The sequence below is a fragment of the Candidatus Eremiobacteraceae bacterium genome (assembly GCA_036511855.1).
Lineage (GTDB): Bacteria > Vulcanimicrobiota > Vulcanimicrobiia > Eremiobacterales > Eremiobacteraceae > JABCYQ01.
This window is the reverse complement of the sequence record DATCBN010000103.1, coordinates 1-57,671: the sequence shown is the minus strand read 5'-3', so window position 1 is coordinate 57,671 and position 57,671 is coordinate 1. Positions and strand designations below refer to the sequence as shown.

The following is a 57,671-nucleotide window of genomic DNA, read 5'->3' as shown; positions in this document are numbered from 1 at the left end:
GTCAGCGCGTGGATTGAGACTTGGAGTGACACCACGGCAAGCGGCGACCGACCTCGACATTTCCGTCTCTGCAGTACGATCGTTGGACGCTCACTACTCGGCACTGTCTGTGCTCAAGAAATGCCCATTGCCGAAGCGCTGCACGGAGTTCAGCAATTATTTCGCAGTTGTAGTCTTTCGTGACGGCCGCGCTGTCTACATAAAGATGGGGATTATCGGAGGCATGTAGTCCAGCGACGCATTTGCGAAGCGCACATGCACGAAAAACTATTCTTTATCTGCGGATCCGCACTGCGTGGGCAGCCCGATCATCGCAATCTCGGAGCAGCGCGATTCGTCGGAGAGGCTTGCGCGGCGCCAAAATACACGATATCTCTGAGTTCGGCGGCCGGCAAAACTATCGAGCGACTAACAGAGGGCTGTGATTCTAGCCGCGGGGCTCGAACGGCTTTGCTCGGTCACGGCGACGTCGCGCCCGGAAGTTTCAGCGCTTTGCATACGCCCTGAGACGGCTGCAGGCCGCAGAAAACGTTGAGGTTGTCGGCGAACGAAACCGCCCACGCTTCGAACGTGTGGCGAAACGTAAGTCCAGAGGACGGATTGCCGAGTGTCAGCGAGCTCGTGTTGGCCGCGAAGGTGCCCAAGGCGACCGAGGTCTGATACGAGAGGAAGTTGTTCACCACGCCCGGCGACGCTGACGAATTCGGCGCAGGGAGCGTCGCGACTCTTGCGGCGGAACGGGCAGCGATAAGCGTTCCGGCGAGCGCGATCGGGAAGAACGAAAGTGCGGTGGTCTTATTGCCGTTTGAGATGTTGTCCGACCACACCGTTGACAGAAACGGTGCGCTGCGTGGCGTGCACTCGACGACTTGCGTGGAATAGTTCGCTTCGCTGCTGCCGTACACTGTGACCACGGCGAATGTGCCGTCGGCGGTGACCGTCGAGCCATTGAGGACGACCGCCCCGAGGGTCCCGTGACCGGCCGGCTTCCGGCCGTCCAGCGAACCGTAAGGATCGTTGGGGTCGTTCGCAACGTACGGGTCGTCCGCGCATTGCGTTCGAAGGTCTTCGAGATTCCACGTGGATTCCGGCAAGACCGCAACGGGATGTCGCGCGTCGCAATCCTTTATCGTGATGCCGCTGCGGAGGCAGACGTCGCGCTCGAGTTTTTGGGCGACCAAGAAGAGCAGAAAATATGCCGGATTGTCGACGGACGATCCGGTCGCCGTGCTCCCGGTGGCGCCCCCGCCACCGCCGCTTTTGCCTCCGCCTCCGCTGGATTGGCCACCCGGGGCGCCGCCGCTTCCGGCTCCGACGCCGAGAACCACGTAGAATGTCGGCTCTTGGGCAACGACGAGCGGGGCTTGCTGGCGCGCGTGCGGTTGCAGCCCCAGAACACTTTCGCAGAACTTCAATTGCATCCAAAGGGTGTGCGGATCGGAATCGCGGGAGCCGGGCGAACACGCTTGGGACGCTACCGGACCTGCGAGCGCCGCGCACGTCTGGAGCCGGCCGGTGAGGAGTTGCGCCAAATAGCTCTTCACGCCCGGGGGTACTGTTTGGGGAGCGCTCTTGTAGGTCGGTGAATCGAAGTCGTACACGGCCACGATATCGGTGAGGTCGCCGGTGCCGCAGACGGAGGTGGATAGCGGCTGCGAAGGGCTCGACGCACCAGACGCGCCGGTCACGACCGTTGCGATGAGGCTGCACGCTAGGAAAATGGAAAAGGCCTTGCGGGTCATAGGGCTCGCCCTCCTACGGTTCGCCTCGCCGATCAGGAAAAGCCATCGAAGTCGGCAAGAGAAATGCACCGATTCGCCGCCGTCTTACCGACGGTCTGCAATTCGTCGAGATGCGCGATGTCAAACGGCTGAACCGCTTTTTCGTCGATTCGGTTCAACCCAAGTTTGTCGAGTCCTTGCCGAGACAGGTCGACGTTATAGCGCGAATACGTGAAGAGTTTCTCGGCCAGTGGCGCCCGATTGCCCACGAGATCGCCGATCTCCGAATCTATCGCTTCACCCGTGCGCGCTTTTCCGAAGACGCGGCACAGGAGATCCTGCTCCGTGGTCGCGGCTTGGATGAGCGCGGAGGGCAGCGACTGCAAGTTGTACATCAAGTTCATCTCCCGCGCGCGAAGCCGAAGGTTCACGTTCTCGCTCGTGCCGGTACCGACCGAGACCAACAGCAAGTTCTCTTCGCCCGCCGGCCACTCCACTGCATACGGTGGAAGCGTCGCCATGAGGAAGAGCAGAAACGCCGGGTTATGGTACACGGTCACGCCGCCGTCGACGAAGACGAACTGCTGATCGCCGACGTGCATCACTTCCGGGGGAAAGAATACGGGCGCGGCAGTGCTCGCGCGGACGAGTTGCCACAGCGGCAGGCTCAAGTTGCAGTCCGGTAGGTCGAGCCGGTTATACTTGGCTCGAGGATTATTGGATACGGGCCACGGTGAATCGGTCGACGCATTGCGCATGACGATGAGCAGAAGCGTGCGGAGTTTGTCCGTCCCGAGCGTGGCATCGCGGTCGCCATCGGGTCCGATCACCGATTTGATCTTCGCTGCGAGCGCCTCTTGCGTGAACATCGATGAGGATGACAGCACGCCGACGGTGTTCAAGAGTTTGGCCAAGAATGTGTTGGATCCGAACTTGCGTTCAAGCCGCAAAAACACGTTGGACGGCTCGAACATGGTGTGCGCGCCGGTGCGGTAGAACTCGAGGATCGTCTGCGTCGGGAATCCCAGCGAGATGAATGTGGCGATGATCGCGCCCGTGCTGGTTCCGCCGACGTAGTCGAAGTAATCCGCCAGCACCAGATCGCTGCGGCCCAGCTTTTCGCGCAACAATGTCTCGATCCGGGCGAGGAACTCGAGCGCGATCAGCCCGCGGATTCCGCCCCCGTCGATTGAGAGGAGCTTCTTCGGTCCGGGTGCCGCGATGCGGCGTTCGAGAAGAGTGTTCGCGTCCGGCATTTAGGAGCGCTCCCCGCCAAAGAACATAATCACGAACACAAACGATTTCATGCTCGAGCCGTGTTCGGGAAGGGCGTGCGGGCCTCTTCTAACAATTTATCAAACTATGAGTGCGTCGTTCGATGTGCTGCCGCTCGTCGTCGGCGTCACCGGTCATCGCGATCTTCCGGCGGACGCGGAAGCACCGCTGCGCAAACGATTCGGCGAAGTTCTGACCCGATTGAAGCAGCGCCATCCATCGATGGAGTTGCTCGTGCTCTCTGGGCTTGCAGCCGGCGCCGATCTCATCGCGGCGGAAGAAGCGATCGAGCGCGGACATCCCGTCCTCGGCTGTCTGCCGATGCCGCAGCCCGAGTACGAGAAAGACTTCACGCCGGCTGAACTTGAGCGGTTTCGACGCGTGCTCCCACGATGCCGAGACATCGTCGTCGTCGGGAAATCCGCGTCGCGTGCGCAGAACTACGTCGACGTCGCAGACTTCATCGCATACTACAGTCACGTGCTCGTTGCGTTTTGGGACGGTTTACCCGCGCGCGGTCCCGGCGGAACGGCGCAGGTGGTCGAGCTTCGCAAAGGCGGCATACCGAGTGTGGTCGGCGACGCGCTCGTCGCGTACATGCCGGACGTCGGGCCGGTCTTCCACATCGTCACGCCTCGCACCGGTCAGCCGCAGCCTGCGCAGTGCTATTCGCTGCTCGACATCTACCCGGAGCGCCCAAGCGCCGGTGCGAAAGCCAATCCGCCCGGGAGGTCGAGCGGCGAGCAAGACTTCGAGAACGCGCTCGCCCACCTCGAACGCTTCAATCAAGATCTCGCGCGCGAGCCGGCGTCGATGGCAACGGACCGGCTCGTCGCGTTCGGCGACCGTACCGATGCGGCCGCGAACGAGCAGCAATGGCAAACGCTGCGGTCGCTCAGACTCCTGTACATCGCGACCGCACTCGCCGGCGCCGCGCAGTTGGTGCTGCCTACGGACGGCTCGTTTCATATCCCGAGTTGGGCCGGCATCGTTGCGAGAGTCGGATTTCTCGCCGTCGCGCTCGTCGTCTTCGCGATCGCAAAGCGGAGCGACTACGAAAATCGCTACCAAGACTACCGCGCGATCGCCGAAGCTCTGCGCGTGCAGTACACATGGAATTGCGCCGGCCTGCGGAATCGTCTGGTGGAAGCGTCGTACTTGCAGATGCAACAAGGCGAACTTGCGTGGATCCGGCTGGCGCTTCGTACGGCGTACTTGATCACCGACGTTGGCACAGCGCGAGCCGACGAATCACCGGCGCATGATGAATGCGTGCGGTGGATCGACAACCAACTTCAGTATTACGAGAAAGCCGGCAAGCGAGAAGAAGCGCATCTCGCCCGCGCGCACCGAGCCACAGTTCTCGTGGTCGCTGCAGGCGGCGCGATCTCCGCAGTCGCCGCGAGCTTGATATGGTCGATCTCGCACGGCTGGCTCGCGGCGCTGGCCGCACATGAGCCCCAGGTGAACCACATGCTCACCTATTTGGCCACGATGCCGTTCGCGCTCGGCGGCATGCTCGCGCTCTTGATCCGTTTCTACGAGCAGCAACGCGGCTTCACAGAAAACGCGCGGCGCTACCAGCATATGTTCACGGTCTTCGATGCCGCGAGGCGGCGCTTGCGCGATCACACCGGCGACCCGCTCAAAGTGCTGGAGCAACTCGGACACGAAGCCCTCTCGGAGCACGCCGATTGGCTCATCCTGCACCGAGATCGCCCGCTTTCCTTCGTCCATACCTAGCGCATGACGGGCGGCCGGCGAGCATGTTCTGGTCCAGGACTCTGACAAGAGCAAGAGAATCCCTCGGCTGACAGCCGGGAAATTCTTAGGTACACTATGCCATTCCAGATCTTCGTTTCGTACGCGCGCAACGACGACTTACCGCCATTAGACGGTGACGGAAAAGGCTTTGTCACCACGCTTCTAAAGCACTTGGAGTTTCATTTCACGTGCTTCGGCGAGCCCACGCCCGTCATCTGGCGAGACAAGCGTGCCATCGCGCGCAGCGAACAATTCGATCCGATCATCGACACGGGGATCAAAGAATCGGCCCTGCTGCTCGTGGTGCTTTCCAATAACTGGGTTCACCGCGAATTTTGCCGGCGCGAACTCGACCTCTTCCAGCAGCGCTGGAAGAGCGAAGGCGACGATGCGGTCAAACGGCGCATCATCGTCGCCGGCAAGAACCATATCGAACCGGCAGCCCGTCCACCGCTCTTGCAAGGGCAAGAGGGCTATCTTTTCTATGCGCCGGACGAAGACAACCCGACCCGCTTCCAGGAATTTTTCGTCCGCGGAAAGGCGCGCGAAGAATTCCACGAGCGGACGCAGGAGCTCGCAGAAGACATCTGGCGTCGCGCCTGCGAGCACGAGCACGTGCCGCAACCGGCTTCCGCGCTCATCGCGCCGTCGTGGACGCCCGTATCGTCGAGCGGCCGAAAGGTCTTTCTCGCAAGACCCGCAGCCGATATGCGGGCGCCGTACGCCCGCCTGGTGGACGAATTGCGGCAACGCGGATTCGTCGTCGCACCGAACCCGGACGTTGAGTTGCCGGCCGACGCAAGCGCCAACGACTACATCCGCGATGCGCTCGACGGCGCGGAGCTGTCGATACATCTGCTGGGCGCCAAGGCCGGTTGGGCTCCTGAAGAGTGCGAACCCGTCGTGCCGCTGCAGTTGAAGCTCGCTGCCGAGAAGAAAGCGCACCGCGTCATCTGGGCGCCGCGAATCCTCGTCGACGAACGGTCACAAGAGCACGACGCAGAGGCTCGCGACCCGTTCGCGGTCCTCGCGAAATTCGATCAGAAACTCGACGGTGATACCGTCGAAGGCAGCGAGATCAGCGCATTCGCGCAGTTCGTGATCCAGCATCTCGACAAGAACACGCCTCCGGTGCCGGCCATCGAAGTCATCGAGCCGAACGCGCGCGTCTACCTCTATCACCGGCCCGAAGACACGCAATACGCCATCGAGATCGCAAAAGCGCTCGAGCTGCGAGGCATTCAGCCGGTCTTTCCAGCATTCGAGGGCGATCCTGCGGAGTTGGCCGCACTGCACCGTCGCGAGTTGGCCGACTGCGATGCCGTCGTCTTATGTTGGGCGAAGGCCGCCGAAGTTTGGGTGAAGAGCCAGTCGCGCGAGTTGAAGAACTGGCGCGATCTCGGGCGAGACAAACGATTCGCATGCCGGGGGCTCGTCGCTGGACCGCCGCCGGGTGAGCGAAAGGAGCTTCTCGTCCAGCTGCCGCCGCGCAATGAAATCGACGTGGTCCTCGATCTCACCGCCTCTGAGAAACTGCTTCCGGAAGCGCTCGATCCGCTGATCTTCGCGACGCAGCCACCCAAGGGCGCGGCGTAACCGATGCGACCGTTCCCCGGCCTCCGGCCGTTCGATTTCGAAGATCGCGACATATTCTTCGGCCGCGAAGATCAGATCTATTCCTTGTTCCGGCTCCTCGAGCACAGCCGCTTCATCGCCGTCGTGGGAAGTTCGGGAAGCGGTAAATCCTCGCTCGTGCGCGCCGGCCTCTTGCCGGTCATCCAGGAAGAAAGCCAGGGCTCGGGCGGGCGAACATGGCGCTTCGCGACGTTGCATCCCGGCGATGCGCCGCTCGACGCCCTTGCCCGCGCGGTCGCGCAACTCGCGCAGGAAGGCGACGAAGACTTCGAGATCAGGCGCGACCGTACTGCCTTCGCGCTGAAACGCTCGAGCTTCGGTCTGACGAAGACCCTCGACGAGATTCCGGTCCTCGAGGGGAAGTCGGTGCTGCTCGTCGTGGATCAGTTCGAGGAATTGTTCCGATATGCCGCGACCACAGGCCGCGGGCGCGCCGGCGATGCGCTCTGGCGTGACGAGGCCACCAACTTCGTGCAGCTGCTGCTTGAAGCGACCCGCAGCCGGTCCAGTTCGGTGAACGTTCTGATCACCATGCGCTCCGACTTCATCGGCGATTGCGCGCAATTCCACGGATTGCCGGAGGCCGTGAGTGCGGCCCAGTTCCTTGTGCCCTCGCTTACCCGCGATCAACGTGAAGACGTCATACGCAAACCCATCGAAAAGGCCGGCGCTTCCATCGATGCGACGCTCGTCGAGCTCCTGCTGAACGACGCAGGCAGTGAGATCGATCAGCTGCCCGTTTTGCAGCACTGCCTCGCGCGGCTGTGGGACCGCACCGAATCCGAAGGCGCACCTGGCACGATGCCGCACCTCGGTCTCACGCAGTACCAGTCGATCGGCACCATTTCTGGTGCACTCTCGAAACACGCCGACGAAGTCATGGCATCGCTGCCAGGTCTCGAACTTGCCGTCGAGCAGGTCTTTCGGGCGCTCAGCGAAGTCGACAAGGAAGGCCGTGCCACGCGTCGAGCGCTGCTCCTATCTCGCTTGCTTGCGGAGACCGGCGTTCCGAAGGACGAGCTGTTGCGCGTTCTCAATCGATTCCGCGCCGACGACTGTTCGTTCATCGTTCCACCGGCATCCGCCCTACCGGTGCTTCGCGACGAATCGCGCATCGACGTGGTCCATGAAGCGCTCTTGCGCCGCTGGACCCGCATCAGCGCCGAACAGACGCACACGTTTGACGGCCGGATCCAAACCGGATGGCTCGCAGCCGAAGACGCCGACGGTCGTTTTTATCGAGCACTGCTCGCGCTGCTTGAAGCCGAATCGGGATCGAATTCGGTCACGCTCCCGCTCGATCAGGTCGAAGCGCGTTGGCGTTGGTGGAAATCGCGTCCGCGCACCGAGGCGTGGGCGGAGCGCTACGGGGGACGCGCCGCGAGCGTCGAGAGCCTGTTCCAGAACAGCCTCGCGGCTCTTGCGCTCGAACGCGCGCGCGAAGAGGAAGCAGAGCGCCGCGAACGCGAGCAAGAGCGTCGCAAGATCGAAGCCGACGAAAGCGCGAAGCGCGAGCGGCTCGAGCATCAAGCGGAAGTCGACCGGATGCGCGCCGATGCCGCGCAACGGCTCACCCATCGAACGCGGCTCGCCGCGATCGCGATGTGCGTGATCGCATTGCTCGCGCTCTCTATGGCCGGCGTCGCTTGGTTCGCGCAGACCCGGGCGGTTGCCGCGCTCGATGAAGCGGTCAAGGCCAAGACCGCGGCCGACTCGGCGACGAAGACAGCTCAGACGATGGAAGGGCAGGCAAATACCGCCAACCAGAACGAGGCGATCGCCGCACGAAGAGAACGTGCGGCTGCGCAGCGGGCGAGCTCAGAGGCACGACGCGCCGACACCCAAGCCACGATCGCCAAGCAGCAGCGCGGCGTGGCGATCGCGCAGACCGCCTCGGCCAATCAGCAGCGCGGCCAGGCGCTCAACGAACGCTCGCAGGTGTTTCTCCAAGTGGGTCGCCAGAAATTACTCGACGGCAACGACGACGAAGCGGCGCTCCTGCTCGCGGCGGCATACAGCAGCGACTCGCACAACTCCGTCCTGCAGCTGTTGCTCCGCCAAGCGTTCGAGAAACTTGCGCTTCGTGCACGATCGATCCAAGCGCACGACGACCTCATCACCGCGCTGGCGTTCAATCCCAATCAAGCCAAGGGGCAGTTCGCGACGGCCAGCAGCGACGGGTCTGCCAAACTGTGGCGAACGTCCGGCCAGCTGATCCACGAATTCCGCGATCAAGGCGACCTGATCACCGCGCTCGCGTTCGACCCGAGCGGGCGGTACCTCGCGACCGTCGGCCGCGACGGATCGGCAAAGCTGCACGACCTCGCGGGAATCACGCCGAGCTCCGATCCGCCACCGATCGCGATGCGCGATCAGCGGGACCAACTCGAAGGGCATGCCGGACGAGTGAACTCCGTCGTCTTCAGTCACGACGGGAAGCGCATTCTGACGTCGGGCAGCGACGGCAAAGTGAAGATCTGGAACGTCCAGGGCGGCGCGATGATGTTGGCGTGGAACGGATCGACGCCGGGCGTGTCCGCCAACGATGCGTTGTTCGGCCCGGACGATCGCATCGTCGCCGCGTGCGCCGCCGACGGCTCGCTCGGAGTTTGGGATTCGAAGACCGGCGATCAGATCGGCTCGAGCTCAGTGACGTCGAAGAGCCCGCTCGTGCGCCTCGCGATCTCTCCGGATGGGAAACGCGTTGCGGCAGGCGCGATCGACGGAACGATCATCGTGTTCGACATCGGTGCAAAGTCGAAAATCGAAAGTCATGATCAGCATGGCGCCATCGATGCGATCGGCTTCGATTCGAGTGGCGGACGCGTTCTGAGCGCGAGCGAAGACGGCAGTGCGGTGATTCTCGACGCGGCGAGCGGCGCGGTCCAAAAGACGTTGGCCGCAAAGGCCGGTGCGCCGGCGGCGCTGACCGCGTCGTTCAATCCGTCGGGCAACGGCATCGAGACGACGTATGCCGACGGATCCGTCAACCTCTGGACGCTCGAAGGCGATCCCGTCGCCGTCCTGCGCGCGCATACGGGCGCCGCGCCCGTCGCAGGTTTCTCTCCGGATGGGAATCTGCTTGCGACCGGCGGCGACGACGGAAAAGTTTATTTGTGGCATGCGTCGTCTCCGCTCGCGCGCGCCGACTTCTCGCATCATGGCGCCGTCGAATCGATCGAGTTCGACCGCAGCGGCGGGCGGATGTTGACCGCAAGCCAAGACGGTACGGCCGCCGTGTGGACGATGGCGGCCGAGCCGCGCATACAGCGCGTGTTGTCGCAGTCGCCGGGGCAGGGTTGGGTCGTCGCCGCCCATTTCAGCGCCGACGGACAACGCATCGTGACGGCGGGCGGCGACACGGCGAAGGTCTGGAATTCGCACGCGACAGGCGCGAGCCCGCTGCTCAAGATCCACGTCAGTGCGCCACAAAAACGCTTCACGCAAGCTGCATTTGTCGGCGGGAGCCATGACGTCATCGTCGCGCAGACCGATACGAGCCTTGCGAATCCGGTTTACAAGACGAATGGGTGGTCGGTGTGGTCGAGCGACGGCTCGAAAAGGCTAGCCAATGAGCCCGGCTGGCAAACCGGCATTCGATCGCTCGCATTGACGGACGATGGCAAGGTCGTGCTCGCGATCAGCGCTTCGGGATACGGTTCGATCGATTCCAGCGATGCCCAACACACTTACGGTTCGTGGCGCGACGTATCCGAAGGCATTCCTGACCCGAGCGGCTTTGCGCTCGGAGGCGTAACAGGTACGATTCACCTCGTCAATCCAAAGGGCGCAGAAGTGCAGCGCTGGCCGAGCAACGACGATCGAGTCTTGGCGCTTGCGCTGTCCAGCGACGGCAAATGGCTCGCCTCCGCGGGAAATGGCGGAACGCCGGGCGCGATTTGGGACCTCTCGCAACCCGGACGCTCGCACGTGCAACTGGAAGGCGGAGATGCAGAGATCGAATCCGCGTTGTTCTCGCCGGTTGATTCTACGTTTCTTCTTGCGACGTCGTCGGACGGTACCCTGAAGCTCTGGGATCGAGCATCCGGCGACCTCGTCGCGTCCGTATCGGTGCCGGCGTCGCGAGCGACATTCGCCGCGTTCACGCCGGACGGGTCCGCCGTTGTGATCGGCGCACAGAACGGAGGCATCTTTCTCTGGCCGATTCGCGGCGGCATTCCGAGTCCGCGCAACGCCGCCGCACTCGCACTCCGCGAAAGCGATCCCTCCAGCGTCTCCGATCCCTTGGTAGCGCAAGCCATCGACATCCTGCGAAAGGTGCCGGGCAATGGAAAATAGACGACTGGTGCGTGCAGTCGTTCGTTGCGGCCTGGCTGTCCTCGTCTGCCTTTTCACGTCCGCACCGGCGTTCGCAGGCGCGCCATTTCAGGTCACGCGCTACGGCGATTTCAATCTCGAATTCACCGATCTCCGCGAGCCGGGCGGATTGCTCATGGAGGTTTCGCGCGTCTACAATTCGTTCGACACCTCGAGGAAAGGCATCTTCGGAACGTGTTGGGGCTCGAGAGCGGAGGACTATCTCAAGGTCCAAGACGATGGTTCGATCGTCATCCACGAGTACGGCGGTGGCGCCAATAATAAGTTCGAACCGACGACGTCGACGCTGCGGCCGCATGCCGAGCTTATCGATGAGATCGAGCAGGCGGCGGAGCAGACCGGACGCTTCGGCAGCGAAGCGGACCAGCAAGCCTATCGGCAATGGCTCGAAAGCAGCGCTGACAACGAGGAAGAGGCATGGGAGAACTTCGTCGACCTTGGACTGCTGAAGTCGCAAGAACCTCCTGTCGGCGAAACGTTTTTTAGCGCGGAGTTCGCGACGGAATTCTTGACTCGCGAGACAGAAGGCTACCAGCGGTCCACGGCCTACAACGGTCAGACCATTTTCGAGGCATTTGATCTGTCGGGGCGGCTCACTCGGTTCTGGGATGCGAATCACGATTACATCGAATTGACGTACGGGCCGGACGGGCACCTCCGGGAATCGTCGGATAACGAAGGCAACCGGTTCGAATTCGCGTTCACCGCGGACGGCTTCATCAAACGGATCGCCGACTCGCAAGGGCATGTTGTCCTCTATCAATACAAGAACGCAGACCTGCAGTTGGTGAACGCGAACGGCATGGCCACCCGGTTCGACTACGATTCGGACCACCGGCTCACCGCCATTCATTATCCGGACCGAACATCGCTGCAGATCCGGTACGATCAGTCGGGTTTGGCGAATCGCGTCACGGACACCGATGGCACCGTCAACACGTACAGCTACTCGACCAGCAAGAATCAGACGTCGACGGTGAACACGTTCGCGACCGAGAGCCGCAAGCCGAATGGGGAGACTCATCGCAAGACGTATCAGTATTTCTACGACGCTCCCGACTTCTACGAGAATCGGGAAATTGAAACCGACGACGGCGTCGTTGCCACTGATACGACATACGACCGCAATTTCGAACCCCTCACCGTCACGACGCCAAAAGGGATCACGACGTATGCATACGACTCCTTGAGCCGGATGAATCGCAAACAGTTGCCGACGGGGACGGTGTATAGCTGGGAATACGACCCGGCCACCGGAAGGGTCTCGACGGCCACGACCACGACGAAGGATTCCGTCTTCACGGAACACTTCCAATATGATCCGAAGGGAAATCTCGCTCGCGCCTTCGACAGCGACGGGCGCGACATAACGTTCGGGTACGATTCGTTTAGTCGCATCGAGGCGGTCACCGGGAGCACGATGCAGCTGCATTTCGGCTACGCGAACAGTCGAGTCTCACATCCGGTAAGCGTCGCGCTCGGAGGCGTCGGATCGGTGCTCGTCTCTTATCTCGCTGACGGAACCGTGGCGAGCGCGCAGAGCAGCGGCGGCGACGCGGTCGTCGACAAGGTGAGGACGACGCTCCAAACCGTGGACGACCTCGTACGGGCCGCCGGCATCGACGTTATCACCCTACCCGCCCCGAGCCCGTAGCGCGCGCCTGTATGAACAATGAGAGGGACGCGCCGCCGCGCGACGCGTCCCTCCGCGGAGTAGGGTCGGTTGTTGTGATTACGGGTAGGGGTTCGTCGCGGCACTCGCCGGATCGACGAGTCCGTTGGCGCTACCGAGAGTCGCAAACGGCGTTCCGCTGGGGTACAAGTCGACTTGCACGTCGGCGAGACCCGGATCGGCGACGAAGATTTTCCCGTTGTGATGGTTGATCGCAACATGGAAAGGATCAGCGAAGCCCGTGATGGTCGACGAGATGGACGAATAGGGTGGCGGGATGATGTCGACGCCGGAGGCGAGCTGGTCGCAGGCCACGAGGTTGTTGGAGTTGTCGATTTGCAGCCCACCGGCGAAGGTGAGCGAAACGCCAAGCGTCGTCGGAGTCGGGCAACCGGCCAGACCGCTCGGGTATTCGAGAATAACGCCCAAGCCGGTATTCGGGCTGTTGCCGGACACGAACACGGCGCCGCTGGAACTGACCGCGATACCTTCGTTCGAGAGACCCGTCGAACACGATGCGATCGGCGTGGTGTTGCCCTGCGGGAACTCGACGACGATGCTTGGGCTGCCGCTGCCGTAGTCGGCCGCGTAGACGTTCTTGGCGCTATCGGTAGTGACGCCGGCCGGATCACTCATTCCGCTGGCGGTGTAGGTGAAGAGCAATGAGCCGTTGCCCTTGTACTCGGTGATTTCGCCGGCGCAGTAGTCAGCGTCGTATTCGTGACCCGATTTGTCGTAGAAATTGCCATCCGGGCAGCCTGTTGGGTCGGTGATCGTTCCCTCTTGAGCGTAGTTGTGGTCCAGAACTTCCACTCCACCGGTGCCAAAGTCGGACACGGCGAGATCCTTCGGTCCGGGCGTGTCCGGTAGTACGCTGGCCTTGCGGCCGAACTGGATGCTCTGCAGGAACTGAGGCGCAACGCCTGTTTGCGGATGGACGTTTGCGACGCGCGCGTGCGATTGAGTGGTCGCGCCGTTTCCTGGCAATGCTGAACCATTTCCGGAGCAGCCGGCGAGCAACGCTAACGCCGCCACCGCACTGAGGGCTTTGATGGTAATCGGTATGCGCATGTGGATACTCTCCTCGACTTTTATGTTTATGAGTAACGAGTCGTGATCTAGATGCAACGTTCCGAGCGTTCTTCTCGAGAATTAGAAAGGCCCGAAATGTACCACAGGATTCATACCAATACTGAAAAACTCTTTGAGCCTAAAGTACTGCCTGATATGGAGCCGTGAGTAGTACTTCCGGCCCGTGTGAACGCTCGGGTGCCTTCGGCGCCGGCGAGCGTCTCGATAAACGCTCGCCGGCGAGGACTCTTCGAAACCAGCCCCGCTGATCTCAGATGCCCAGTTGGCCGGGGTAGAACGCGACGTCGTAGTTGTTCTGGAGGGGCGGACCGATGCGCGAGCAGCAGCTGTACACTCGCAGCTGCTCGCCCGAGGGGAAGGACCAGGATACTCCAATGGGCCCCTGATCAATGGTGGCCGTCGCACCGAGGACGCCGCCGCCGCCCCTGGTCACGGCGATGCCTTGCACCGCTGAACCGGTCGCGAACGACTTACCGGTCGGCGAGCCGTCTTCGGTGTACTCTGTGATCGTATCGGCGATGATGTCGGTGACCAGCAAGTTGCCGGCGTTATCCGGCTTGATGCCGGCGGAAGACTGCACCACGATACCGAGGTCTTTCGCGCCGGCCTGCTTGCCGAGAGGGAATTCGATGACGCGGCCATCACCGACCGACTGACCGACCAGGGTCGCCACAAAGACGTTGCCCGCGGCATCGCACGTCAAGAACGGGTTTCGAAAGTCGCTCGCGTAGTTGAGGCTGCGCGTTGGCTTTGTGCTGCCGGGTGGGTAGACTTGGACGCTCGAGTGGTTGGTGTTATTGAGATCGTATAAGTCTGCCACATAGGCCGTGCCGTTTGGGCACACCGTTACGTCGACCGGATAACCGACCGGATCCGTGAGCGTGTTGCTCGGAGACAAACCGCCGCGTGGATACACCACGACGCCCCCAGACACATTTGCGACCCAGAGGCTGCCATTCTGATCGACAAACATGCCCGCAGGTTCTACTAAGCCGTTCGTGATCTGGCCGACCTGCTTGCCGTCCATTGTCAAGACATCGACGACCGAAGCCGTGCCCCAACTCGACATGTACACCAGGTGTGTTTGCGCGTCGATCGACTGCATGAAGCCGTGGCTTGTGTTTGGCGCAACTGCTCGCATACTCATGACCTGAGGTCCAGCCGCGTATCCGAGCGAACTCGAGGAGCCGTTCAATGCCGGGGTTTGCGAGATGCCCGAGCAGCCCGCGAGAAACGTTACGAGCGCCGCAACGCCCAAGGCGTTGGGGGCTAACAGTGAATGGCGCATTTAGTTATTCTCCTTCGAGAGCGCTGGGGTCACCGCGATGCCTATCGGCTGGCCGCCGACAGCGATGGTGTTTTTGATCGCACCACCGGCTGGGTAGTTGTACTTCTCCGCAAGTCCGGATCCGCCGGCATCCGCAGCATAAAGATTCAAACCGGAGGCAAGGATGGCGATGCCAATCGCTGCGGTCGATCCCGTCAGCGGCGTTGTCGACACAGGGTTTCCAAATTGACCGCCCACCGGTGGGCTAAAAGTAGCGACCTGTTGTCGGCCCTGGTCGCAGAAGGCGATGTTGCCTGCCTTGTCGATTTGAATGCCGCCCGGGAAAGCCACTGTATAGATGGGAACGATGTTCGTGATGCTCGTAGCTTGACAACCGCCGGTGACGAGCCCGAACGATGACTGGTAGCCGCCGTTCATGCCATCGATATAAAGAGCACCGTTCTTGTCGAATTCGGCGAACATGACGCGCGTGAAGTTGAACGACGAATCTGAAACGGTGGCGCAGCTCTTCGTGCTACCTTTCGCGTAGATCTTCACGTTGCCGGTGTTGAGGCGGCAATGCGGAGCATTGCAGATGTTCGTGATCGCGACGACTCCGGTACTGGAGACCGCGACGTCAGCCGGAAACTCGTTGGGGTCGCTAATCGTCCTCTTTGGCGCCCCAGTGTAGGGTGGGGCGTACACGAGCACGTTCGAGCTGTTGGTGTTCGCGACGTAAAGGTTGCCGTTCTTGTCGGTCGTGATGCCCTGAGGCTGCGTCAGCCCCGTGATTTGGCCGGCCATCTGCTGGTTCTTACCGGCCAGAGGATAGATGTCGATAACCCCATTGGCCGCGTCGGATACGAAGATCAGCGACGTGCCTAGGGCACGTGGATCGATGAAGCTGGCCGTCGCGACCGGTTCGTTCGAGATTCGCGCGATGGTCGGGGGGAGCAGACTGTTGTCGGTGCGACCGGCGGACGCGATTTGCCGCTGCGCGGATTGGCCGCCGACGCTTGGTCCACCCGGAGAGAACACTGCCGACGAATTGCCGCCGGAGCAGCCCGCTAGCAGCGCTAGCGTGGCCGATGCGCCGAGCGCGGCGCGGATCATGCGAAACATAGCCATAAAGTCAGACTACCATTTCTGCTCCCTTTGGTCTGCTCCCAGGAAAATATCGATCTTCCAACTGGTGAATAGTCGAAAACGAGACATCAGCAGTAGGAACAAAGGTTTTGTGGGTCGCCTCCAAGAGAATCTAGCCCCAGAATTTTAACAATCCCAGGGACATATCACAATCGTGGAAACCCCTGGCGCCTCTACCTGTGTACCGATTCAAGGAGTTGGTGACGAGACCGTATTCCCATGCGGCGTAAGATCGAAGTCATATGACACTCGACCGTCCGCACCGAGATCGAAAGTCTTTCGCCGATCTCGCGATTCGACAGTCCGACGATCGCCAGCTGGGCGACGCTTTGCTCTCGAAGGGTCAGCTCCGAGGGGATCGACGCTGCCGGACCCGCCAATCCATCGGCCGCGCTACGGGTGCGATGGGCGGAGGCGCCGAGCAGGGTCGCGGCCAGCTCGTAACTCGTCCATCGGAGCTTTCGAAACAACGTGCCAGCCATCGTTGCCTCGCGAATGCACCCTTCAGCGTCGCCTTCGCGGTCATAGACAAAGGCGTCAAAATAGTGCAAGTGCGCGCTGGCCACGTCGGAGTTCGGCAGTAGCGTTCGGGTCCGCAGGACCTCGCGTGCCGGCTCAAAGTAGCGACTGTCGCCGAATTGCGCGACCGCAAGCGGCAGGTCGCAAGCTTCATCAGCGTTCTTCACATACTCGAGAGCTTTTGCAAGTACGTCTTGCGCCTTTTGCGGCTGCCTCGTTCGATGGAAGTAGCGGGCGAATGAGGAGGCTACGGGACCGAGGCGCTGCGGTTCGCTCGACCTAAACGCGAACGTCAGGGCGTCCTCGTTCGCGCACTGGCTGAGAAGATAAGGGTCGTTGCACTCAATGGCGATCGGTATTCCGATTTCAGCCAAAGATTCGAGTAAGACCGGCGGAGGGTTGTCAAACGTTGCCGCTTGGTTAACGTAGGCATGGGCCAGATGCCGGTTACCCTGGCGGCTGAGCACTCGTGCGTATTCGAGCGAAAAACAGGCAACGAGCCACCCGAGATTCCGATCGCGCGCGGCGCTCACCGCCTGCAGAGACAAGCTGGCGGCGAGTTCGGTGTGGCCGAGCATACTTGCGGACACAGCGTGCGAGTGGAGCGTGCTTGGATACGCGTACGGATCTTGATCTTGCTCGGCGTAACGGAGCGCTTTTGCGAAACTGTCGGACGCCATCTCGGCGTTGCCCGAGGCTGCGTACACCAATGCGCACACCCGGTGGTACTTGGAGATCACTTTGGGATCTGGGGGCAAGGCGTGTACGTCGATGGCGTGCAGGTAGCGCTCCGCTTCATCGTACCGAGACAACAAGTGAAGAATCATCGCCAACGACAGCCGGGTCGCTAGGATCAGCTCGACGTTGTTGGACGCGGTTGCGAAATCGAGCAGACGTTTGGAAATTGGCACGATGTCGGCAGTTCGCGCGCTTGACCAGAGGGTCCGAATCTGCTGCATGTGCAGGTGGGCGACGCTTGCCCCCGTGCCCGGCACCGGCACAGTCTTTTCGAGAAGAGAATTGAACAGAGCGTCGGCGTCGGTCGCGATTCCGCGATGGAACGCGGTGTCGCCGACCTTGACCGCGAGCCGCGCGTGAGCCGAGAGGTCGCCTGCGGAGAGATCGAAGGCCCGTTGATAGCTCTTCAGAGCTGCGCGGTAGTCGCCGTCTGAAGAATAAGCATCACCAAGCGTTTCCTGCGCCAAGGCGCCACGTTGCATCTCGATATTTGTTCGAATTGCACGTCGTCGTCGTACGGTGCGCGCGGAAGCGTCTGCCGAACATTTCGGACATGTGGATCGGCCCGGGGCAACCTTGACGGCGCAGCACGTATGGCACAGGCCATCTGCCGCAGCGTGTCGGCGCTGCTCCAACTTGTACTCGGCACCCAACTTCGACACGCCTGCTTGTTTGGACAGAGACACGGCGCTACCTCTGTCACGGGAAAGCCACGCTAATACTAACTCATATGGATTCAGTCGACGTGCACGTCAGCCCTTAAGTGAGCGTGTAGTGCTCGACGTGACTCTGACCTATTTGTGATTCGCTCCGAGTTCAACTAACTACGAATAGCGATTTCACAATGTCACTGGGATATATGTTAGAGATTTCGGCCGCCCGGAAAGACTATACCCCCGTAAAGATGTCTTTGGATGAATTCCTTGACATCAGTCTCGCTATGAAGCGGCAATAACTCCTTCGCGACCGAGGTCACTCCAGATTCGATGATCTCGCGTCGCTGATTTTCGACGCCAGTTGTGCTGTCAATATGGAAGCCGCCAATACACTCTCAAAATTCTAGCCGACGGATGCGATCCTTCAGCCGCATTAAAAATCTAGGGCAACAGTTCGGAAAAAATTCGTACGCCCCCCGGTTGGCCGCCTAACGCTCCGAAGCGTTAAAGCGTGGGAGGAAGAAGGAGAATGAACCACATGGAATCGACCCTTGGGACATCATGTCGAAGAACGGCGGCATCATCGGAGTATCAGATCATGGCGGTTGGGCCGTGATGGTGACGGTGGCACGCGATGGTACGCTCCTCGACCGCCGCCGGGTGGAACTTGTGGACGACGGCCTGCCGGCGCTTCCGCACCACAGCGAGGGCCGAAAGCTCCCGCTCGACGAGGCGGTGGAGTTGGTAGAGCGCGTGCGTCTGTCGGCGGAAAGGCAAGCGGCGCTCGCCTTCGACGCTGTCACTATTGCGGTGCCGCGTGTGCTTGGTGTCGCCCTTCGCAAGTGCCCACCGCTTCCACCCACGATCGCCGAGCGAATCACGGATTATTATGCGCAGAACAATGCCGACTGGGTGATGTACCGCAAGGCCTTGGCCTCCGCGGCCGAGGCACGTGGTTGGCCCGTCCACTGGTTCGACGCGAAGAGCGTATTGGGTGCGGCGCACCAGGCGCTGCATGTAGAAAACCTCGACGCTCACTTCCTCCAGGTGCGGAGGGCCATCGGGCCGCCCTGGAACCAGGATCACAAAATCGCAATGGCGGCGGCGATAGTCACGGCGCCCGCGGCTCTGGAGTAAGCCGCGGCGTCGCCGATAAAGCCGACGACGCAATCGGACCATCCGACCGGCACCGGGAGAGCCAGATGCGCAAACTGATCTATCCGATGAACACTTCGCTCGATTGCTATGTCGAAAGCCCAGACGGCAGCTTCGAGTGGACGACGCCCGACGGCGAGCTGTTCAAGCATTTCACAGACCTGTATGCGGTCATGACCACGCACTTGTACGGGCGCCGCCTGTGGGAGACGATGTCCGGCTATTGGCCGACCGCCGAAGCCGATCCGGCGTGCACTCCCGAGATGAAAGAATTCGCGCGCTACTGGAACACCGGCGAGCACATCGTCTTCTCCCGCTCCTTGCAGTCGGTCGATCATGGCGCCCGTCTTGTGCGCGACAATGGCGTGGAGAGCGTGAGACTGTTGAAGTCTGGAAAGGGTAGCGATATGATCGTCGGGGGTCCGGGGCTTGCCTCAACGCTTATCGCGGCCGGGCTCGTCGACGAGATTCACGCGTACATCCACCCAGTGGCGGTCGGGGCCGGCAAGCCGTTCTTGCTCGACCTTCCACGGCAGCTCGACTTGAAGCACCTGGGCGTCCACACGTTCGCAAGCGGCGTGGTGCAGTTGCGCTATGCGCCCCGGTCGACCAGCGCGTGATGCTGCCGGCGTCGGCTGCCGCCGCCGAGGCGTCGGAAAATTTTACATTCCGCCAAAAAAATAAGTGGATTCGGACATCGCATGAGCCCGCCATGTTATGGTTCGGGTTCTAAGATTCCAAATACCGCGCCCTTCGGGTCTTTCAGTACAGCGAAGCGGCAAATACCCGGCACCGCGGTAGTACCCATCACTACTCGCCCGCCAAGCCGCTTGACTTTCGCGACGGTTTTCGCGCAATCGGCCACCTGCCAATGCGTGACCCAACTCGGTGGCAATTTCTTATTCGGAGCGGGCCACATGCCGCATTCAGCCTGCTTGCCGAGCATGAACGTAGTGTACTCGTTCCCACCATAATCTTTCGTCGCCCACTTCCAGCCGAAGACCTTTTCATAGAATTTGGCGGCAACGCCGGGTTTCGGCGTATTCAAGTCCTGCCAACAAACGGCGCCAGGCGTATCGCCTATCGTCGCGCCCAAATGCGATCCAGCTTGCCAAAGCCCAATAGCGGCACCCGTTGGATCTTGGATGATCGCCATGCTTCCTTCCTTGACTTTCATTGGTTTCATGATGATCTTGCCGCCGGCGGCGCGCGCCTTTTTCACGGTCGCGGCGACGCTCGCAACCGAAACGTATGGAAGCCACGCTGGGGGGACCTTGGCCTTGCGCTGATCTTCGGACATAGCGTAGAGCAAGCACACGTTTTTGCCTTTGACGCGCATCATCGAATATTCGAAGTCGGGGCCCATCGGAAGGTCTTTCGCTGTCCAGGCAAAGATGGCCCGATAAAATTTTTTCGCCCCGGCGAAGTCCGGCGTACCTAGATCGGTCCAGCATATCTCACCCGGCTTATATTTCTTGATGACCTTCACTCGAGAATCTCCCTGACGGATTCGCTATGTCGACCGGAGCATTGACTCAAGTTCGCTTCCATTCCCGCCAGCTCGCGTACGTTGCGCGATTAAAGCAGCTCGGCGATCCGGCACGCCGCGCGGGCCGCCGAACCACCTTATCTGTGGCGGAGAGCGATTGACGTTTTTGTCGCGTTGGTTGGTAATCGCATTGACTTGCATCGACTTGATGAGTCAATGCGCCGCGGCATCGAGCCTCTCATGCGACTATTTTGTCGTTCCGTGTTTGATCTTATAGTCTCAATGTAAGCACAGAGTTTAGCTACGCAGGGGGAGGCAAGTGAAAGAAAAGCCCCCATACGTAGAGGACAACAAATACGATGCCGACTACCGCGAAGACCTTTTGCGCTCTTTCCGACCGGAAACATATCGCGCTCACCGTTAGGGCCAGACCTACTACTTTCGCCAATGTATCGATATCTTTGTGAACGTGACCCTCAACCAAGATCTGTTGTAGCGAGCCAAAAAGCGGAACCGCTATGAGCAGGCTGAAAAACCAAACGCGATTTTCAAAATATGCCTCTCGCATGTCGCTGGATTCAGGAAGAATGAGAAACGCCATGAAGTAGAGCGTGGCCGGAATCAGCAGCGTCGATGCGAAACCCGGCAGTGTCCACTGCGTTTGCCTGCTCAGAGAAAAGTCGACCCACCAAACTTGAACGATAATGATAAGCAGCACAAAGGCCCAAACGAGGGTTGGCCAATAAAATAAGGTAGTCGAACGCCGGGAGACGGATCGCGCGATTCCTCCCAGCAAATGCGCTATTCCTAGTCCCAAGACAATGGAAATGAGGACAGTCAAATAGTCGAATACGTTTGCCATCTTCCCCCGCATTCGTCGCCCGTAGATCGTTCTCGGATAGGTTGCCTAGCCTGCGCTTGAGCGGGTACGTTCTGAACCGCCGTCAAGCTGTTCCGCGGACGATATCGCAAGTCAATTGTTCGTGAGGACGATTTTGCCTTCTACGGTACCCGTCGCTAATAGCTCGATGGCTTTTCTCGCGTCGAGGAGTGGGAACGTAGCGCTAATCATGGGGTCGATTTTCTTTTCGGCGACAAGGGCGAAGATCTTCGGCAGATCTTCACGCAGGGGCTTTGGGTCCTTTCGATAGAGCAGCGTGATTCCGTAGAACTCGCCACGCCGTCCACGCAGACGTGCGCCGACGAAGAGATTGACGAACATGGCGAGTGTGGCAAGCGTACCGGCGACGGATAGGAATCCATAGCTTACGACGGTCCCGCCACGGCGTGCGGCGCCGATGCACAGGCCGATGTTGGCACCGCCGACGGCGTCGAATACATAGTCAACGCCCTGCGGCTCAAGGGCGCGAGTGAGAACATCAAGCGACCCTTTGCGGTAGTCGATCGGTGTCGCTCCAAGGTTCCGCACCGTATCGTGCTTTTTCAGCGACGCTGCTCCATAGGTCTTTGCTCCGGCGAGCCGCAGTAATTGAAGAGCCGCCGTGCCAACACCACCCGCCGCACCTGTTACAAGCGCGGTCTGGCCGGGCAGCACGTTCACCACTCGGTGGATCATTTGCCAGGCGGTGATATAATTCAGGATCACCGCCGCCGCTTCCACATCGGAGACCTCATCCGGGATCGATAGAAAGTGCTCTGCGTCGCGCACGAGCAACTCGCCGTACCCACCGTGCACAGTAAGCGCCGCAACTCGCTGACCGACTTTGAAATCAGTGACGCCGTCGCCGATGGCATCAACCACCCCGGCGATCTCGTAGCCGGGGACGAACGGCATTTTCGGCGCGTACCGGTAGCCGCCCGCGAGCATGAGCAGGTCGGTTGAACCTACGCCGGCAGCCAGTACGCGGACTCGCAATTGCCCCAAACCGGGTTGCTCGACGGGCAGCTCAACGCACTGCAGAACTTCGGGGCCACCCGGCTTCGTCAACATCACCGCACGATACGTTGCTGTCATTTCAACATGCATCTCCCGGTACGTGTCACATGAGCTTAAAGCTCTTCACTATCAGCGGCGTATCCAACAGCACGTGTGGCGCAACAGAGTGGTACGACCACACGTGGACCCAAGCATTCCCACTGCGGATCGTGAGCACTGCCTTGACCATGCCCGGACCGAAGTACTGGAACATGAGGAAGCTCAGTGAAAGTATTATGTTCTTTGGCGAGTTCCACAGTGTCCAGGCTTCGAACAAATGCAGGACCGCGTATGTTACTCCTCCGAGAATGACGGTTGTGACAATCGAACCCGTCAGCTTCAAGAACCGCGGGAGCAGGATCGCGTAGATGAAGACCATGATTGGAAGCGAAGTCCCAAAGAAATACACAACGAACGTCGCCGGCACTCCCACAAGCAGCTGGTGGCCGCTGAGTTTGAAGATCCCATGCTCGAAGATCAGCTCAAATGCCGACTCCAAGATTAGGATGACCACGATAAGCAGCAGGTCCTGTCGACGATCCGTCGACGTCAGACTGAGCGCTTCATTTGAGTAGCCTCTCGCCCGGAAAACGACGTACGGGATGACCGCGTAGACCACAAAGTTGTAGGCAACCCATGCATACACGTCTGCCGGTGAGACGTTTGACGTGATCCCGAAGACCGAGCCCGGCAGGTGGAGACTAATGGGATAGGTCCCGATAAGGCGACCAAGTCCAAGCCCAATGACCTGGGCCACGACGGCGTAACCCACGAGAAACGAGAGTTCCACTCGATTGACCGCCGATTCGGGCGCTCGCGTAGCTAGGTCGATAACCGTCCGCCGCCGGGTGACATAGAAGGCTACGCCGATTAGTAAAAGCACCCACAGAATCTGAACGTTTGCGCTGAGTAGTTGCGAACCAGGCGACATATCGCTCACGTTCGGCCAATCAAATGGAAGAGTCCGTCTACTCAGCGCGACAAACGCGACGCAAGCCGCCCAGATGACGATCGTTACCTGGACACTTCGATGTCGCAGAAGGTTTGTCGCTGAAGTCATCCCGATTCTCTTCAACTCGTTTCCCCAGCATGGCCGAGACCATCATGCCAGACGATAGCGATTCACGCGGCAGCGCTACTTGAACCCGAGAGCTAGGACTTTCGCCGGGCGTCTTACGTTTGATGTGATCTGACTTCTGGCGCGCCCATTCTACGAAATTAAACGTATGCCGCTTCCCTCCGGAGATTTGGCTTCGATCTCACCGCAAACCCAAACCCTACATTGAGTGTGTAGTGGTCAATGAAGATGCGCCGGATGAAAAACAGCTACAGTTGGTCAGTATTTTGGTCAGCTTCCGACCATCCAGGGTTATGCCACCCACGAGCGCGATTTCGGGCTCGATACCCACGCGCTTGAGCAGCGCTACCGCTCGTACGGCGAGCGAGTTGTGAACACCGCGCAGGATGTCCTCGACCGTTCGGCCCTGGCTCACGCGCCTTTTTCAGGGGCGATCGGCTCCTGAAGAGAGCGAGCGAGCTGGGATTTGGTCCGACGCCGTCAAATCGCGGCGTGCGCATCATGGTGACGTTGCCCGCCGACGCCGCCGGAACGGGCAGCTCTTCTGGCAAGAAATGCGAGGGATGCAGAGAATGGCGAATCCGAGCGCTATAAAGTGAGCCAACATTTCGATAGCACTGAGTTACATCCCGAATGGCTCAATTAAAGAGCAACTATCCGACGAGGTACCTAGTCATGATTCCCGCCGTAGCGATCGCCATTCAGATAGCCGCCATTCCGGTTCACACGATCCAGCATGTGGTCATCGTTATTCAAGAAAACCGGAGCGTCGACAATCTCTTCAATGGATTCCCCGGCGCGGACACCGTTCGATCCGGCAAGCGCCATGATGGGTCTATCGTACGGCTTCACTCAGTGAGCCTCAATGATCCAGTTGACGTCGATCACGCGCGTCAGACGTTCCTAAATGAATACGACGGCGGAAAAATGGATGGTTTCGACACTATCGGTACCCTGCCAAAACGAAATGGCAACTACCCCTATGCGTTCGTGCCACGCAGCGAAACGCAACCCTACTGGGCGCTAGCGCGCGAGTTTACCTTCGCTGACGAGACATTCGAGTCGGTAGGTGGTCCGAGTTTCCCCGCACATCAATACTTGATCTCCGGCGAATCCGGCACAGCGGTTGATAATCCCAACCGAACTGCTAGCGGTGTCTTTTGGTGGGGATGCGATTCGCCGGCGGGCGTCACGGTTGCGCTGCTCGGTCCGCATGGACGGGATGGTCGCAAAGTCTTTCCGTGCTTCGACTACCCCACACTCGCCGATGTGCTCGACCAGCACGGTATCTCGTGGCGTTCATATTCCCCGACATCAGATGATTTAGGCTCCATTTGGTCGGCTTTCGATGCCATTAAGCACATTCGGTACGGCAGCGATTGGGGAGCGAACGTGGTCACACCGCAGACGCGGGTGCTCAAAGACATCGCGGCTGGAACGCTCCCCGCGATCTCGTGGGTGACGCCTGATTTTCGTAGTTCCGATCACTCGCAGTACGGAATCGGGGGCCGCGAGCTGGTCGCGCGTACCGACCTTGGTCCGCAATGGGTCGCCTCAATCGCAAACGCGCTCGGGCACAGCGACCTCTGGAAGTCGACAGTGCTTATCGTGGTCTGGGATGACTGGGGAGGATGGTACGACCACGTAGCACCGCCCCAACTGGATGCTATGGGATTGGGATTCCGCGTGCCCATGATCGTCATCTCGCCGTATGCCAGACGCGGGTATGTATCGCACCATCGTCATGAATTTGGAAGTATTCTCAAGTTCACTGAAGAGGTCTTCGGACTACAGGAGATCAGCACCACCGATCGTCGCGCGGATGATCTATCGGATTGCTTCGATTTCTCACAAACGACGCAACCGTACGTCACGGTCTTGACCGAAGTGACTGAATCAGAACTTATGGCGATGCCACCGTCGAACGTGCCGCCTGATTCATACTGATTGCAAATCCATCCGCAAGCGACGTCGATCCACCGCAAAAGATGAGCAGAAGTAATGCTTGAGGACATTGGAGCCGCGCTGCTCCCGGCCATCATCACCATTATGCTCGGCTATCTCGCGGCTCGCCATCACGACTTTCAGCAAGCGGACGCGTCGATCCTGAATCGGATGGTGATGACTTATGCTTTGCCGATCGCCCTCTTTCTCGCAACGGTGAGCACGACGCGCTCCGAATTTTTCAACGACGGTGTTTTGTTGACCGCACTGTTCGTTGCAATCGTCGGCTTGTATTGTGCAGTTTTTTTGATTTGTCGTTTTGGCTTCCGGCTCTCCCGTGGGATGAGCGCGCTGTTCGCATTGGGTGCTTCGGTGCCCAACAGCACCTTTGTTGGTACGGTGGTACTCGGCTCTTTGTACGGCACAACCAGCGGTATCGTTGTCGCGGTCAGCGCGATCCTCCAGCAACTCACGGTGGTACCCTTGACGATGATTTTCCTTTCAATCGATGCGGGCCCAACAACGGCACACTCAGGCTCACGCCGCATAGACATCCTGAGGAACGTCGTCGAAGCGATCAAGCAGCCAGTGGTGTGGCTTCCACTGCTCGGATTTGCGGCGGTCCTGTTCGGTGTAGCCGTGCCGAAGCTGATCGCCGACTCGCTGCAGATGCTGGGCAACGCCGCCTCAGGCGTCGCGCTGTTCTCGGCGGGAATCATTCTGGCCGGTTTTGCGGTCACGATTAGCGGTCAGGTCCTCTTCCTCGTGTTCATCAAGAACGTTCTGCAGCCCGCGCTGGTGTGGGGCGGCTTGTTGGCGCTGGGTTACACGAATCCGCTTCTCGGCGAAGCGGCAGTCACCGCGGCTCTCCCCATGGTCGTGCTCATCGTCATGCTGAGCGTTCACTACCGTGTTGGTCAAAAGGAGGCTGCATCCGCCCTATTCATCAGCATCATCGCATCGCTTGTTACGACGAGTTTCTTTATCTTTCTGACGAGCAGATAGCCGCAGGGATTGGAAAGACCGATAGTACTCGTTCATTTCGGCGGGCAAGTCCCTGCTCCGGGCTTGATGGTTGAAAATTGTGAAGCAGGAAATGACGGGAACGACTTGCCGCCGCCTGCGGACTTCACGCAATCGTACGCCAGAATGTACGCCAATAACGCAGCGTAGTCTCTCTTCGAGAGCGATCCTGGCGCGGTGAGCGGCATTTGTTGCGCAACAATTCCGTAGATTTGAGAAACGCTAAGATTCGAATGCGAGAAGCTCGGACCGTTGAGAGCCGGGCCCGACACCCCTTGCAGGCGTGCGCCATGGCAAGAAAGGCAGTTTTTCGCGTAGACTCCCGATCCTGTGGTGACCTGCGCTGCTGTATACGGAACGGTAACGATAGCGGCAGCGGTTGCCTGCGTCGACGGCGCAGACTCTGTGTTGGCGATTCCCGAGACCGCTGCGACAGGCTGACCGGTCGCATCGTTTGTCATCGTTTGCGATGGGCTGAGACTATAGGCGACGACGCGAGCGCCTTGCGATTTGGGCAGATTAGGAGTTTGTTGATTACCGGCTTCGCCAGCTTCTACGACGAGGTACTCATGACCGTCGCTTGCACGATAGGCCGAGATCGGCGCAACGATTGCCGAGCCAACGTCGTCATGCCACAGTTCTCTGCCTGTCGTTGGGTCGAAAGCATACACGCGTCCGCGCACATCGGTTGTAAAAATCAAGCCGTTTCGCGTTACTAGCACTCCGCCTGCGGCAGCATAAGGCAAAGGGTTTCTCCATGAGGGCCTTCCCGTCGCCACGTTCACTGCGGTCAGCACGCCGGTCGCGTCCTGGCGTTTAGGTAGAGGTCCAGCGGTGTATGGCTGCCCTGGAATGTATGGAACCGCGCCCGTATAAACGATCTTCCAAATCGCGCATTCTTGCGTGCTCGGAATGAAGAAGAAATCGGTTGCGGCATCGTACGAACCGCCGTTCCATTCGATACCACCGCCGTGATTCGGGCAGCCGAACGTTCCGGTCTTGGTTGGTACTGTTGTAAAGATGCCCTGTTGATTGCTCACGACTAGCCGGCTTACGAGTTTTCCGTTCGTCCGATCGAGAATGACGAAGTCTCCAGCTTTGTCTCCGACCGCCAATAACTGTCGCTGCGCGTTACCAACTTTAGCGCTAAAGAGCACTGGTGGCATCGATGGATCGTTGTCGTGGACGTCGTTGGGAGAAACCTTGTAATACCACTCAAGCTTCGGCGTATCGCCGGCAATATTAAGTGCGACGACAGAATCAGCGTATAGATTTTCGCCTTTGCGCCCGTATTCCGTAAGGTTCGGACCGGGGTTTCCGGGCGCGGCGTAGAGCGTGTCCGTTGCCTGATCGATAGATAGACCAGCCCAAACAGCAGCCCCGCCGTGTATATAGGAATTCCCGGGCCAAGTTTCGTGCCCCGGCTCACCCGGTTGCGCGACCGTGTGCCAATCCCACAAGCGCGACCCATCCTGCGCGCCAAAAGCGCTTATTAATCCGCTTCCGCCGAGATCTCCGCCCGACGTCCCAACGATCACTTTGTTCTTATAAATGTATGCAGCAGTTGAGTACCATGTGTTGCTGGTGTCGTGGCAAGCGGGGACGTCGAAAACTTGTTGACCCGTCCCTGCGTCGATGGCGACCAGGCGGCAATCCTGCGTGACGATGTAGAGACGGCCGTTTGCCAAACCGACGCCACGATTTACCGGATATTGCAGCTCATATGCTGGGCTGTAGCCGAAAGCCCAGTGCAACACGCCGGACTTGCCATCTAAGGCAAGGACGTTATCGTGCGAAGTCGAGACGTAAACCATGCCGTTCCAAACGATCGGAGACGCCTCTTCCTCACCGTCGTCCTTTAACGTAGTTATCCACGCCTTCTTGAGCTGGGTGACGTTAGCCGGAGAGATCTCGTCGAGTCCGGTGACGCGGTTTCCAGCGTAAGTCTTGCCGGGAATGATCCAGTCGGCGTCATCGGAACGAGCTTGAAGGAGAGCCGCAGAATCGGGCCACGCCGGTTGACTGCTGCCGCTTTGGGAACTTTGCGAACACGCTACCAGCATTGACAAAATCGGCGCGATCGTTAGGATACGCAATGCGGTTCTCATTGTCGCCACCTCTTTCGGCGTTGAGCCTCGAGAAGTATACGAGTAAAAGGCGATCGCTGCCTGTGGCTCTACACGCCCACAGCCTTTGCTAGCCTATTTTGGGGTTAACGCTAGCGAGAACCCTGGAGTCTATACGCGTGAATCCAAACAGCGTCACACTCGGTCCACCGACTTAGGGCGGCAGATGAAGTAGTTCCCATGCTGCTATAGAATTACCCGGCACTTCGCAAACTGACGCACTGTCTCAAGCGTACTCGAGGTGGATCATGCGCCGATATCTCATCGCGTTGACTGCTGGAGCGATGTTCTTGACAGGCTGCAACCACGCAAACTCCACGCTGCCGCAGCCTGCCCGTGACTTCATGCCCAATCAGACGCACGCTCATGAGTCGACTGAAAATCCGCCCATGCACTACCATGTCTTGCATAGGTTTCTGGGCGGCGCGGACGGCGACGACCCAAGGGGAACCTTGGTTCGAGACACGGCGGGAAATGTCTACGGCACCACTCGAGACGGTGGCCCGTTAGGCAAGGGGACGGTTTTCAAAATCGATGCCGGCGGCACTTTGATCAGATTTGCCTTTTTCAAAGAGATCGGGGATGGCGCACACCCAAACGGGGGTTTGTTGCTTGACGCGGCGGGCAAGCTATACGGCACGGCCGCGCGCGGCGGTACGTCAGGCGACGGGGTGGTCTTCAGGCTCGATCCAAGCGGTAATGAAACGGTGATCCATAGCTTCGATGGTTCGGACGGTGATATTCCTCTTGCGGGGTTGACGCAGGACGCGAGCGGCAACTTCTATGGTACCACTCAGCGCGGCGGCGCGCACGGGTCAGGAGTGGTTTTCAAGTTGGACGCGAGCGGCAACGAAACGCTGCTGCATAGCTTTGCCGGCGACGAATTTCCCAATCAGACTGTGGTGACGGATTTAGCCGGCGACGTCTTCGGCACCACGCCAGACGGCGACTTTGGATTCACAGGGCTTGCTTTCAAGTTGGGCCCGCGCGGGAAGTATGCTGTTCTCCATTCCTTTAGAGGGTACGGGGACGGGTTCGAACCAGGCGCGGGATTGATCCGAGATGCGGCGGGAAATCTGTACGGGAGCACTCGTACGGGCGGCTCTGTGGGCGGCGGAATTGTGTACAAGTTAGATCGAGACGGCGGCGAGACTATACTTCATGACTTCAGCAATCCTGACGGAGTAGCTCCCCAAGGGGATTTAGTTCGAGATTCGGCCGGCAACCTTTATGGGACCACGCGCGATGGTGGCACCTATTTTCGCGGAGTCATATTCCGCTTGGATCCAAATGGCAACGAGACCGTCCTATACAATTTCAACCGCAGTGACGGCGACCATCCTACGGCGGGATTGATTCGAGATTCAGCAGGAAACCTCTACGGTACAACGCACTCGGGCGGTTCGTCAAATTGCGATCCCATCGGCTGCGGGGTCGTGTTCGAGCTCAGCCATTAGTCACGTCACCACGGCGGTTCACTTAACTGTACGCGAGTCTCACGTCTTGGTGCGCGCCTCTGCGTTCTTCGTCGGATGCGTACCCGCGATAATGGCATGAACGTCCGCGCCGACGATTGACCCAAGGTATGGGCCGCTCTTCGGTTACACGAACAACGGGCACAACGCATTCGGCGTAGTTTTCAAGCTCATGCCCTTCCGAGTCGTGCCGTTGATGAACGTCATCTCATCGGACGCGACGAACAAATACAGCTGCGCGATCCTCCGTTGTGTCAACGTAGGAGCGGATTTTCATAAATATTCTGACTGAGCCGATTTCAGCGGCTTTTCAACTCAGTCTGCAATGATGTGCGTTGAACCAAGCATCCGAAACTGAAGCATTTTCGCTTTTTGAGGAGACCGACTCTATGATTCGATGGGATCGCATCTCGACGAGCGCGTGCTGCATGGCGCTCACAGCGGCGTTCAGCATCGGCACGACGCACGAGGCGAGCGCTGCCGGACAAGGAAGATACTTGCAAGTCAACCTCACCTCTAACGTCCACGGCATGGCCCAGCACACCGACGCCAACCTCGTGAATGGATGGGGACTCGCGTTTTTCATCAACAGTCCGTTCTGGGTGTCCGACAACGGTACGGGGCTTTCCACGATCTACGACGGAGGCGGGGTTCCCCAGGGACTGGTCGTGACCGTGCCGCCGGCGCCCGAGCAAGCGAGCGGCACGCTCGGTAGTCCAACGGGAATCGTACCGAATCCATCGATACGATGGGTGGTCTCCAAAAATGGAAAGTCAGGCCCTGCGGCGTTCATCTTCGACACGCTAGACGGCACCATCAGCGGCTGGAGCCCGGGAGTCGCCCCACACCATGCGATCATCGCCGTGGACAACTTCAAGGCACATGCGTCCTACACGGGTCTCGAGATCGTGACCGATCGCAACGGCCCGCGCCTGTACGCAGCGAACAATGCGAATAACACGATCGACGTCTTCGGCGGCAACTTTCAACCCCTGTTCTCATTCACCGATCCGAACGTGCCGAAGGGCTACAGCACGTACGCGATCCACGCAATCCAAGGCCGCTTGTTCGTCACGTTCGCGGGCCTTGGCGGGGGAATCGTCGACATCTTCGATACCGGCGGTCACCTCATGCGTACGTTCGCGTCGAACGGCCGGGGCGGCCACCTGGTCTCTCCATGGGGCATCGCGCTGGCGCCGCATGACTTCGGACGGTTCAGTAATGCGTTGTTGATCGGGAACGTGGACGACGGCCACATCAGCGCATTCAACTTCATGACCGGTGCATTTCTCGGGCAGCTCGTCGATCCGCAAGGGCACACCATCAAAATCCCAGGTCTTTGGTCGCTGCAATTCGGTGCCGACAATCCCGCGAACGGCAAGTCGGACGAGTTGTTCTTCACGGCCGGACCGAACGATTATTCCGACGGTCTCTTCGGGAAGATCATCGAACAAGACGGTCACTAGACGGCAGTCGGGGACACGCAAAGACGCTCGCTCCGCAAGGGGCGAGCGTTCTTCGCGATGGGGTGACGGATGTCGGCGCGCGGCTTCCGCCATTTCGAAACCCTGCTGCTGCTTGATGCCGAGCACGTTGCCAGCCGGATCGCGGAAGTGCGCGAGCACCTCCGACTGGCCGGAATCCGCTTGCGATGGTGGGCACGAGAGGTCTCAAACCTCTGACCCCTACGGTGTCAAGGAAAGAAAAGCGTAGTTTCTGGAGTTATCCCGTGGCGTTTGGTGCGTTCTGGTGGCGTCCAGAGCGTGTAGTTCGCTGCAGTTGGTCAGCATTTTGGTCAGCACTCGGCGTGAGGCCCCGCCGTTCGTCACTTTTGACGTCGACCGACTCTTAGCTCGGACCGCCCCTTTCGGCCCGAACAAACCCTAGGTAACGAAGTGTACTTCTTCAAGGTATTCTCGAGGATATCGAGCGGCAAGTGAATCTCCATCATCTCGAATTAGCTTCAGTTGAAGGCGGTTGCGCTTGCGAGAGCGTCAGTGCTTCGTCTGCAGTCTGATCCTCCGTCCATCCTGCGCCTTCAGCCATTAAAACCTCAAGCTCATCGGATGCGATTTCCTCGCGTAGAGAAATCAGCAGCTTGTTGTAGGCCCACGCCTCTGTCGGCTCGCGCCGGCTGCCAAGCTTCTGGTATGCAGCATCGACATAACCCGCTAGCCGGGCGGCGCGGTGCCGCTCGCCGTGAAGGGACAGAATCAGCGCGAGGTGCTGAATGGCGATGGCCGTGCAGTAGGTGTATTGAGTTTCCCGGGACCACCGAATCGCTTCGCACGCCTCGGAGCGCGCCTCGCCTAACTGCCCCAACGCGATTCGATAAACGGCCAAGTTGGCGTAAACGATAGCCACCAGCCTAAAATTCTTCGCCCCTAGGTAAATTGCAATCGCATCACTGGCGTGCCGCACCGCCGCTTCGGTCCCTCCCTGAGAAAACTCAAGCTCGGCGAGGTTGAATAGATATCCTGCGCTCGCCGCATCGTCTCCCAGCGCCTTCGCCGCCGACAATGTTTCACCGAGGAGCTGCCGCGCGACCTCAGCATCACCACGAGCCCACACCGTGCTGCTGAGTGAAAAGAGGCAACGAACGACCTCGGTCGCATCGCCTGCTTCGCGCAGATCTGGCATGGCGCGGCGCAACGCCTGCTCAGCTTCGTCGATTCGGCCTAGTTGATGCAAGCCGGAACCAACGCAACGTAGCGCGCGGGCAGTACCGCGTCGGTCCCCGAGCGATTCGTAAAGCGCGCGGGCGCGTTCACCGTCTTCGAGTTTGCGCAGGCCATCATTCAACACCGCCGACGTTAGCCACAGACGCGCGGCCACGGCAGGCGCCTGAGCCTCGTCGATGCGGCCCAGGGCGCTCATAGTCCAACGCCGCCCTTCGCCGGTCCGCCCACCATACCACCAAAGTAATCCTAGGTTCCCGGCGATCGTCCCGCCTGAGATCGGATCGTTGTCACCACTGAGCGCCCAGTCCAATGCCGCACGAAAGTTGTCGATTTCTGGTTCGTACTTTCTTAACCATGATTGTGCTGGCTTATTCTTCGAGACCTCGTCCGCCTCGCGTGCCATAGCCGCGAAACACTCAGCATGTTTCCGTGCCAGCCCGATGCGCTCGCCCTCCTCCGTGAGTAACTCGAGCCCGTACTCGCGGGTGGATTCGAGAAGGCGGTAACGCTCCATGGGGCCCGTCGTGTCAACCACGATCAGCGATTTTTCCGCCAGTGACGCCAGCAATTCGAGAACGTCACCCTTTTCGATGGTCTCGCTTGCGATAACGTCGCTCGCGGTCTCAAGTGTCCAACCACCGGCGAAAATAGACGCCCGGCGAAAGAGCAGCTTCTCGCTCTCCGCAAGCAGATCGTAGCTCCAGTCAATGAGCGCTCGCAACGTTTGTTGGCGAGGAAGCACCGCACGGCTTCCCCCGGTGAGGATCCGGAAGCGCTCTGCAAGCCGCTCGGCCAAGTGCGGAATGCTCATGACTTTAACTCGGGCCGCGGCCAGCTCGATTGCCAGCGCTATACCATCGAGATGCTTGCAGATCTCAGCGACGATCGGGGCGGTGTCGTCCGACAGCGCGAATCTCGAATCGGCGGCTGCGGCACGGTCCGCAAAGAGCCTCACTGCACCGAACCGTAACGCTTCGTCTAGCCTGAGCGCTTGGATCTTTTCCGGAACGGCGAGCGGCGGCACTTGGTGCACGATTTCGCCGGCAATGCCCAGGCCCTGCCGCGAAGTCGCGAGGATCCGTACGTCGGGGCAGTTTGTCACTATAGCGTTAGCGAGTTTCGCGGCGGCGGCGACAAGATGTTCACAATTGTCAAGGATCACGAGCATTCGTTTGCGCCGTAAGCCGGTGACAATTGCGTCTGTCGGGGATCGATCTTGGGGCACGGTTATGTTGAGAACTTGCGCCGTGATGTTGGCCACCAACTCGGGATCACTCAGCGATGCTAGCTCGACAAACCAAACGCCGTCTCGGTAGCGTTCGATCAATTCGGCACCCAATTGAAGCGCGAGCCGAGTCTTGCCTATGCCGCCGGCGCCTACGAGCGTCAAGAGCGATGCGCCATCGAGAAGCGATCTCACGTCTTCGATATCGCGTCCTCGACCGCGAAAGCTCGTCACCTGGACGGGGAGATTGTGGTGGTGCGCTTCCAGTGAGCGAAGCGGCGGGAAATCGCTTAGGAGATCAGGGTCGCACAGCTGGTAGATGTGTTCGGGTTGGGAAAGATCTTTGAGTCGGTGGATACCGAGGTCGATCAGCGTCGCCTTTGGCCCCAACTTGCCATGGGCGAGCTCCGCTGTTACCCCGGACAGCAGCGTCTGACCACCACTCCCAACCGCGAGCAGTCGCGCTGTGCGGTTGACCGTTGGACCGAAGTAATCGCCGTCGCGTTCGGTCGTCTCACCTGTGTGTAACGCAAGCCGGACGCACAAGCCGCCGACTTGCGAAAAGTCTTCCGTGATGAGTTCGCGCTGGGCATTCAGAGCCGCCGCGATGGCGTCAGATACGCGCGGAAATGTCGCGCAGAACGCGTCGCCAACTGTCTTGAAGACATAGCCGCCGTGCGACTCGATGGCGTTACGCATAAGCACATCGTGGCGCTTGACCGCGTCGGCCATCGCATCAGGGTGAGATTCCCACCGTTCGGTACTTCCCTCAATGTCCGAGACTAAGAAGGTCACCGTGCCGGTGGGCAACGTCCGCAAGTCGGCCGTATGTTTTTTGTCGTCGACGGAACTCGACATGTGCAATCGTTCCCGGGTTAGGGGTGAATCCCCCTACGTTCCTCTGATTCTATCTTGAGACAGTGAGGCAGTTCGCTCGTCGCGGACGCCCGGCGTCCGCAATAATGGAGGCGTCGACTGCCGCAACATTTCAAGCGAAATGGCGAACTGATCGACGTTAAGGACATAGCGGTTCTCAAGCGACCCGCGCTGGCAATCTGTATCGCTCAAATCGCAAGCGTTTGGAACGACGTTGAAATATGGTTTGGGATATCGTACACGCAAATGTTGCTCGGGAGGGAGCCCGCAGCATTTGAGTCGTCTACGATACCTTCGACCTGTAGCCACGCCAGCGGCCTTTTGGTTCGGCAGCCAAGCTGAAGCTAACGCCTGAGTTAAAGTACGAGGCAAATGACTTCTTTGACAAGGCTGGGAAAATGTCAACAGAGAGGAACAGGGTCGTTCATGGAACTTGGGGCGCCGTCGCATCGCGGCCATGATCACTCATGGCGCGTGGTTCGACAACTGCGAAGGGATACCCATATGACTCGCGGACCGACAAGAGCTCAGACTCAACAATTGAAGACTAAGTATAACAAAAGTTATGGGGATAAGCCGCGTCGCCAAATGCTGTTCTAGGGAGGGCCGGTCCGTTCCTCAAGCCAGTTGAGCATGTGTCCCCACTTGTAGGAGACGATGATGCGGTCGGCTGTGGTCTGCGCGAAGTTGATCCAAGTGACGTCGGCCGTCCCCGACATATCTTGGAACGGCAGCGGATCCGGGCCGCAATTAGCCGGACCGGACACGTGCTTGCCGAACTTCGTTTACGTCGAACCGTGGCATGGGCAGAGAAAAATCTGTGAGGCTTTGTTCCAATTGGCTTTGGCTGGTGGAAAGTGTGTATTTCGAGGTTTCGACTTGAGCGAAAGATCAATGCAAAACGCCGCAATCCCTTGCGGCGTAAGGCTCCGAAATGGTGGGCACGAGAGGTCTCGAACCTCCGACCCCTACAGTGTCAAGGAAAGAAAAGCGTAGGTTTTGGTATCATCCTGTAGAGTTTAGGCTCACTGCATGACGACCAGAGCGTGCAGTTCGCTGCAGTTGGTCAGCATTTTGGTCAGCAACGTTTCAGCGCTGCCCGGGATTCTACATGTCCGCCTTCGTGATATTTCGCGTTCGTCAAGCGCGTCTATTACGCGGCGACCTTTTCAAGCCGGCGCTTTGCCAGCAATGCCGCGCCCAGCGCGTTGACGATCTCGGGCGTTTCCGGCACGTTCACCGGCATCGCAAGCATCTCCGAAAGCGCGCGAACCATACCACCTTGGCGAGCCATGCCACCCACGAGCGTGATTTCGGGCTCGATACCCACCCGCTTGAGCAGCGCCACCGCTCGTTCGGCGAGCGAGTTGTGAACACCGCGCAGGATGTCTTCGACCGTTCGGCCCTGGCTCACGTGATTGATGATTTCCGACTCGGCAAGTACCGCGCAGATGCTCGATATCGTCACCGGGTCGCTGCCCGCCAGCGAGAGATCGCTTACTGCTTCGAGTTCGATCTCCAGGTAGCGCGCGGCGCGCTCGACGAATCCGCCGGCGCCCGCCGCGCACTTGTCGTTCGACTTGAACTCCTTCACGCGCCCTATCTCGTTCACCCTAACGGCGCGTGAGCTTTGCGAACCGATGTCGATGACGCATCGCGTGTTTGGGAACACAGCCATCGCGCCGAATGCGCCGGAGGTGATGTCGGTGACCTGCGTGTCGCGGTCCGGGTAACTTGAGCGGCCGAAACCGGTCGTGATGATGTAGTCGACGTCGGAACGCGACGCCCCGATTTCATCGAGCGCTGCAGTGAGTGCGGAATCGACGAGGTCGGCGAACGGCGGTTTGGTGCGCGCGAGATGCCAACCCCGCAGCATGCCGCCCCGGTCGACGAGAGCGATCTTCGTTGCACGCGAACCGATGTCGATGCCGGCAATGAGACTCATGACAACTCCTTACGCGATGTTTTCGGCGACGAGCACGAGACCGCGCTCCAGCGCGAAGGCAGCCGCGCCAATGGCGCCCATGTAGTGCGAATCGTCGCACACGTTGACCTTGAGTCCAAGCCGGTCTTCAAGCGCGCGCACCATGCCGACGTTGAGCGAGACGCCGCCAGTAAACGTGATTTCGGGCTCGAGACCCACGCGGCGAACGAGCGCGATCGTTCGTGCGGCGATTGCGCTGTGGATACCGCCGAGGATGTCGGAAACCTTCTTGCCCTGTGCCAGGTATGCCATGATGTCCGACTCGACGAACACCGTGCAGACAGTTGACAGCCGCACGGGGTTGCGTGCCTGCAGCGACAATTGACCGATGGCGTCGAGAGGCTGCGCAAGCACCTCGGCGGCAGTGGCCAAGAAACGGCCGGTGCCTGCCGCACATTTGTCGTTCATGACGAAATCGAGCACCTCACCTCCGAGCACCTTGATGCCCTTGGCGTCTTGACCACCCATGTCGATGACGGTGCGTGTACCCGGAAACACGGAGCAGGCGCCCTTCGCATGACAACTTATCTCGGTGACCTGTAAATCGCCGAACTCAACTTTGAATCGGCCGTAGCCGGTCCCGACCACGCAGGCCACGTCGGCACGAGCTATGCCGGCGGCTGCGAGCGCTTTGTCGAACGCGCGCTCTGCGGCCCGCGTGACATTCGAACCCGTCTCGATGAGCGAGCGGGCGACGATACGCCGCGCTTCGTCGATGATCACGCACTTTGTCTGCGTGGATCCGACGTCTACTCCGCCAGCGAAGATCATAGTCGTCCTCCTCACGCGCCGGCCGCACTTGTCAGTTTGCGGTGTGCCATCGACTCGAAAAAGGCGTCGATCCGGTTTCGCATCTGCGCTTCTGAGAAGTAGCGCGGATCTTCGAGGTCCGACTCGACCAGGAGCGTCGGCACACCGCGCTTCGTGAAGTAGTCGCGCATATCGCCTTGGCCAGCCGAGAACAATCGGCAACTCTTCACCGAGTGAATGACCAGCGCATCGGCATGCCACTCATCCAGATAGCGCGCGATCTGATCGTAGCGCTGCAGGAAGTTGCGATTCGTCAGATTCCAACGCAACAGGTGTTCTGCGATGCTCTCCAGCGGCCGGTCGGGGTCGTGCGAGAAACCAAACTCCCACAGACCGCCCACGGTCGAATAAGTGGATGCTACCGCGACCGCGTTCCAGCGCGTAAACATATCGCGGAAGACACGAAGGTACGGCCACGGAGGCGGGCCTTCGACGACAATTCGGAAGTCCTCGCGATCGAGCGGCCCGCGCTTATCGTCAGCCATTTGTCTATATTCTTCGTAAGCCGTCTCGAAGAATTCAAGACCCTGCTCGGTACCGCGCAAGCAGTAGAGCGGAGCCATCATCGTCACCGAATCGAAATATGCGTCATACGGCGCTGGCGTGCGCTTGGTGAGGTGCTTGATCTTTGACCACAGGTCGCCCGTCTTCGACGACAGCTCCACCGCGCGATGCAGTTTGTCCTCATCGAGCTTCTTGCCCGTGAGCTCCTCACATGTCGCGATGAGGGACCGGAGCTGACGCATCACATACGTCACGTCGTCCGTTGTAGGGCTGCCCGATCGCGTGCGGATGAAGGGGATGTCAAGATGAAATGCGGGTCGCTTTGTGTATTCGGCGAGATGGTCGAACCAGTGCAAGTACACGTTGCAGCCTACGTAGTTGCAGAGCAGCAGTGATGGTTCGGGAATCGTGGCAAACGGCGTCTTGCGGCCCGCGAAGTAGAGTCCGATGTCGGCCTTGACGTAGGCGCAATTATCGGTCGAATACCCCATCTCTTCCGCTGCTTGAATGAATCCAAGCGACTGCTTTTTGACTGCCAGTTGAAGCGCGTTAACCTCCGGGTAGACCGGTAAAATTTCGAAGGCGCGCAGCAGTTCGACCGGATTGCCGCCGATGAGCAAGTAGGCCGCTGGCGCGCCCCTGCCTTCCGCCGACGCCGTCAATTCGGAATAATACTGGCTCATCAGCTCTTTTTGGAGATGGTGCAATCGGCCTTGGTATGCGATTTCTGGCACGACATTGACTCCTAACTGAAAAGCAGCGACTCGACGAAGGTTTCGATCTCGGTCTTGATCTTGTCGAAAAGCCACATTTTTTCTTCAAACTCGAGGAACACGTGCGGCATGTGCGCTTCTTGGAGCGCTTTACGATAGAGCACATAGTCGAAGAGCGCGGGTTCGCAGAACTTTGCCGTCAACACGACCACCGCATCCGCGCCGCATGCGCGCGCCCGTTCCACCAGCGCCTGCGCTTTGGAATGCCTGAGGTCGTGTTTGACGCTTGAGTCGACGCTGTGGTTGACGTATGCATCCGCGAGGTCGTGCAACGGCCTCGCCGAGTCTGGCACCTCGGTAGTAAAAAAGCGCCGGCCAAGCAAAAAGTCGTCGTCCACGACATAGCAGCCTGCGCTTTCTATCGACGCGATGAGGTCCAGCGGCGGCTGTTCGCAGAAGGAGCCGACGACGATCAGTCGCGCACGATCCTTCGGCTTAGCTTCACGCTGGCTCAGCAGCGCCGAGGCTCGCTTGAGCAGACGCAGGTGGGTCTCGGGCGGCGCGATGTGGCCGTAACGCATGAGCGCGTACAACTCGCGAGTCGCGAGGTTGTGTGGTGCCTGCAGGCGGAAGTCGTAAAGCCAGCGCAATCCCGCCCGCACGGCGTTGTAGAGCGCGATGCTATGCCGAAGCTCTACGTCAGTCACGCTATGACCGGTTAACGAAGCGGCCCACGCCAGAACGCGCCGGTACTCGGCTTCAAGATAGGTGACGGCCTCCGGCGAATCGAGCCGCTGCGGAAAGTGAATGTACTCGACCTGCTTGTTCTCGAAATTTCGTTCAAAAACGCTTGCCAGATTGCGCGCTGGGTCGCAAATAGAGTGGAACACGAAACCGTCGAAATCGTCGAGCTTGCCGACCATCGCGAGCTCAAGCGTGCTCTTGACGATCGAGCACACGAAGGATTGAAAGCGTGCGTCGGCGTTGCTGATTTCGATGCGGTTACCGGCGCCGACGAGACCTACCGGCAACACGTGTGCGGCATGGAATATCTCCACCGGCGTGTACACTGGGAAGCAGCCGACGATCGCGCGACCCTCAGCCTCGCGCTTCCATAAAGACGCCTCGGGAAAATCGAGCGACTCGATTGCTTCGGTGCAGTGTTCGATGATCTCGTCGAACGGTGCAGTGAGCTCGATGGCCATTCGTGCGAACTCCTATCCGGCGGGGACGACGATGTTGCGCAGGCCGTGACCGGCGCGCAGAGCATCGAGGCCAGCGTTGATTTCGTTGAGCGGGAAACGTCCGGTGACGAGTGGCGTCAACGCGATGCGCCCGCTGCGCGCCATTTCGATGATGCGCGGATAGTCCACCGGACGACAGCCGAGCGATCCGCGTACTTCCATCTCGTTGAACATTATCTTGGCGGCGGAAAGGCCGAGGTCGAGATCGGAATACCCGACGATGACCAGCCGCGCGCCACGATGCAGGCTGTCGAACGCCTGACGCATGGTGAGCGGGTTGCCGATGGCCTCGAACGCGACGTCGGCGCCGCCGTTCGTCGCGCGTCGAATCGCCTTATGTACGTCCGCCGTCTTCGATGCATCGACGGCGTGCCGCGCACCGAAGCGCAGCGCATGTTCCAACCTGCCCGCCTGCACGTCGACCGCCCACACTTCCGCGCCCGCGGCCGCAGCGATCTGCACGACGTTGACGCCGACTCCTCCGCACCCGAAGACCACGACTCGCTGGCCCGGTCGCACTTCGCCGCGATTGACCACGGCGTGATACGGCGTCGACACTGCATCCGCGATCAGGCATGCATCTTGCAGCGGCAGGTCGTCGGGCAACGGCAGCGCGTCCTTTTCCGGTACCCGCATGTATTCGGCATACGCGCCGTCTATATGATTGCCGGGCATGATGCCGCGTTCGCAGATATTCTCACGGCCGCGCCTGCACGCATCGCATGCGCCGCACGTGAGTAGCGCCGGCACGAGCACTCGATCACCTTCATGCCAGCGATCGATACCGGGACCCACTTGCGCAACCGTTCCCGAGGCTTCGTGGCCTAATACGAGCGGCGGCCGCTTGAACGTCGGCACGTCGTGGTCGATGTAGTGGAGGTCGGTGTGGCACAAGCCGCAGGCTGCAACCTTGATCACGATCTCGCCCGCGCCGGCGATCGGCATCGACCGATCTTCGATATCGAGCGGTCGGTGCGGCGCGTGAAAAACGGCGGCCTTCATCGCGCTCGCCGGCGGCGTATTCCTGCGTAGTCGGGCGCGCGCTTCTCGACGAAGGCGCGCATGCCTTCGGCCGTTTCCGGATTCGCGAAGTGGAGCGCCAACCACTCGCGCGCGTGACCAATCGTGGCATGCCACGCCTGATCTTTCCAATAGTTGACCTGGCACTGCGTATAGCGCATACAGCCTGGGAACGTGTCGAGCAGCTTGTCGCACATCTCGCGCACGGTCGCGTCAAGTTGTTCAAATGGAACGACGCGATTGACGAGTCCCCAATCGAACGCCTGCTGCGCGCTGATCGGTTCGCACAAGAATAGCATCTCGCGCGCACGCCGGTCGCCGACCATGATCGGCAACCATTGGGTCGCGCCGCCTGCGGCGACGCTGCCGACCTTCACGCCGACGTGACGAAGCGTCACGTGATCCGCTGCGATCGCCAAGTCGCAGGCCATGTTGATCTCGTTGCCGCCGCCGACCGCCATGCCGTTCAGCCGTGCTATGGTTGGTTTGCCCATCCCACGAATCGCGTCGATGCAGTCCTGAAAGAGCACCATGTACTTCCAAAATTCATCCGGACTTTGAACATAACGTTCCTCATATTCCTTGACGTCGCCGCCGGTGCAAAACGCTGCCCGGCCCACGCCGGTGATGACGACGACGCCGGATTCGTCATCCCACATCGCCCGCCGAAGCGCTTCATGCAATCGCCGCAACGTATCGGTGGTATAGGCGTTGTAAGAGCCCGGCCGGTTGAGCGTGATCGTCGCAACGTTATCTCGGGCATCGTATAGGACGTCATCCGCTACGCCAGGCCGTAGCTCGTCTAGCACCATTGGCTTCATGGGGCGACCTCCTCAAGTTCGTGCTGCCAGTTCCATGTCGGCGCTCGTCGCTCGATGAACGACTGAATGCCTTCCGCGGCATCGCGGGTGTGAAGCAAAACGTCGGTGTAGATCCGCATAGCGTCGCCTGCGTCGCGCGAGCGCGCTGCCCGTTTGCAGCATCGTAACGCGTCTTCGGAGAGCGAGAGCAATGCGCCGCAAAGCTCCGAGATGTGCTCGTCGAGCGCATCGTGCGGAACTGCGCGCGAGATGATGCCCCACTGCTCGGCCGCCGCCGCGTCCAGCTTGCGGCCTGTGAGGATGAGCTCCAAAGCCCGTCGCTCGCCCACGGCGGCCGGCAAAAGTGAGCACGCGATCGGCGGGAGCGCAGCCAATTTGATCTCCGGGAGCGCGAACGATGCACGTTCAGAGCAGACCGCAAGATCACAGAGCAGCACGAGTTCGAAGCCACCGCCGAGCGCCGGTGCGTCGACCTTTGCTACCGTGACCGACGAGGTCGTGCGGAACGCATCCGCCATTTCGGCAAGCGCTGCGAGCATAGCGGAAGCACGATCCGGGGAGTGGTCTGACACGTCCATGCCGGCGGAAAACGCGCGATCGCCTGCAGCGTCAAGTAGTATGACCGGACGTCCCCCAAGTTCATGCACTGCCCGTTCAATCGCGCGCACGTCATCGGTATCGAGAATGTTGAGGGACCCGGCGGCTAGTGTGATCCGGCCGAGCCTGCCGTCGCTGCGGACTTGAATTCGGCCGCTCACGCGATGAGCTCCGAGGGCTTGCGTGCGATCACACCGCGCAGAAACAGCATTGTCATTTCGTCCGCGATCCGCGCCGTGTCGGTCGCATCGCCGACATGATGCCACGTCGGCGCCCAATTCATCATCCCGAACAGAGCGGCAGTGGCAACACGCGTGGAAATCGATGAGGGTCGTTCCTGTTGGACGGCGATGACAAGATCGGCTACACGCGCGAAATAGCGCCGACGCAGCTCCAAGATCGTGGCCCTACCCGCCCCATCCAACGCGTCGACGAGCAGGAGCGCGCGGTATGCTGCCGGCTTGCGGGTGATGAAGCCGACGTGCTCGCGGACGAGGGCATGGAGTTGATCTTCGGGATCGGGCAAAGCGGTCAGGGCCCGGTCGAGGCTTTCCATGAGGGCGGCTAGCGTGCGCTCGCAGACGAGGAACAGAGCACGTTGTTTGCTTGGTAGGTAGTAGTAGAGTCCCGCGATGCTAAGACCCGCGGCGGCGGCCACGTCGCGCATCGTGGCCAAACCATAATCCTTTTCGGCGAAGACGCGCTCTGCGGCGTCGAGCGCTACTCGCAAGCGCAAATCGTATGTCGTCAATGTGCTTCTCCGAACGCAGCTCTTCGTTCGAGCGTTCGTTCGAATTCATCATAGCTGAGGTTGTCTCACGCTCACAAGCGCAATATGCCGGAGTTTGCTAGTGCAGATGCACTAAGCCGGCTTTCAGTGCCACGACCGCGGCTTCGATCCGCGAGTGTACGCCGAGCTTGGGCAGCAAGTTTTGGACGTGGCTTCGCACTGTCGCTCGCGACAGGCCCAACTGCCGGCCGATATTGTCAGTGCTCAAACCGGCGGCAAGCAATTGCAATACGTCCAGCTCCCGCGGCGTGAGGACGCGCCGGAGGTCCGGTTGCGCATTCTCCTCGGTCGCTGCGTCGGGGCGGGCGTTTGCCAGGCGATGCGCGACGTCTTCTGCGACCGCGGCCATGCGCCGGCTCGCCACGCTCTCGCATAAGACGTGAACGGCGACGGACTGCCCCTCGTCGTCCACGGTAACGGTGGTGACGTCGAGCCATACGTCCGCGCCGTCGGGACGATTCGCTACCATCTCAAACCGGCGAGCAGCTTTGCCTTCGCGGCAGAGTTGGACGATCGCGCAATCGCGAGAGCACACGGGTGCGCCCGCCGGCGTGCTTCCATGCATGACCTCGTGACACGGCTTACCCAGGGCATGCCGAGCAGTCCAGCCGAGGAGTTGTTCCGCCGCGTCGTTCCAAGCGACGATTATGCCGCGATTGTCGACCGCAACGGTGGCTTCCGGACTTGCTCCAAGTTTCAACGGTGCGCCCCTACGGGTAGTGGAGCAAGAGCAACTCAGCAACGCACACGGGTTTGTCGGAACCCTCGCGCTCAATCGTCACCAGAACGCTCGACCTCACCGAGTTGCGAATAACTTTTACATCTCGAACCCTGAAGTGGGCCCGCACGCGCGACGGCACGATGAGTGGTGCAGGGAAGCGTACCTTGTTAAGCCCATAATTCACGGACATTCGAACTTCATTTATCTGCACGGCCTGACGCCATAGGTGCGGAATCAGCGACAGTGTCAGGTAACCGTGCGCCACCGTTGCGCCGTACGGTCCGTCTCTCGCGCGGTCGCGATCTACGTGTATCCACTGCGCGTCGTCGGTGGCCAATGCGAATGCATCCACACGCTCTTGAGTGATCTTGAGCCACGGGCTCGGAGGAATTTCCGCGCCGGCGAGTGCTTTGAGGCCTTCGACGCCGCGCACGCTGGTCCTCATGGATGCTTGCACGTTCCCGGGTCTGGCGTCAGGCACCCTTCCCGCGGGCTGGTGTACGCCATGGCAGCGATCTGCGATTCGCTACATTAACATCGCAAACGTTGTTTCTGCGAAACTCCAGGCGCTGCGGCACCGTATCCCAGCCGACCTACATGACTTCTTCGCGCGGAGTTCACGCGTATCGCCAAACAAAGATGGTACAGTAGCCCAGAAAGCCACTGAGAGGCCAGCCACGTCCGTGATCGGCGATCCGCGGGTGTCCCGTTTGCGCCAGCGCTGGATCACCGTGGCAGATTTATTCACGACGTGGAATCCGGATGAGATCGCCGTTATGATGGAAATGGCCCACACCTGAGGCGTCAGCTCATTAGCACAGATCCTGTCGATTCTATTGAGGTAGCCTTCCCGCCGGAAACGGAATGGGAGAATCTGGTCGTGCGCTACGACCGCCCGCTTCCGCGCTACACAAGCTATCCGACGGTTCCAGCATGGCATCACGATCCGACGCAAGCGCGCGATCGAATCGTCGCGGCGATCGTGCCAAGCTCATCCACACGTGCAATAGCGCTTTACGTTCATGTGCCTTTCTGTCCATCGCTATGTCGGTATTGCGCATGCAATCGTTTGATCACCAAGGATACAGCCCTAGTCGACCGCTACCTCGACGCGGTTGAATGCGAACTTAACAGTATAGCCATGCGTATCGGCAAAGTTGCGATACGCTGGCTGCATTGGGGCGGTGGAACACCGAACAGTCTTTCGGCTGCTCAGATCGCTCGGCTTTTCCGCATGGTTGCGACACGTTTTTCATTGGCCGATGACGCCGAGATATCGATCGAAGTAGACCCACGATTGGCCTCTCGCGGTCAAATAGCGCTGATCGCTGCCATGGGCTTCAACCGCATAAGCTTCGGCGTGCAAGATATCCAAGAAGCAACGCAGCGCGCTATCAATCGGCTTCAAACGCTAGAGCAGACGCAGATGGCCGTGCAATGGGCGCGCGAATTCGAAATAGCTGGCGTCAACATCGACCTCATCTACGGTTTGCCAATGCAAACGCGAGCGTCGTTCGCGCTAACGATCGCGCAGGTGCTGACCATGAAGCCGAATCGGCTAGCGGCGTACGCGTACGCGCACGTGCCTTGGGTCAATCGCGCGCAACGCGCTTACGAGAACGCGCTACCGAATCGACTAGAAAAGTTCGGCATGATAATGGACAGCGTGAAAACGTTTGTTGCCGCCGGGTATCGACATATCGGCATCGACCACTTCGCGGCTGCCGGTGATGCGCTTGCGGAGGCCGACCTGCGAAACGACGTCAACCGCACGTTTATGGGATACACACCGGGCCGAACCGAGGCGCTTGTCGGCGTCGGCTCCAGCGCCATTTCGGCGTCGCAAGATGCATTTGCACAGAACCAGCCGGACGTGAGGCGCTACATTGAAAACGTTGCGGACGACTCGGTGGCCTCACGCGGCTGCGTCCTTGCGCCCGACGATATCGCGAGGCGGGCAATCATCGAAAGCATAATGACGCGCGGTCGCGTGTCGGTGTCGGAAGCCATTCCATTGCTCGTGGAAAGTGCGGCGCTCACGCCATTCGAGACTGATGGCATCGTGAGGTTTCAAGATGATGAGATAATCTTGACGCCGGTTGGAAGACTGTTCGCGCGAAACGTGGCGTCCTGTTTCGATGCATATTTATCTTCGTTGCACGGGCGCCATGCGTCCGCAGTCTGATTAGCAGTACCTAGAGACCGTCTACGGCGAAATCGAGAATTCAGGAAATCAGGAAAGTCTTAAACCCTTGCGGCGTAAGGCTTTGTGATGGTGGGCACGAGAGGTCTCGAGCCTCTGACCCCTACAGTGTCAATGTGGTTCGGACATTTTCCACCTGAGCTAGCGCACATTTGACAGGCTTTCAGTCGCTTTCGGGAGTGCACGAATGCCTACCAGCGTCCACTAGTGTCTACCATATAGTGTGCACTTGAGTGTGCACCGAGTAAATGTTTTGACCCGACCGGTCGGTTCCGCAAATGCGGTAGTGTCCGCTAAACCGGGTCAGCTCCATGTATCCACTTGGACCCCCGGTAGCGGTGTACAACAACCCGCTCAACAATCCGACTCAACCGGCTGCCGAAGAACAAAAGACAGCCGCGGGTTGCGACTCCCTTTCTGTTGCGCCAAGCGCCCAGGGCCTCTATTCCGGACGTGCCAGCATTAACCAAAGAATAGAAGTATAGAAGACGCATGAGAGGATCAGCACGAGGACAACAGGTGTCATTCGGGGGACGATGCCGGCTTCAAGCATGGGGTTGCTGCGCAATTGCCACGGCACCATCACTGATGCTTGCACGGCAATGGCCGCGACGATAAGAATATACGTCGTCACCAACCATAAACCGCCAAGGGAAACGTGCATCGCAGAGGCGAGCCCAAATCCGAAGAAAACTCCGATGAGTAAGAACGGCCCGAAAACCTGAGAGCAATGGCGCCAAGCCGTTAGTCCCAGGCGGATTGCGTGTGGATCTCGACTCCGCGACAAGAAGAGAACGTACGCGTTCGCGGCGATCAGACCCACGTAGCCCGCCGTCGTGAAAAGAACGTGCCCCAAAAGCAGCACCTCATTGACCTTCATGAACCAACTACAAAGGACGGCGTACCGGCGAGGCGCCCGCCGTCGATTGGTACGACGACGCCTGTAATAAATCGGGCATCGGATGAACAGAGCCACCGAACCAACTCCGCGACTTCGGATGGCTCGCCCACGCGCTGGACCGGGATATACCGGCCGATGCGATTGCGTTGCTCGGAATCAGTGCGTTCGGTCGCGATTGGTCCGGGAGCGACGACGTTGATGCGAATATTCTTGTCGGCGTAATCCAATGCCGCTGCCTTGCTCAAGCCGATGATGGCATGCTTTCCTGCGCAGTACGGAGCAAGGCCAGCAACACCTTGAAGACCCGCCGTAGATGACATGTTGACGATGGAGCCACCCCCGCGCGCGAGCATCGCTTTTAACTGCGAACGCATGCTCAAGAACGTTCCGGTAAGGTTGACGCTAACTGCCTCGGAGAACACTTCAGGACTGAGATCGGCGAGAGGAGTAGGACGCGCTCCGCCGCCAGCGTTGTTAAAGGCGATATCGAGACCGCCAAATGTCTGCACGGTTTTTTTAACCATCTCTTCCATGGCGACCGATTGGGTCACGTCTGCCTCGATGGCGAGCGCGAGCCCGCCCTCTGCTTCAATCTCGTGCGCGAGAGCCTCAAGTAGCGGGAGCCGGCGCGCGACTAGGGCTACGGCATATCCCGTCTTTGAGAACAGATGCGCCGTGGCAGCGCCGATGGCGCTCGTTGCACCGGTAATGAGGGCGACTCGATCCATGACATAATTATATAGCCTATATGATTAAAAATGTCAAGGGATACGGATGGCGAAGGAAAGGCTATGAGTCCCAGGCCCTATCAAGCAGGAGTGCGTCGTCTAGCAGCCACGGAGGCCACGCGCTCCAAGATCATCGACGCCGCGCGCGAGCTTCTCTCGGATCATGACGCGTCGGCGTTTAGTATCGATGCCATTGCTCGGCGCGCAAACGTAGCTCGCATGACGGTCTATTACCAGTTCAATTCAAAAGGCAAATTGCTTGAAGCGCTTTTTGACGACGTTGCAGCACGAGCGAACATGCGTGACATGCGTAAAGTGTTCCAAGAAACCGATCCGGCAAAAGCCATGAACATTCTGATTGTCGTTTTCTGCCATCTCTGGGAGACTCAAGGCCCGCTCTTACGTCGCCTAAATGCGTTAGCAGCGCTCGACACCGAAGTTAGTGACGCGCTGACTGAGCGAGCGAGCTGGCGCCGCGACTCTCTTACCAAGATTGTCCAGCGCTTACCTAATCGCAGCGGATCGGGTGAGCTAATCGATATCCTGCACGCCCTTACAAGCCTCGAAGTCTTTGATACTCTCATCACTCATCAAAAAGGATCCAACAAAGTAGTAAAGTTGCTTCAAAAAACGGCCGCGGCGCTTATACAAGCATTCTGACGAGCGACATATTCGCATCGCAAGGCGAAGGTTAAGCGGTGAATGGCATCAGTGATGATCAGATCCGCTATTTCGATAACTTTTGGTGGGATTGCCTTTTTAATTCGACTCAGGAGCCGTTAGATGGTCCACTACAGTGAACGTGTTGGGGTCAGTGAAATTTCGCTTTGGTTGCGACGCGGCGTGAGGTCGGACTTCGATGTTGAAATGCAAGAGATCACGAGGGAAAACGCCCCAATCGATTGCTTTAGATTGTAGATCGCCACAAAGTCCGATCGGCGAAAGAGCGGGAGGCGAGGTCAATATGAGCCGATTGGACCGAACAAAGTGTGTAATCTAGTTGGTCGGTCAGATTCAAGCGCAGCAACGAAAGCGCCGCAAACCCTTGCGGCGTAAGACTTTGCGATGGTGGGCACGAGAGGTCTCGAACCTCTGACCCCTACAGTGTCAAGGAAAGAAAAGCGTAGATTCTTGTGTTAGCCTGTGTTGTTTAGGGATGCCTAGTAACTTCCAGAGCGTACAGTTCGCTGCAGTTGGTCAGCATTTTGGTCAGCATTCATCGAGTAATCCAAGGTGGTTCAACAGGCGGAGGCTCAAGTCTCCGCCTGTCCGACTTCAACGCCTGACGTCAGACCGACCATCCGACAAAGCTATTGAGTCGATGTATCGCCATGCCGTTAGTCACGCATCCAGATTTGCCCGAGCTTTACTTAAGGCGCGAGCGACGTTCGCCGTCATTGCGACCCAGCCGGCGAAGCCCGCTACGGACGCTCCCGTGAGGAGCGTCGAACCGTGAGAGATCAATGCCGCAATACCCGTTGCCACCGCCATCTGGAACAGCACGAACGCCATCCAGCTCAAGTTGGGAGTGAGGAGAGCCTGGGGCGGCGTCTCATCATCATCGCCACGCGCCATCGTCGCGATGAGGCGAACGCCAATATGATGCAAATGCGCGAGGACAATCTGGGCCACCCAACCCACGAGTCCGACAAAGACGTACGCCGGTGCGAGCATCGTGTGGCCGGCGACGCTGAGGATGCCGAGCGCGACCGTAACGACGAGCCAGAGCATCGAAGCCGCCATGAACGCCTGCGGCGGACGATGCTGCACGTTCGAACGGGCCAAGAGCGCCAGCATATCGACTGCGTAAACGGTGGTCCCCGTCGCACAAAGGATGCAGCCTGGCCACAGCGCCGCTGCCGTCCACGGCACAAGCACGAGTGCGAGCGTTCCCGCGGTCACAAGACTTGAGGAGACGATGTGCACCCATCGTTGCGGAGATCGTCTACCCGAGATTGGCCCAATCGTCCTCGCCGAAACTCCCATGACCAGCAGCGTCAGCCACCCGATCATCGCAAGATTCGCGTGAACCGACGGCGCCCACGCGAGCATAGAGAATTTGCCGGACGCGAATTCGCCAGCCATGCCCAGGCCGATCAGCGCTGCAGCGCCGAGGAACGCGAACACGATGAGGAATGCTCGAGCAATCGCGGCTTCGGTTCCACGGGTACGCATCGCACTGCGCAACGTCATTACCGCCGGCACCCCATAAAGCGTCAGCCCACTGACGACGCCAGATGCCGCGCCCCATAGCCACGAATCGCCACCCGTCCAGAACGCGACGACCATCGCGAACGCGCCAAACGCGAATACGACGATCCCCAAGCGCGCCGATAATTCGCCTCGCCACTCGGCATCGGTGAACTGCGGCACGACGAACAGCAGCACGGCCAGCGCGGTCAGCGTCAGCCACCCGAGCGCTACGAGGTGAACCCACGCGAACGCGCGCATCGACGGGCCGACGATGCCTTGGCGTGCGAGCAACCCCAATAGAATCCACGAAGCTCCGTGCGCGAGATGCGCGGCGATAAGACCCGAAGGAGGGATCCACGGAGGCTCGCGCTTCATTCGATGGGAAGCCGCCGTCAACGCACCCCAGGCGCTGGCCGGCGTGGCCCTCTCGTGCGGCTCCAAATGATGCCAACAAAAACGAGAATCGCAGCGAGCTGCATCAAAGCGGATGCGACGAGCAGCGTCGATCCCAAAACACTCGCGCCGCTGAGCTGGAACCAGGGCTCGACGACGATGCGCACGGCCAAACCGACGTTTAAGAGGTAGTAGGACCATAGCGGTGCAGCAACCGGATACCGGCCCTCCGTCGCCGGATAGCGCTCTCGATCGAGCGGAAACATCCAGAGAGCCACGCCGATGACGATGTTGACCAACCAACCGACAAACCCGAGATGCCCGTGCTCGACTTCAAATACAAACGGCGCCGGCTTTCCGGCCGCCGACGCGATCATGAGCGCTGCGCCGGCGGCAAACGCGAGCACAAGATAGACGATTCCAGTTTTCACGAATAGGCGAGATTCGAAGGGCATATCGTCAACCAGTCTTGCGAAAGCTGAGCATCATCTTTCGGCCATGACCCCGAAGCCTGCGGCTGCCGCGATCGCCGTCAGCACGGTCGCTGCAGCGCTAACCCAGCCGACGCCCCGCACGTAACGCTCGCCGCCGAACCCGGCGAGAAATCCGAGTCCGACAAAGCAGAAATGTTCCGCACCATGCGCCAACGGATAATGTTCGACCCAATCGTAGGTGGTCGGCCACATCAAGAACATCGACACCGCCGGCGCGAGCACACAGAGCACCACCCAGAATCCGGGCCCGGCCTCGCTTTGTTCGGCGGCGGTTCGTGATCCGATGTGCGCAAGCAGAATGCCCGATGTCGAGGCGAGCGCCAGGATCAACGCATGGACGAGGTGGTGCTTCCAGACGGGCAGCGCTTCCGCAAATGGCAAAAGCGGCACAAGCGCACTCCCAAGGGCTACTGCGAGCAGCGCATACCCGGCGATCCGGCCAGATTGCGAATAACCGGTCATGCCGTTCGCGGCGCGCGCGCGAGCCGCACCGCTTCGACAAGCGCGACCAACAGGCCGGCGGCGACGAGAATCGCACCGATGGTCGACCACGAAGCGATGTCTGGGCCCGGCGCAGGTTCGACTGCATATCGCCTTGGTACGCCCGCCGCGCCCGCCACGTAAAAGCCGATCAAGAACACCGCGCCTCCGCCGAACACTCCGATGCCTGTCAGCCAGCGGACGATCGCAGGCGTCACCGCACGCGCACCTTCTTCCACGAATATGAACGCCCAACCGATGATGAACAACAGCACGCCTTCCAGCAGGTACGTGTGGAAGTGCGCGGGCACCCACAGCGTGTTGTGGAGGTCGACGTTGAACGGCACGGTCGCATCGAGCAGTGCGCCAATGCCGCCGACGACCCAGCCGATCAGTCCGGCAAAGATGAACATTGAGGCCATCGTCCACCGCATCCTCGCCCGATAAACGAGCACCATGCCGCCGAACACCGTCACGACCGCGACCGGCAGCGCCGCCAAATAGGACACCGCTTCGCCGATGTATTGCAGCGCCTGCATCTGGACGAAGTCCATATACAAGTGGTGGAAGTAGGCGATCGCGACGAACAGCAGCGTCCCCCACCAAGCGACGACTAGCGGCACCGACGTGTGATATTCTCGGCCCGAGTAGCGCGGCAGACCGACGTACACCGCGACAACCGCGAGATAAATCGTCAGGTTCGCGAGCGCGTGGCCGAAGAAATATGTCACGTTCTTGGCCCAAAGCGGGTCGAGCTTCACGTTCGGATCGATCCAGTGCGCGAGCAGCGCGGTTCCGATCAGCATGCCGGCGGCGCCGGTGAGGATACCGTCGATCCCTGCGACGAGCGCGGCGAGTCCCTGCGGAGTCGGCGGCTTGCCGCCCGCTGCGGTGAACGCCTCATTTCTGAAGACGTAGTCTAGCCCGAGCGCACCGCGGAACCCGCCTGAGACTAGAAGTGCGCAGCCGAGCATCTGCACGCACCAGAAGAGCCACCCGACGGTGAAGAGCGCATACCCGATTAGAAACGTTCCGGTGGCCCACGACGGCCAGGTGGCGCCGGTGAACGGAAGAGGATAGAGCATCGTCCACGCCGCTCCGAAGCGGCCGGCGACCACGCTGATTACAACGGCGGCGACGCCCGCGACTACCAACGCAAAGGACGTCCAAGCGACCCCCTCGCTGAGCTTCGTCTGGAGCCGCATCAAGTACCACAGCGCGCCCATGCCGCACATGGCCATCGCGACGATCATGCCCGAACCGTGGAGCGTCATCAGGGCGTAGAACGTAGCGGGATTGAGCGAGAACCAATTGGCCTGCGCCGCACGCATCGCGATTCCCGCGACCATCATCAGCGCGAACACGGCGAAGCCGGCTGAAAGAAAAGCCCACATCACGCGGCGGGGTCCCACGAGGTCGGGTCGCGCCAACGTGTCCATCTATCGTGCCTCGAAGCTAGCTTGCATCAGGTGGTGGGCGATGCCGCAGTACTCGAGGCACCGAATCGTGTAGCGCCCCGCAATCGTGAACCTGACCGGCAGGTGATTCGTGTAATCCGGCATCGCCTGCACTTGGGCGATAAGCGCACCGTTCGGATCATAGATCCCAAAGCCGTGGTTGACGTCAGTTGATGACACGTCGAACATCACGTCAGTGTTAAGCGGGACCGTCGAGGGCAACTGGAATGAAAACTGTCGGGCGACGACCGAAAAATGCCGCAGGCTGCGATTCTGCGATGCCGTGGGGTACGGGAACGAGGGCAAGGAAAGCGCGAAGGATGCGATGATGGACATGCTTAGTGCCCACAGCAACACTCGCCGCAGCGCGTAGCCCTGTCGCGTCACGTCCGATTGCTGCATCGGCGACATGCGGGTCGATAACGCCACGCTCAGCATGATGAGCGTGGCCGTTCCTGCGATGATCAGGAACCAAACGAGGACGATCGGGCCCTTCTCCATGGTAAATCCCGCCTTCGCCACGGACCGCGCTTCGCCGCCGTTTATGTCGTCCTCGACGTGCGCTTCCCACGCTTGACGTTTGGTACCTCGCACGTCGGCCCGCCGCCTTCTTGGCATTTTTGCGCCACGAACTGCCCGGGCCAATGATACCTGTGAACGCCATGCGGCTGGCCGCTAGCTGCTGGGAATTTTTCGGTAAAGATGTACGATCGCAGCTGCAGGGCTTACATGGCCGATCGTCCAGTTAAATATAGGGCAAGAGGTCGAAGTATTCTTGATCTTCGTTCGCCCCGCCGTAGCCTTCGCCGAGCGTTTTCTCCGTTTCGACAAAACGAATCTCACTAATCCATTTCACCATTTTGAAACCGAGTTGATTTTCGACCCTTAAGCGTAACGGTGCCCCATGCACTTGCGGAAGAGGTACGCCGTTCATCTCATACGCGAGCAGACATTCGGGCTTGACGACATCCTCAAGACGTTGTGTATCGTAATAGACTCCCCCGAAAGTGCCTTCACCAAAGGAGATGAACTCGACGACGCGCGCGCTCGGCAGCGGCTTCACAAGATCGATAAGCCGCAGCATCGAGATGTCGCCCCATTGGGCGATTCCGCTCCATCCTTGAATGCAGTGATGAAGCGATACGTGCTCGTCGTGCCCGAGCGCGCGCATGTCGTCGAGCGTCAACTCAACCGGGTTTCCGACGCAGCCGACGACACGTAAATGGTAGGCGCGGAAACCGTCCGCGGCTAGGCGTTTCCATTCATCGGACTCCGGCATCTTGCCGTTTGGCCAAAAGTAAGGCGATACGTCCTTTCGCGTATAGCGCTCCGCCGGATCCAAGCGCCTGGATGCTCTCATGCGCCGTTCGAGCGAACCGATCAGCGTCTTGTGCAAACGCTGAATCACACGCGGACATCTCCACGCGACGACGTATGCGCCGACCCAAGACGCGATCACCACGGCAAGACCGATGCAACCGAGGATCAGTCCCAGCGGCCGCGTGTTGTCATTGCCCAAGACGATGTGGTTAAAGTTTCGCTGCGCTCCGGTCAAGATTACTAGGCTGACGTGAACGATCGTGAACGCAAAATATCCGACGAGCATTAGGAAGTGAATCGAACGGCCACCCTGGCGGCCGCCGAAGATTCGCGGATACCAAGGGAACGCGTTATCGACAGCCGGCGACATCGCGATTCCCGTCATGATGGACAACGGTGCCATAATGAAAACAACGACAAAGTACCCGAGTTGCTGTAGAGCATTGTACGCGTAATAACCGTCTGGCTCGGCCGGAAAATGAAAGCTCACATAGTGTACAAAGACGTCCCACGCGGCCGGAAAAATTGCCCAGGAAGTCGGGACCAGGCGCGGCCACTGCCCGCTGATGAAGAGCATTCCGACATAAATAATACCGACGACTATGAATCCATAGTCCGTAATGAAATGCCAAGAACGGCCCATCCCGGGAGTGTGCTTGTAACCGGGCAGCGCGATGAGCGGCGAGATATAGCGCGCGTCGTCCTTCGCGGTCCAGACGCGATCCTTCGGAACATCGATCGGTGTGAAGCGCACCCACTCCGTTCCAGGCGTGCAATCGTCGTTCCAGTAGAGTCGCGGATGGTCCATGAGGATCGATAGGCCGCTTCGCATTATCAGAAAGAGGAAAAACAGATTGGCATAGTGGGTCCAGCGAATCCAGATCGGAAAGCCACGCGGTCCGCTGCTGCTCGTGATAGAGACCGGCGCCGGTTGGGCGTGGATGCCGAACACAAGCACTTGCATCCAGGCGAGTAGAATTGGAACGGCGATGATGACGGCGAGCCAGATGACGTAGGGGCGCCGTAGCGAGAAAGCCATGCGATGATCGTCGGGCTCGTGAACCGCTCGATGCGCCTCGTCAAAGCGGATCACGCGACTAAGAATCCCTCGGTTGGCTCGACGACGTGCGCCGAGCGACCGGCGCCTATGGATCGAGCACGTTCGTCGGCCCATGGGTTCATCTCGACGGTCGAACGCGAATGTCGGTCCGATTTTGGCGATTGACTACACATATCAAGTCGGTTTTCGTTTCGTTCCTGGCCTGGATTTCGTGGCTGCCTTTAAATGCGTCAGCGCTCCTCCTTTGTGAATCGCGACATGATCGGTCTTTTCACTCTTAATAATATATTGAGGCGTTTCTTTCGAAGCGTGATGTGTGTAGCCGTTCAACCGCGCATCAGAAATGATTTTCTTGACGATTCTGCCATTAACTCTTCCGGCTTCCGAGTTCCACGCAACGCGGTCGCCCCGCTTAAACACTTTGGACACGAGGGTCGCCTCCATTCACAGTGAATCGCTTTTGCGGAGTAAAGTCAGCTCGGGAACGTTGTGAGTGTTGCGTCGCGAGCGTCGGCTACTCGTCATCCAACAGAGCACATGCTTCCCAGACGAATAACGGGAAAGACCTCGTCGCATGTCTTTTCTTTGTAAGCGCCGCGCTATCTTGCGACATAAATCGGGTTGTCGTAATAGGCCGCAGAGCTCGGACATCGGCCTAAAGCACGGAGGGCCCGGGGATCGCTTTCACCGCGGCGCTCCCTGATAGTTCGTGCTTGCGAATTCAAGGGTGTGCGATGCGTTGCTCACGAACTAGCGCTCGATGGGCGTGGAGCTGCTTACTCTCGGACATGGGACTGCGACTGCGAGCGAACTCGCGCAACTCATCGGCGAGGCCGCGATCGGATCGATCGTCGACGTCCGCTCGGTCCCCAAGAGTCGTCGCCATCCACACTTTTGGCGCGAAGCGATGGAGCACTGGATGCCCGAGCTTAGCGGAAGCACCTATCGTTGGGAGTCGGCGCTCGGTGGTTTTCGTAGGGTCAATCGCGACAGCAGCAACGTTGCGCTTCGTCATCCGTCATTCCGCGCCTACGCCGACTACATGGAAACAGATACTTTCTCGTGCGCCCTCGCTCGATTGCTGTCGCGGGCGGCCGCAACACGCGTTGCGATCCTCTGTTCGGAAACCCTTTGGTGGCGCTGTCATCGTCGACTGATATCCGATGCTTCGCTCCTTCTGTACGGTGTCAACGTCCAACACCTGATGCACAACGGCATCTTACGCCCGCACATTCCGACCGCGGGCGTTCGCGTTACCGAGGCTTGCAAACTCCGGTACGACGTGCTTCTCGAACCGGATGACGGCCGTCGCGCGCAGTGTGTCAACGTTAGCACAGGGTAAGCGACTGACGTATCTGCAGCGGTTGGGACTGCGATGCGGATTCACGAGAGGTCTTCACAATAATGTAGCCACCGCTTGCGGATCCGACCGCTTCGGCGTCCGTTCGGAGATCTCGGCCTAATTTAGGGTATCAGCCCTCTTAACACCTCAATGCAAAACGCCGCAAACCCTTGCAGCGTAAGGCTTTCAAATGGTGGGCACGAGAGGGCTCGAACCTCTGACCCCTACAGTGTCAATGTGGTTCGGGCTTTTTCCACTGCTGCCCACCAGCGCTCAAGACTGCCTATTCCAAAGGGTTTCAGAGATTCTGGCTATTCCACCGCTGTCCATCATCATCTACTCGTGACCACGTCAAAGTGTGTAACAAAGTGTGTAACTCGCCGGGCCCTGGTCTAGACAAAAAAGTCGTCGGCAAGCGGATTCATCGCAACGATCGCGAGCGATGTCACATGCATACGCTCTGCTTCACGCCGCCGGCATTGCGGGTAAGTGACAGAGTCGTTTTCCATCGACGTCATGGTGGCGGAGCGACTCTGAGACTTGGTCAGTTTTTATCGGCTCACGTCCAAAAAGACCCCTAGACCCTTAGGTTTAATACTTCGGAAATATTGCAGCTAGAGTGGGTTGAAGGCCTCTACAGTATTCAGATAGCGGCTCTCGTTGAATCCGCCGACGGCATAGAGACGGCGGCCGACTACGCTCGTCGCCAATCCGTCGCGCGGGGTCGGCATGGATGCCTCGGTAATCCACGTGTCCGTCTTCGGATCGTACACCTCAACAATACCCGTGGCGCCGCCATTTACGTATCCACCGACGGCATAGAGTTTGCCTCCGAGCACACTTGCACTTAAAGCCTCGCGAATCGTCGGCATCGGTGCCTTCGTGGTCCACGTGTCTGTCGCAGGATTGTAAGCCTCGACGGTATTGAACGCGCAGCAACTGCTTGAGCCACCGACGGCATAGAGCACGCCGTCGATGACGCCCACAGCTAGGTCGAAACGAGCGGTTGGCATGGGCGCCCTGATGGTCCAGGTATTAGTAGCGGGGTTGTAGGCCTCGACGGTG

General features: G+C 59.6%; 48 protein-coding genes and 1 tRNA gene (1 of these 49 running past the window's edge). 15 read left to right on the top strand and 34 right to left on the bottom strand.

Going from position 1 to position 57,671, the window contains the following annotated elements; all coding sequences use genetic code 11:
• Nucleotides 1–229, top strand: partial view of a hypothetical protein gene (locus tag VII69_13795; protein HEY5096184.1) — the 3' end only. Its footprint begins 392 nt before the window's first position; the window shows 229 of its 621 coding nt (coding positions 393–621); its start codon lies beyond the left edge, outside the window; the stop codon is at nucleotides 227–229.
• 229 nt (nucleotides 230–458) lie between these two features.
• On the opposite strand, the gene VII69_13790 is transcribed toward VII69_13795, so the two are convergent.
• Together VII69_13790 and VII69_13785 are read right to left on the bottom strand one after the other, a co-directional pair.
• Nucleotides 459–1,742, bottom strand: coding sequence for a hypothetical protein (locus VII69_13790; protein ID HEY5096183.1), 1,284 nt, complete (start codon nucleotides 1,740–1,742; stop codon nucleotides 459–461).
• 32 nt (nucleotides 1,743–1,774) lie between these two features.
• On the bottom strand, nucleotides 1,775–2,977 hold the full coding sequence (locus tag VII69_13785; GenBank protein ID HEY5096182.1) for a patatin-like phospholipase family protein: 1,203 nt from the start codon (nucleotides 2,975–2,977) through the stop codon (nucleotides 1,775–1,777).
• Between the two features lie 106 nt (nucleotides 2,978–3,083).
• Here VII69_13785 and VII69_13780 point away from each other — a divergent pair, with 106 nt between their 5' ends.
• The 4 genes from VII69_13780 to VII69_13765 all read left to right on the top strand — a co-directional run bounded on the left by VII69_13780 (nucleotide 3,084) and on the right by VII69_13765 (nucleotide 12,387).
• Complete coding sequence (locus tag VII69_13780) at nucleotides 3,084–4,739, top strand: DUF4231 domain-containing protein (protein HEY5096181.1); 1,656 nt, start codon at nucleotides 3,084–3,086, stop codon at nucleotides 4,737–4,739.
• Between the two features lie 96 nt (nucleotides 4,740–4,835).
• Complete coding sequence (locus tag VII69_13775; GenBank protein ID HEY5096180.1) at nucleotides 4,836–6,356, top strand: toll/interleukin-1 receptor domain-containing protein; 1,521 nt, start codon at nucleotides 4,836–4,838, stop codon at nucleotides 6,354–6,356.
• 3 nt (nucleotides 6,357–6,359) lie between these two features.
• Nucleotides 6,360–10,694 carry a WD40 repeat domain-containing protein gene (locus tag VII69_13770; protein HEY5096179.1) on the top strand — a complete coding sequence of 1,445 codons (4,335 nt, stop codon included), beginning with the start codon at nucleotides 6,360–6,362 and terminating at the stop codon, nucleotides 10,692–10,694.
• The gene (locus VII69_13765; protein HEY5096178.1) at nucleotides 10,684–12,387 is read left to right on the top strand and encodes a DUF6531 domain-containing protein; all 1,704 of its coding nucleotides are present in this window, start codon (nucleotides 10,684–10,686) and stop codon (nucleotides 12,385–12,387) included. The genes VII69_13770 and VII69_13765 overlap by 11 nt, the downstream gene beginning before the upstream one ends.
• A gap of 78 nt (nucleotides 12,388–12,465) precedes the next feature.
• Here the strand turns inward: VII69_13765 and VII69_13760 are convergent, their stop codons facing one another.
• The 4 genes from VII69_13760 to VII69_13745 form a co-directional block, all read right to left on the bottom strand.
• Complete coding sequence (locus tag VII69_13760; protein ID HEY5096177.1) at nucleotides 12,466–13,476, bottom strand: hypothetical protein; 1,011 nt, start codon at nucleotides 13,474–13,476, stop codon at nucleotides 12,466–12,468.
• 271 nt (nucleotides 13,477–13,747) lie between these two features.
• Nucleotides 13,748–14,785 carry a hypothetical protein gene (locus VII69_13755; GenBank protein HEY5096176.1) on the bottom strand — a complete coding sequence of 346 codons (1,038 nt, stop codon included), beginning with the start codon at nucleotides 14,783–14,785 and terminating at the stop codon, nucleotides 13,748–13,750.
• On the bottom strand, nucleotides 14,786–15,892 hold the full coding sequence (locus VII69_13750; protein ID HEY5096175.1) for an SBBP repeat-containing protein: 1,107 nt from the start codon (nucleotides 15,890–15,892) through the stop codon (nucleotides 14,786–14,788).
• A gap of 191 nt (nucleotides 15,893–16,083) precedes the next feature.
• Nucleotides 16,084–17,649 (bottom strand): helix-turn-helix transcriptional regulator, encoded by a 1,566-nt coding sequence (locus VII69_13745; protein HEY5096174.1) that lies wholly within the window; start codon nucleotides 17,647–17,649, stop codon nucleotides 16,084–16,086.
• Between the two features lie 735 nt (nucleotides 17,650–18,384).
• Here VII69_13745 and VII69_13740 point away from each other — a divergent pair.
• Nucleotides 18,385–18,960: a hypothetical protein gene (locus VII69_13740; protein ID HEY5096173.1), complete on the top strand. Its 576-nt coding sequence runs from the start codon at nucleotides 18,385–18,387 to the stop codon at nucleotides 18,958–18,960.
• A 65-nt stretch (nucleotides 18,961–19,025) separates the two neighbouring features.
• The gene (locus VII69_13735) at nucleotides 19,026–19,598 is read left to right on the top strand and encodes a dihydrofolate reductase family protein (GenBank protein ID HEY5096172.1); all 573 of its coding nucleotides are present in this window, start codon (nucleotides 19,026–19,028) and stop codon (nucleotides 19,596–19,598) included.
• Between the two features lie 95 nt (nucleotides 19,599–19,693).
• Here VII69_13735 and VII69_13730 read toward each other — a convergent pair whose 3' ends face one another.
• The 4 genes from VII69_13730 to VII69_13715 form a co-directional block, all read right to left on the bottom strand.
• Nucleotides 19,694–20,467, bottom strand: a complete 774-nt coding sequence (locus VII69_13730) for a VOC family protein (protein ID HEY5096171.1) — start codon at nucleotides 20,465–20,467, stop codon at nucleotides 19,694–19,696.
• 301 nt (nucleotides 20,468–20,768) lie between these two features.
• Entirely contained in the window at nucleotides 20,769–21,329 is a 561-nt protein-coding gene (locus VII69_13725; GenBank protein ID HEY5096170.1) for a hypothetical protein, read from the bottom strand.
• 111 nt (nucleotides 21,330–21,440) lie between these two features.
• Complete coding sequence (locus tag VII69_13720) at nucleotides 21,441–22,418, bottom strand: zinc-binding dehydrogenase (GenBank protein HEY5096169.1); 978 nt, start codon at nucleotides 22,416–22,418, stop codon at nucleotides 21,441–21,443.
• A gap of 49 nt (nucleotides 22,419–22,467) precedes the next feature.
• The gene (locus VII69_13715; GenBank protein HEY5096168.1) at nucleotides 22,468–23,193 is read right to left on the bottom strand and encodes a hypothetical protein; all 726 of its coding nucleotides are present in this window, start codon (nucleotides 23,191–23,193) and stop codon (nucleotides 22,468–22,470) included.
• A 963-nt stretch (nucleotides 23,194–24,156) separates the two neighbouring features.
• Here VII69_13715 and VII69_13710 point away from each other — a divergent pair.
• Both VII69_13710 and VII69_13705 read left to right on the top strand, forming a co-directional pair.
• Entirely contained in the window at nucleotides 24,157–25,428 is a 1,272-nt protein-coding gene (locus tag VII69_13710) for an alkaline phosphatase family protein (protein HEY5096167.1), read from the top strand.
• Nucleotides 25,429–25,482: 54 nt separating this feature from the next.
• Complete coding sequence (locus VII69_13705; protein ID HEY5096166.1) at nucleotides 25,483–26,430, top strand: AEC family transporter; 948 nt, start codon at nucleotides 25,483–25,485, stop codon at nucleotides 26,428–26,430.
• Nucleotides 26,431–26,462: 32 nt separating this feature from the next.
• Here the strand turns inward: VII69_13705 and VII69_13700 are convergent, their stop codons facing one another.
• The gene (locus VII69_13700) at nucleotides 26,463–28,556 is read right to left on the bottom strand and encodes a PQQ-binding-like beta-propeller repeat protein (protein ID HEY5096165.1); all 2,094 of its coding nucleotides are present in this window, start codon (nucleotides 28,554–28,556) and stop codon (nucleotides 26,463–26,465) included.
• Nucleotides 28,557–28,822: 266 nt separating this feature from the next.
• On the opposite strand from VII69_13700, the gene VII69_13695 reads away from it, so the two are divergent.
• The 3 genes from VII69_13695 to VII69_13685 all read left to right on the top strand — a co-directional run bounded on the left by VII69_13695 (nucleotide 28,823) and on the right by VII69_13685 (nucleotide 31,731).
• Nucleotides 28,823–30,031, top strand: a complete 1,209-nt coding sequence (locus VII69_13695; GenBank protein ID HEY5096164.1) for a choice-of-anchor tandem repeat GloVer-containing protein — start codon at nucleotides 28,823–28,825, stop codon at nucleotides 30,029–30,031.
• A 407-nt stretch (nucleotides 30,032–30,438) separates the two neighbouring features.
• Complete coding sequence (locus VII69_13690) at nucleotides 30,439–31,515, top strand: TIGR03118 family protein (GenBank protein HEY5096163.1); 1,077 nt, start codon at nucleotides 30,439–30,441, stop codon at nucleotides 31,513–31,515.
• Between the two features lie 69 nt (nucleotides 31,516–31,584).
• The gene (locus VII69_13685) at nucleotides 31,585–31,731 is read left to right on the top strand and encodes a hypothetical protein (protein HEY5096162.1); all 147 of its coding nucleotides are present in this window, start codon (nucleotides 31,585–31,587) and stop codon (nucleotides 31,729–31,731) included.
• A gap of 265 nt (nucleotides 31,732–31,996) precedes the next feature.
• On the opposite strand, the gene VII69_13680 is transcribed toward VII69_13685, so the two are convergent.
• The 12 genes from VII69_13680 to VII69_13625 form a co-directional block, all read right to left on the bottom strand.
• Nucleotides 31,997–34,765: an adenylate/guanylate cyclase domain-containing protein gene (locus VII69_13680; protein HEY5096161.1), complete on the bottom strand. Its 2,769-nt coding sequence runs from the start codon at nucleotides 34,763–34,765 to the stop codon at nucleotides 31,997–31,999.
• 662 nt (nucleotides 34,766–35,427) lie between these two features.
• The gene (locus tag VII69_13675; GenBank protein HEY5096160.1) at nucleotides 35,428–35,598 is read right to left on the bottom strand and encodes a hypothetical protein; all 171 of its coding nucleotides are present in this window, start codon (nucleotides 35,596–35,598) and stop codon (nucleotides 35,428–35,430) included.
• A 386-nt stretch (nucleotides 35,599–35,984) separates the two neighbouring features.
• Entirely contained in the window at nucleotides 35,985–36,776 is a 792-nt protein-coding gene (locus tag VII69_13670) for an acyl-CoA dehydratase activase (GenBank protein ID HEY5096159.1), read from the bottom strand.
• Nucleotides 36,777–36,785: 9 nt separating this feature from the next.
• Entirely contained in the window at nucleotides 36,786–37,586 is an 801-nt protein-coding gene (locus VII69_13665) for an acyl-CoA dehydratase activase (protein ID HEY5096158.1), read from the bottom strand.
• 11 nt (nucleotides 37,587–37,597) lie between these two features.
• Nucleotides 37,598–38,863 (bottom strand): 2-hydroxyacyl-CoA dehydratase family protein, encoded by a 1,266-nt coding sequence (locus tag VII69_13660; GenBank protein ID HEY5096157.1) that lies wholly within the window; start codon nucleotides 38,861–38,863, stop codon nucleotides 37,598–37,600.
• Between the two features lie 11 nt (nucleotides 38,864–38,874).
• Nucleotides 38,875–40,047, bottom strand: coding sequence for a 2-hydroxyacyl-CoA dehydratase (locus VII69_13655; protein ID HEY5096156.1), 1,173 nt, complete (start codon nucleotides 40,045–40,047; stop codon nucleotides 38,875–38,877).
• A gap of 12 nt (nucleotides 40,048–40,059) precedes the next feature.
• The gene (locus VII69_13650; protein HEY5096155.1) at nucleotides 40,060–41,088 is read right to left on the bottom strand and encodes a zinc-binding dehydrogenase; all 1,029 of its coding nucleotides are present in this window, start codon (nucleotides 41,086–41,088) and stop codon (nucleotides 40,060–40,062) included.
• Entirely contained in the window at nucleotides 41,085–41,927 is an 843-nt protein-coding gene (locus VII69_13645) for an enoyl-CoA hydratase/isomerase family protein (protein HEY5096154.1), read from the bottom strand. The genes VII69_13650 and VII69_13645 overlap by 4 nt, the downstream gene beginning before the upstream one ends.
• Nucleotides 41,924–42,685: an enoyl-CoA hydratase/isomerase family protein gene (locus VII69_13640; GenBank protein HEY5096153.1), complete on the bottom strand. Its 762-nt coding sequence runs from the start codon at nucleotides 42,683–42,685 to the stop codon at nucleotides 41,924–41,926. Before VII69_13640 ends, VII69_13645 begins: the two co-directional genes overlap by 4 nt.
• Nucleotides 42,682–43,275 carry a TetR/AcrR family transcriptional regulator gene (locus VII69_13635; protein ID HEY5096152.1) on the bottom strand — a complete coding sequence of 198 codons (594 nt, stop codon included), beginning with the start codon at nucleotides 43,273–43,275 and terminating at the stop codon, nucleotides 42,682–42,684. Before VII69_13635 ends, VII69_13640 begins: the two co-directional genes overlap by 4 nt.
• A gap of 97 nt (nucleotides 43,276–43,372) precedes the next feature.
• A complete protein-coding gene (locus tag VII69_13630) occupies nucleotides 43,373–44,014 on the bottom strand; it encodes a LuxR C-terminal-related transcriptional regulator (protein ID HEY5096151.1) in 642 nt (213 codons plus the stop codon).
• A gap of 10 nt (nucleotides 44,015–44,024) precedes the next feature.
• A complete protein-coding gene (locus tag VII69_13625; GenBank protein HEY5096150.1) occupies nucleotides 44,025–44,468 on the bottom strand; it encodes a MaoC family dehydratase in 444 nt (147 codons plus the stop codon).
• Between the two features lie 447 nt (nucleotides 44,469–44,915).
• On the opposite strand from VII69_13625, the gene hemN reads away from it, so the two are divergent.
• Nucleotides 44,916–46,220, top strand: coding sequence for an oxygen-independent coproporphyrinogen III oxidase (hemN, locus tag VII69_13620; GenBank protein ID HEY5096149.1), 1,305 nt, complete (start codon nucleotides 44,916–44,918; stop codon nucleotides 46,218–46,220).
• Nucleotides 46,221–46,680: 460 nt separating this feature from the next.
• Here the strand turns inward: hemN and VII69_13615 are convergent, their stop codons facing one another.
• Nucleotides 46,681–47,118, bottom strand: a complete 438-nt coding sequence (locus VII69_13615) for a hypothetical protein (GenBank protein HEY5096148.1) — start codon at nucleotides 47,116–47,118, stop codon at nucleotides 46,681–46,683.
• A complete protein-coding gene (locus tag VII69_13610) occupies nucleotides 47,115–47,867 on the bottom strand; it encodes an SDR family NAD(P)-dependent oxidoreductase (GenBank protein ID HEY5096147.1) in 753 nt (250 codons plus the stop codon). The genes VII69_13615 and VII69_13610 overlap by 4 nt, the downstream gene beginning before the upstream one ends.
• A 63-nt stretch (nucleotides 47,868–47,930) precedes the next feature.
• Between VII69_13610 and VII69_13605 the strand changes: the two genes are divergently transcribed.
• Nucleotides 47,931–48,527 carry a helix-turn-helix domain-containing protein gene (locus VII69_13605; protein HEY5096146.1) on the top strand — a complete coding sequence of 199 codons (597 nt, stop codon included), beginning with the start codon at nucleotides 47,931–47,933 and terminating at the stop codon, nucleotides 48,525–48,527.
• Between the two features lie 681 nt (nucleotides 48,528–49,208).
• Here the strand turns inward: VII69_13605 and VII69_13600 are convergent.
• From VII69_13600 to VII69_13570, 7 genes are all read right to left on the bottom strand, one after another.
• A complete protein-coding gene (locus VII69_13600) occupies nucleotides 49,209–50,435 on the bottom strand; it encodes a hypothetical protein (GenBank protein HEY5096145.1) in 1,227 nt (408 codons plus the stop codon).
• 17 nt (nucleotides 50,436–50,452) lie between these two features.
• On the bottom strand, nucleotides 50,453–50,908 hold the full coding sequence (locus VII69_13595; GenBank protein ID HEY5096144.1) for a hypothetical protein: 456 nt from the start codon (nucleotides 50,906–50,908) through the stop codon (nucleotides 50,453–50,455).
• 30 nt (nucleotides 50,909–50,938) lie between these two features.
• Nucleotides 50,939–51,409 (bottom strand): hypothetical protein, encoded by a 471-nt coding sequence (locus tag VII69_13590; protein HEY5096143.1) that lies wholly within the window; start codon nucleotides 51,407–51,409, stop codon nucleotides 50,939–50,941.
• Nucleotides 51,406–52,866 carry a cbb3-type cytochrome c oxidase subunit I gene (locus VII69_13585; protein ID HEY5096142.1) on the bottom strand — a complete coding sequence of 487 codons (1,461 nt, stop codon included), beginning with the start codon at nucleotides 52,864–52,866 and terminating at the stop codon, nucleotides 51,406–51,408. The genes VII69_13590 and VII69_13585 overlap by 4 nt, the downstream gene beginning before the upstream one ends.
• Complete coding sequence (locus tag VII69_13580) at nucleotides 52,867–53,406, bottom strand: hypothetical protein (GenBank protein HEY5096141.1); 540 nt, start codon at nucleotides 53,404–53,406, stop codon at nucleotides 52,867–52,869.
• Between the two features lie 223 nt (nucleotides 53,407–53,629).
• Nucleotides 53,630–55,297, bottom strand: coding sequence for a molybdopterin-dependent oxidoreductase (locus VII69_13575; GenBank protein HEY5096140.1), 1,668 nt, complete (start codon nucleotides 55,295–55,297; stop codon nucleotides 53,630–53,632).
• A gap of 141 nt (nucleotides 55,298–55,438) precedes the next feature.
• Nucleotides 55,439–55,693, bottom strand: a complete 255-nt coding sequence (locus tag VII69_13570) for a DUF2945 domain-containing protein (protein ID HEY5096139.1) — start codon at nucleotides 55,691–55,693, stop codon at nucleotides 55,439–55,441.
• 331 nt (nucleotides 55,694–56,024) lie between these two features.
• On the opposite strand from VII69_13570, the gene VII69_13565 reads away from it, so the two are divergent.
• Nucleotides 56,025–56,606: a DUF488 domain-containing protein gene (locus VII69_13565; protein ID HEY5096138.1), complete on the top strand. Its 582-nt coding sequence runs from the start codon at nucleotides 56,025–56,027 to the stop codon at nucleotides 56,604–56,606.
• A 191-nt stretch (nucleotides 56,607–56,797) separates the two neighbouring features.
• Here the strand turns inward: VII69_13565 and VII69_13560 are convergent.
• Both VII69_13560 and VII69_13555 read right to left on the bottom strand, forming a co-directional pair.
• Nucleotides 56,798–56,871: transfer RNA gene (locus tag VII69_13560), tRNA-Val, on the bottom strand.
• A 349-nt stretch (nucleotides 56,872–57,220) separates the two neighbouring features.
• Nucleotides 57,221–57,671 (bottom strand): kelch repeat-containing protein (locus tag VII69_13555; protein HEY5096137.1); only part of this gene is annotated, 451 nt, incomplete at its 5' end.

Coding starts and splice junctions, on each gene's coding strand:
- VII69_13790 (HEY5096183.1), bottom strand. CDS start 1,742: ATGACCCGCAAGGCCTTTTCCATTTTCCTAGCGTGCAGCCTCATCGCA.
- VII69_13785 (HEY5096182.1), bottom strand. CDS start 2,977: ATGCCGGACGCGAACACTCTTCTCGAACGCCGCATCGCGGCACCCGGA.
- VII69_13780 (HEY5096181.1), top strand. CDS start 3,084: ATGAGTGCGTCGTTCGATGTGCTGCCGCTCGTCGTCGGCGTCACCGGT.
- VII69_13775 (HEY5096180.1), top strand. CDS start 4,836: ATGCCATTCCAGATCTTCGTTTCGTACGCGCGCAACGACGACTTACCG.
- VII69_13770 (HEY5096179.1), top strand. CDS start 6,360: ATGCGACCGTTCCCCGGCCTCCGGCCGTTCGATTTCGAAGATCGCGAC.
- VII69_13765 (HEY5096178.1), top strand. CDS start 10,684: ATGGAAAATAGACGACTGGTGCGTGCAGTCGTTCGTTGCGGCCTGGCT.
- VII69_13760 (HEY5096177.1), bottom strand. CDS start 13,476: ATGCGCATACCGATTACCATCAAAGCCCTCAGTGCGGTGGCGGCGTTA.
- VII69_13755 (HEY5096176.1), bottom strand. CDS start 14,785: ATGCGCCATTCACTGTTAGCCCCCAACGCCTTGGGCGTTGCGGCGCTC.
- VII69_13750 (HEY5096175.1), bottom strand. CDS start 15,892: ATGGCTATGTTTCGCATGATCCGCGCCGCGCTCGGCGCATCGGCCACG.
- VII69_13745 (HEY5096174.1), bottom strand. CDS start 17,649: ATGCAACGTGGCGCCTTGGCGCAGGAAACGCTTGGTGATGCTTATTCT.
- VII69_13740 (HEY5096173.1), top strand. CDS start 18,385: ATGTCGAAGAACGGCGGCATCATCGGAGTATCAGATCATGGCGGTTGG.
- VII69_13735 (HEY5096172.1), top strand. CDS start 19,026: ATGCGCAAACTGATCTATCCGATGAACACTTCGCTCGATTGCTATGTC.
- VII69_13725 (HEY5096170.1), bottom strand. CDS start 21,329: ATGGCAAACGTATTCGACTATTTGACTGTCCTCATTTCCATTGTCTTG.
- VII69_13720 (HEY5096169.1), bottom strand. CDS start 22,418: ATGTTGACGAAGCCGGGTGGCCCCGAAGTTCTGCAGTGCGTTGAGCTG.
- VII69_13710 (HEY5096167.1), top strand. CDS start 24,157: ATGATTCCCGCCGTAGCGATCGCCATTCAGATAGCCGCCATTCCGGTT.
- VII69_13705 (HEY5096166.1), top strand. CDS start 25,483: ATGCTTGAGGACATTGGAGCCGCGCTGCTCCCGGCCATCATCACCATT.
- VII69_13700 (HEY5096165.1), bottom strand. CDS start 28,556: ATGAGAACCGCATTGCGTATCCTAACGATCGCGCCGATTTTGTCAATG.
- VII69_13695 (HEY5096164.1), top strand. CDS start 28,823: ATGCGCCGATATCTCATCGCGTTGACTGCTGGAGCGATGTTCTTGACA.
- VII69_13690 (HEY5096163.1), top strand. CDS start 30,439: ATGATTCGATGGGATCGCATCTCGACGAGCGCGTGCTGCATGGCGCTC.
- VII69_13685 (HEY5096162.1), top strand. CDS start 31,585: ATGTCGGCGCGCGGCTTCCGCCATTTCGAAACCCTGCTGCTGCTTGAT.
- VII69_13670 (HEY5096159.1), bottom strand. CDS start 36,776: ATGAGTCTCATTGCCGGCATCGACATCGGTTCGCGTGCAACGAAGATC.
- VII69_13665 (HEY5096158.1), bottom strand. CDS start 37,586: ATGATCTTCGCTGGCGGAGTAGACGTCGGATCCACGCAGACAAAGTGC.
- VII69_13655 (HEY5096156.1), bottom strand. CDS start 40,047: ATGGCCATCGAGCTCACTGCACCGTTCGACGAGATCATCGAACACTGC.
- VII69_13650 (HEY5096155.1), bottom strand. CDS start 41,088: ATGAAGGCCGCCGTTTTTCACGCGCCGCACCGACCGCTCGATATCGAA.
- VII69_13645 (HEY5096154.1), bottom strand. CDS start 41,927: ATGAAGCCAATGGTGCTAGACGAGCTACGGCCTGGCGTAGCGGATGAC.
- VII69_13615 (HEY5096148.1), bottom strand. CDS start 47,118: ATGAAGGTCAATGAGGTGCTGCTTTTGGGGCACGTTCTTTTCACGACG.
- VII69_13610 (HEY5096147.1), bottom strand. CDS start 47,867: ATGGATCGAGTCGCCCTCATTACCGGTGCAACGAGCGCCATCGGCGCT.
- VII69_13605 (HEY5096146.1), top strand. CDS start 47,931: ATGAGTCCCAGGCCCTATCAAGCAGGAGTGCGTCGTCTAGCAGCCACG.
- VII69_13600 (HEY5096145.1), bottom strand. CDS start 50,435: ATGAAGCGCGAGCCTCCGTGGATCCCTCCTTCGGGTCTTATCGCCGCG.
- VII69_13595 (HEY5096144.1), bottom strand. CDS start 50,908: ATGCCCTTCGAATCTCGCCTATTCGTGAAAACTGGAATCGTCTATCTT.
- VII69_13590 (HEY5096143.1), bottom strand. CDS start 51,409: ATGACCGGTTATTCGCAATCTGGCCGGATCGCCGGGTATGCGCTGCTC.
- VII69_13585 (HEY5096142.1), bottom strand. CDS start 52,866: ATGGACACGTTGGCGCGACCCGACCTCGTGGGACCCCGCCGCGTGATG.
- VII69_13565 (HEY5096138.1), top strand. CDS start 56,025: ATGGGCGTGGAGCTGCTTACTCTCGGACATGGGACTGCGACTGCGAGC.